Source organism: Bacillus sp. V3B, from assembly GCF_024494465.1.
GTDB lineage: Bacteria > Bacillota > Bacilli > Bacillales > Cytobacillaceae > Bacillus_BD.
This window is the reverse complement of the sequence record NZ_JAETXM010000026.1, coordinates 1-50,663: the sequence shown is the minus strand read 5'-3', so window position 1 is coordinate 50,663 and position 50,663 is coordinate 1. Positions and strand designations below refer to the sequence as shown.

Here is a 50,663-nt window from a genome sequence, read left to right as displayed (position 1 = left end):
GTTTCGTTATACCCAAAAATACTTGAAACTTCTTTTGCTACGGCTAGTAACTGTTGACTCGCCTTATGATCTGTATCTTGAGGAAAGAACTGTAAAAATCCGACAAGGATTATAGTACCAAGTAAATCCTGCTTGTAGTTAAATAAGGGAACGGCAGCTGATGTTACATTCTGAACAAGGGCATCCGCTGAAAATGCAATCCCATTTTTTACTACGACTTCCTCCTCTTTTGCAAGCTGTTCTTTTTCTTCCTCGGTCAACTTCTCTAATTCTCTTTCCTTCCAGTCCTTTGTTAAGATCGATGTAGGAAAGGCCGAAAATACTTTTCCTGTCGCTGACAAAATCGGTAATTGTGTCCCTATTTGAGCACCAACATTAAATAAATGGTTTGTATTCCATATGTTAGCTACTACTGGACCACTAGGAGTTCCTACTGCTAACAAAGCTGTTAGTGATGTTTGCTGACTAAGCTCTTGAAGATAAGGAGTGACAGTAGAAATGATATCCTGATGACCAATGGCACTTCTTCCATACTCAATAATTTTACTGCCAAGCATATATGCACCACTCTGTTTATTTCGATGTAGGAGTTGAAGATGTGTTAAAGTGTTTAAGTACTTGTATAGATTGCTCTTTGTAATTTGTGTGAGTTCTTGAATCTCTGAAAACTTCAAAGGTTGCTCTTTAGAAGCCATTAAATCAATAATACTCATTCCTACTTGAAGCGACTGAATCATAGAATTACTTTTATCATTACCCATTTGTTAGATCCTCTCTATTAACGGTTCATCGTCTGATCATATAAGTTTTAATATTGTCATCATGATATAGCTCAAGAAAACAAAAGATATTTTCATTCATGTTAGTAACTCTTCTTCAATTAACAAATCATACCATAGTTAATTTTTTGCCTTTACCTCTCTTACAGTCTCTTTTATCGTTTTAATTTTATTCATGAAATAATAATATTTATAGGCTACAACTAGAATTAATAGGATTTTAACGAGGACACTATCAATAAGAAAAAAAGGAATGGCAATCATGGCATCAGCAGTTAGTAGGATCGTCCATTTTTGTTTTAATGGCATCGCTCTTTCCCTAACAAAATCCTCTAAATACTTTTTATATAGTTTCGTTCCTCTAAACCAACGATCAAATTTATCCGACCCTTTCACAAAGAAAAAGGCTGCTAATAGGAATAACGGTGTTGTCGGTAATATCGGTAAGATAATCCCAATAATTCCCAATCCAATAAATAAAAACCCAAGAAGTATATAGACCCATTTGACAATCGTTTTCATCATTGATATCTCCTTTCTGTGAGAATGAGAAATATCATTACTTCTATCCATGGCGGCACTTCCTCTTGTCAAAGCCATTAATAAAAGCACAAGCTATCCTTATATAGAAGAGTATAGCTTATTGAAAAAAAAAATGAAATGATGCACAAACATTTATAACCCTCCATTTCATACATGCTTTACGAACCTATATCAAATTCGGCGGGGCGAATTTGCGCCCGGATTTTTATCACGCTTCAGAAAGCCACATCCTGTGGCTTTCGCCTGACTAGGACGTCCTGTCCGTCGTCGAGCTCGCTCGATAAATGACCTTTAAAAAATCCGAGGTATCCGCCGGAGGCTTAACTTCATTCAGCCGGGGTTTAAACCCCCACTGAATCAGAGAGCTTTTTGCATTCATCCCCCACTTACAGAAGTGGAGGACTTCTGCTGAATGAAGTTAAACAGAAAAACAAGTAGACCTGTCTACTGAATTAGACAGGTCTACTTGTTAGAACTTACTATCCGAACATTTAATTAGTTGAAAAGCACTATATAAAATCGCCTAAAAACCCCTTGTTTATACAGGTGTAACAATAGAAATGAGGACCCCATTCCTCACTTCCATTGTTACTCATTGCGAAAAATACTCTCTACCTATGTTCGTATTTAATAGTGTAAACGAACCAATATTAATCTATTAGACTTTTACTAGTTTATTTTGAAGCAACTGCATTCTTTTCTTTAGCAATTTGTGATGCTACATCAATGATCATATCTTCTTGACCGCCGACTACTTTACGATTTCCTAATTCGATTAGGATATCACGAGAGTCAACACCAAATCTTGCTGCTGCACGTTTTGCGTGAAGCGCGAAGCTTGAGTAAACTCCAGCATAACCTAGTGTTAAGCTGTCTTTAGTGATTTCTTGTGCTACTGGTAAAAGCGGTGCCACAATATCTTCAGCTAGATCCATCATTTTATATAAATCTACGCCTGTTTTGATTCCTAAACGTTCACATGCAGCTACAAGTACTTCTGTTTGTGTGTTACCAGCACCAGCACCTAGGCAACGGATACTTCCGTCAATACGTGTTGCACCTTCTTCGATAGCAGCAAGCGTATTAGCCATAGCAAGTGATAAGTTATTATGACCGTGGAAACCTACTGGTACTGTAAGGCTTTGTTTAAGAGCACTAATTCTTTCGCGTACCATATTAGGCATTAAATAACCAGCTGAATCTACTACGTATACACTGTCTGCTCCGTAGCTTTCCATTAACTTAGCTTGTTCAACTAATTTTTCAACAGGTGCCATATGTGACATCATTAGGAATCCAACTGTTTCCATTCCTAATTCTTTCGCATAAGCGATATGTTGTGGCGCTACGTCAGCTTCTGTTACGTGAGTAGCAATACGAGCCATTTTCGCTCCTAAATTAGCTGCTTCTTTTAACTCAGTTAAAGTACCGATACCTGGTAATAATAGAACAGCAATTTTTGAATCACCAGCAACAGAAACTGCTGCTTCGATTAATTCCATTTCATTCGTTCCTGATAGACCATATTGTAAAGATGATCCAGCTAAACCATCACCATGTGATACTTCGATATATGGTACCTTTGCTTCACTTAATGCTTTTGTAATATTAACTACTTGTTCTACAGTATATTGGTGAGCAACCGCATGGCTACCATCACGTAATGCTACCTCTGTAAGTAAGATATCGCGTTCAATTGTCATTATTTTATATTCCCCTTTCTACAGCTCAAACTGTTTCTTTCTTTGTATTTTTTGCAAACTCTTCTGCAACACGAACAGCAGCAGATGTCATGATATCAAGGTTACCAGAATATTTAGGTAGGTAGTCACCAGCACCTTCAATTTCAATGAAAACAGTAACTTTATTGCCGTCAAAAATTGGTTCTGTACGTAAGTGATATCCTGGTACATATGATTGAACCACTTTTTCCATTTCTGCAATAGATTCGCGAATAGCTGCTTCGTCCATTTTCCCTTCTTCAACAAGAGCATAAACAGTATCACGCATCATGATTGGAGGTTCAGCAGGATTTAAGACGATAATCGCTTTACCTTTATCAGCGCCACCAACTACTTCAATTGCTTTAGAAGTTGTTTCAGTAAATTCGTCGATATTAGCACGAGTTCCAGGACCAGCACTTTTACTTGAGATAGTAGCAACGATTTCACCATATACTACATTAGCTACACGGTTGATAGCGTGAACCATAGGGATAGTCGCTTGTCCACCACATGTAATCATATTAATGTTGTTTTTATCAAGGTGTTCTGCACTATTAACTGCTGGAGATACGTATGGTCCTACAGCTGCTGGTGTTAAGTCGATCATTTTGATTCCGCGTTCTTGACATACATTGTTGTTATAAATGTGAGCCTTAGCTGAAGTAGCATCAAAAATGATATCTGCTTCTAAATTAGGGTCTGCAAGGAAACCATCAATTCCAGTGTCAACACCTGCATAACCTGCTTCTCTTGCACGGCGTAAACCGTCTGATTGAGGGTCAATTCCAATAACCGCTGTTAATTCTAAATGTTCTGATCTTCCTAATTTGATCATAAGGTCTGTACCAATGTTACCTGAGCCAATAATAGCTGCTTTCAATTTTGCCAAGATAATTCTCCTCCTAAATATGAAAATGTTTTTATATTTAATCTGTTCTCATTTATAAAAATGAGAAACATCCTTGTAACCTAAGTTTTTTGAAATTTCAAATGCAGCTTCTTTTATTCCTTGTATTACCACCGGAAGACGATCCTCTGTTAGCCTCATTTTTGGTGAAGCACAACTAATTGAAGCGATTGCATTTCCTTTGTGATCAAATATCGGGGCAGCAACACATTTGAGTCCTAACTCAATCTCTTCATCATCAATTGAAAAGCCAGTTTCTTTAATCAATTGTAATTGATTCTTAATTTCCTCACTATCTGTCACTGTATACTCTGTAAACGATTCCAAATCAGCACATGATAGTATTCTATCAATCTCAACTTCATCTTGGTAAGCGAGGATGGCTTTTCCTACACCTGTACAATGAATAGGAGCCCTTTTTCCCACATTAGAGTAAATTCTTAATGTATGCGGCCCTTCTTCTTTTGCTACATAAATCAATTCATCCTGCTGTCGGACAACAAGATGTACAGTTTCTTTTAACTGCTCAACAAGATCTTTAATAATCGGATACGAAATTTTTGCAACGTCAAGTTGACTTCCGATAAGGTGGCCAAGTTCAAAAAGTCTTAGTCCTAATTTATATTTTAAGTCATATGGATTTTGTTGAAGATACCCTCTATGTTCTAAGGTCTTAATCAATCCATGTGTAGTGCTTTTGGATAAGTCTAGTTTTTGACTAATTTCTTTTACACTTAATTCTGGTTCAGAAGTCAAAAATAATTCAAGGATATCAGCAGCTCTTTCAACTGATTGGATTAAACGTTCTGACACGACCGCCCTCCTTCGTTCGACATTAACGAATGCCATTCGTATTTTTTTCTATACTTATATAATACCACCATTTTCTATTTCGTCAATATTTTTTTACTAATCTAATGTTTTTTATTTTCAGTAAACATTAAGCGCTTACATGAAATTCCGTCAGGTAATAGATTCACAACTTTTAAATAACCACTCGCCCATCCTCCTCAAAAAACAGGATGATGTCCTATCCTGTTTTCATTAGAGAAATGAAACTATTTTTCTCGCCACTCTCTCCCCATTTTCAATACAGTCAGGGATACCCACTCCATAATAAGAACAACCTGCAAGCAAAATTCCTGGATACAGTTCATCCATTTTACTTTCGAGAGCTTCTACGGTTTGAGGATGGGTGATTAAATAATTCGGCATGCAATCTGACCAATCCGTCACAACACTTGCCACTGGTTTAGCATTAATCCCAAGACTTTTATTCAAATCAGCAAGCGCCACTTGAAGCAGTTCTTCCTCTGACATTTCTTTTAAGGTAGAAAAAGCCTGATGGCTGCTTTTATAAAATAGCCTTACAAGTAAGTTTCCAGTATGTGATGTATGCTTCCACTTTCGGCTTGTCCATGTACAAGCATTACAGGTTATTTCATCACTATCCGCTTTGATAAAACCTGTACCATCTAATGGAAGTACATGATCAGGTACATTAAATCCAACATATACACTAATCATGCTACTGTTCTTTAAACGATCAAACTCTTTTCTTATCTCTTGATTATGGAGTAGTTTAATTGCCGCTGTATCCGGAATACTAAGTACCACATGATCTACTTCAATCACTTCATGATTCTTGAAAGACACATGATAGCTACTATTTACTTTTTCAATTTTGGTTACTACAGCATTCTTGACTATTTCCACATCTTCAAGTTCCTGTTCAAACCTATCAATGAGTGTTCCTAAACCATTTTTGAAAGCAAGAAACTTCTTTTCTCCACCAATTTGGAATTTTTCCTTATTGACAGAAAAGCCTTTTATAATGCTTCCGTACTCCTCTTTATAATCCAATAGATAAGGGAGTGTAGATGCAATAGTTAAGTTGCTAAGTTCCCCAGAATAAACACCGGAAAGTACAGGAGCGATTTGTTTTTCAACCAATTCTTTTCCGAAAAAAGATTCAAGAAAGGTACCAATTGAATCATTTTTTGTGAAGGATTCATTTTTTGTATAGAAATCCTGTAAGGCCTCTACTTTTCCTTTCGCAGAGACTAAGGTGCTTTTTGCTAATGATTCAATACTTGTTGGAATCCCAAATACTGAATCTGCAGGAATCGGCTTTAATTCTCCTTCTGTGAAAAGAAAAGATCGACCTGTAGCGTTGTATACGACTTCCTGTTCCAAACCAAGTTCTCGAATAAAGGACATGTGATTCGCTTTACGAGCAACAATGGAATCAGCTCCCGCTTCCATAATAAAACCGGCATCTTTTACAGTACAAATTTTCCCTCCAAGCTCAGAGGATGCCTCAGTAAGAATAAGCCTTACATCTGATTGATTTTCTTTTTTCCACTTTTGCAATTCACACATGGCAGATAGTCCAGTAACTCCACCACCAATAACTAGAACCGTTTTCACTCCGTTACACCTCAATTTCGTTCCAATAACTATCATTTAAAGTGTACCACTTTTCTGCCAATTTTAAAAAAGATATCAAGTACCACAAAAAGATATGTATCCATTTGTAGTGCCTGACGCCATGTGGTAAATTATAGAGGAACAAAAAGTGGAAGGAAGTTTGATTATATGACAAATCATGAAGAAACTAATGCATTACCACCAAAAACGTGTACGATTGAACGCCTCGTAACGGTGGAAGAAGATATTCAAAAAGTCCTTGAAGGCAAAAAAACGGCAACAAGACGGAATGGCCGATATGCTGATGTAGGTGAAATAATGGAGTTAAAAGGTCATAAGTTTATCGTAGATAAGGTTTATTCTCAGTCACTTGGTGAATTAACAGATGAACATGCTCGCCAAGAGGGTTATGCTTCCGTTGAAGAATACAAACAATCTATTCTGTCCTTTCATCCAGGCATGCCATGGCTTCCGCAAATGAGAGTATGGGTACACGAATTCAGTCCAGTAAATGAGTAATTCTTAAGAGTAGTGGATTTACTTTATCGCTTTCTTATCTATCTTCATGTTCTTAGCGCAATCGTATCGATTGGTCCATTCTTTATCCTTTTACCCATTGTAAATAAACTTCACCTAACAAAAGGGAAAGAAATGGATATTCATCTAGGTACCTTCTGGTTTGTTGTCAGGATGGCAAAGCATGCAGGACATGTACTAGTAATATCAGGAATACTCCTTATCTTATTAGGTCCTTGGACTTGGAGAACCTCGTGGATCGTTATGACGTTCATGATTATGTTTGGTTCAGTGTTCTTTCTTGCGCGTGCATTTTCACCAAGGCTGCGTAAGTTTCCAGAAACAAACGCTAATAAAGAAGAGCTGGCCGCTGGATTAAAGCGCTCCCTTTGGATGTATATCGTTCTCTTATTAGCGATGCTTTGGTTCATGGTCGTTAAACCGAATTTTTGGTAAATGAATTTAAAAGCGAGGCGGTCCCATAAGGTGTCAAATACCTTATGAGATCGCCTCGCTTTTTTCTTACTTCCAGTCCTGGATATCTAATTGCTGATTTTTGTTGAATAGGCTTGGATAAACGAGAAACCCTAGGATAATGGCCGTTAGGGAAGCCGCAGACATAATAAGAAAAACAATTAATAGTTGCAAACGAACGGCTTGGATCGGATCTGCCCCCGCTATAATTTGACCAGTCATCATACCTGGGAGTTGAACAAGTCCAATTGTTTTCTGCCCTTCAATGGTTGGAATTAAGCTTGACCGAATCGATTGTTTGAGAATTGGATAGATCGACTGCTTTATACTTCCACCGAGTGACAATACAAGCTGAATCTCCTCTTTTCTCATCTCGACTTCACCTTTTAAACGATTTAATAACAAGTTCGCGATAATCATTGAGTTCCCGATAATCATTCCACTAATCGAAATAATATACTGTGGTGTTGCTGGTACGATATGTAATCCTAGTAAAAACCCTTGTGTAATGATCTCAACGATAGAAATAGTTAAGAAGATTTTCCAAAAAACATGGGGGAGACCCCTTCCCCGCTTCGCTGCATTCTTCGCTGCTACTATAATCATAAGAAGAAGCATCAGAATGACTACAAAGGGATGACCAAATCCAAAAACCATTTTTAAAATATAACCAACAATGAATAATTGAATTGTGGCACGAATACTTGTAATAATCAGGTCACGACCAAGCCCTAATTTAAATGCTCTTGAAATAAAAAGAGCGATAATAACAAAGCCAAAACTAAGAATAATCGCTAACAAACTCATAGGGAAACCCTCTTCTGGTCTAAAAATTCCTTCGTACGAACTTCTTTCGGTTCGGAGAAAAATTGTTTAGTAGGTGCCGCCTCAATTAAGTTCCCATCCATCACAAGCCAGGTTTCATCTCCAACACGTTCTGCTTGGGAAAAGTCATGTGTAACCCAAAGAATAGTCGTATGCCGTTCACGGTTAATCCGTACAATCAATTCCTCCACCTCACGTGCCGATATGGAATCAAGTGCGGAAGTTACTTCATCAAGTAATAAAATAGAAGGTTCATTCACAAGCGTTCGGGCAAAGGATAACCTTTGTCTTTGGCCCCCTGAAAGCTCTTTTGCCTCTCGCGATAAAAGACCCTCTGATAATCCCACATATTTCATATATTTCTCGGGATTATCCAATATCTTTCCTTGCAAGCGTGCAGGTAGAGACAAATTTTCTAATGCCGTCCCTTGCATCATAGGAGCAGCTTGAAAAGCAATCCCAACCTTGCGTCTAAGTTCCTGTATATCCCACTCTCGAACTTCCTTTCCATGAATCCGGACTTCTCCTTCATCAGGAGTTTGAAGTAAATTACACAGGGATAGAATCGTACTTTTTCCAGATCCTGATGGTCCGATAATGGTTACAATCTTTCCTTTTGTGATGTTTCCACTTATCCCTTTTAATACATGCACAGCTTCTTTTTGATTTTTAAATAATTTACCAACATTTACTAATTGAATTTCAATTTTATCATGACTCGCTTCGTTTTCCTTTTTTAATAATTCCATGATCTGCTCACTTCTTTGCTATTTTTAAAACAATTTTCCCTCAGGTGATTGGCTATTTATATTTTAACATTGTACCCTTCCCTGAATGAATAGCAAAACGATTTCTTTCCATTACAGTGGAATAAATTGATTAAAGCTCTTATAGGGAGAATAGGAACTCATCAAGAATCCCTTTAGTGGTTAGACATAGCCTGCATGAATACTCCCACCACTTAATTTTCTAACGAAATTTTGAAGTCGGGGTTTCTAGCGTATCGAACATTTCCGAACGCTTAACGCTAGTGGAGTTGACACAGTGGTGTGCTACAAACACCCAACCCCTCTATCCCATTGGTCTTGCCTTTGGGACTTCTTTTATATGATTTTAGATTGTGGATTCCATACATTTACGGTTTCTTTTGTTACACATGCCACAGCTTTTTTTAAAATAGTCGCAGCACCATTTACATCAGCGTTTATGATCCACCCTTGACCCGAACGATACAAACCTCGTTTTATTCTTATTCCTGAAAACTGTTTTTTACCTTCATATTCTCCATAAGTAGGAATCTCATCACCATCAAGGAAACTTGCTTTGGATGTATAGGACTCTTCAGCTACGACTACTTTAATCCCGTGTTCTGCAGCTTTATATTCCACCATAGTCATGAACAAACTATGCGGAATACTGACAAAAGATTGATTGTTTCGTTTTCCCATACTCATTTCTTGTTTCCAATCTTTATTTTTTCCAATAATAATGGTGTTTGTCTGTTCTGCTAAAGCCATTTTCAGCATTTCAGAACTGGCTTTATGAAAAAGATCCTTTATTTTAAGATGCCTTTTTTGATGTAAATGCTCTAACTTTTTTGATGTAAAAGAGCCTTCATTTGTTTGTTTTCCTTGTCTTAAAACACTGAGGAAATGCGCTTTCCTTTTATTGTAATACTGATTAACGGATTTGATATTTTTGCCCTTTACCAATAAAGGTTGACTACCTGTATTCGTAACAATGGCTGCAAGGTTATCGACTCCTAAATCAATACTCATATATCGTCCATTATCTACATATTCTTTATGTTCAGTAGGAACATCCATAACTAACTCCACTACATACTCATTGTATTGGGGGATCACGCGAACTTGTTTTAATTTCCCTTCACAATAGCCTAGTTTCCCTATGTTTAATTGTTCTTTTGTTTTAGGAAACTTTAAAAATTTATCATTTTTAATGACGCAATCTTGATTCGTGAAAACGACTTCCTTCTCCATTGAACGAATATATTTTGGTATTCTTGGTTTTCCTTTATATTTTAATGGATTCTGCTTATAGTCTTTTAAACTAGCATAAAAAGACTTCCAATTTTGAAAGACCATTTTCATTACCCCTTGGCTTGATTGTGTTGGAAGGGAACGATAATCCTTTTGTCCCATTATTTTAAATAAACTATCCAAAAGATGGTAATCCACATATGGGTTTTCTCTTGAAGGTTTTTCAAACAAGTTGCATTTAACTTCTTTTCTCTTTTCTTTTGGTTTAGCTTGTTGTTTTTCCGTACTTTTTTGATGAGCAATCAATTGAACCTCATTCATTTTACCTAGTTTATTATGAATGATATCCAACACTTCTTTTTGAAGCGGTTGAAGTTGTTTTTCTACAGTTAAACCTGTATACACCTGACGTATGTAAAAGTTAGTTGTATTGTACATTTTTTTTGCATGTTGAGTCATCGTTTGAAAATACCCATACATGCGATGACCTTTTTTAATCCAAATCTGATGTGTTTTATACTTGTTTTTTGTTTCATTTTCCTTTGGCATTTTATTCACCCCCTTAAAAACATTATACCGAATATACGTTCCTAAAGGCAAATGATATCATTCTCTATAATAAAAAACCGCCAATTCACCCCCTCCTTAATTTTCCAAAGAAAATTTGAAGAAGGGGTACTCTTGGCAATATTGATAGAATTTTTCACAACCGGATGGCTTTATCTATTCTTTTTCCATGACTTTATCAATTTTATCAATAAACATTTGAAATACTCTTTTCCTTTCTTCCAAGTCCTTAATACTCACCTTTAGTTCATTATACTTATGTTCAAAAGGCTTATTATACAGTTCACGAATATTTCGAATAATATCTTCATTAACCGTTGATTGAACTACCTGCTTGGTGATGCTGAATTTGTAAGAATATACTTGAAGTTCACGTCTAACTTCTTCATATTCTTTATCTATCCCATTTAATAAATCACAAATTTCCTTTTTCCATTCTTCTAATGCGCTTTTCACATGTGATTCCATCAAAATCTCCTCTATCTTACTTATTATTATATAATTGAATAAACTAAAAAGAGCTTTTCTATCCATTTTATCAATTAACCTTTTCAGTTTCTTTTCTATTCGATTACATAACTTCGTTTTTTTATTAAATAGAGGTAACATGCTCAAGGATAAAATAAAAAGCTACCAATTTTGAAGTTAAGTAGTTCCGATAACGTGGAGAACAAGCAAAATAACAGTAGATTTAGTACACAAAACGCTTGATCTTTAATCAAACGTCAATTTGCAGGCAAAAAAGGGTAACAACCATCTTTATTCAGTTTCACACTGAATAAAGATGGTCATTTTTGCTATATCACTAGAGATCAGTCTAAAAGAAACTTAAAACTATTATGAAATTAATTCCATATAATAGCTAGCTTTAAGTTTTTTAATACGATTACTTTCTATTCCCATTCCAACTGTTAATTGTTAGTCGTTTTCACTGAATCTTGCAACTGATCACTACGAAGGAATTCCTCTATCCGTTCCGCTGCCTCAGCAAGTTTTTCAGGAGATTGAACGAGGGCCATTCGTACGAAACCTTCCCCTTGCTTTCCAAAAGCGCCACCAGGAACAACAGCCACTCCTGCCTTTTCAATTAATTCAAACGCAAATGAACGAGATGTCCAACCGTCAGGTATTCTTGCCCAAACAAACATCGTGGCAGGAGACATCGCTACTTCCCAACCTGCCTTTTGCAATCCTGAAATCAAGATATTTCTCCGATACTCATACTCTTTTACCTGATCCCCAAGTACAGAATAGTCCGATGTAAGAGCGGTTACTGCTGCCATTTGAATCGGATAAAACACACCATAGTCTATATGTGACTTCAGCGAAGCCAATATATGAATCGCTTCCCTATTTCCCACAACATATCCTATCCGACAGCCTGCCATATTAAATGTTTTAGATAGAGAATTAAACTCAATCCCTACCTCTTTCGCTCCTGGGACAGACATGAAACTAGTTTGAGGATGATTATCGAAGATTAGTTCAGAATAGGCAAAATCATGAACGACAAGGATATTATGTTTTCTTGCAAACGATACAACTTCTGCAAAAAAGGTTTCATCTGCTAACGCTGTTACCGGATTTCCAGGATAGCTGATAATCATCATTTTTGCCTTCTCTAAAACGTCTAGTGGAATTCTATCCAACTTTGGTAGAAATTGATTTTCTTCTACTAATGGCATCGGATAAATGGAGCCACCCGCGATTGTCACGCTTGCTTCATAAATAGGATAACCTGGATCAGGCACGAGAACATATTCACCTGGATTAACCATTGCCGTAGCCAAATGGGAAAGCCCATCTTGAGAACCCATCAACTGTAAGACTTCTTGATGTGGGTCAAGTTCTACTCCATAGCGTTTTTTGTAAAAGTAACCGACTGCTTCATTGAATTCATCAATTCCTTTTAATGTATACCCATATTTTGAGGTGTCCTTACTATACTCCACAAGAGCATCCACCACGAACGATGGAGGCGACATATCAGGGCTTCCAACACTCAAATCAATAACATCAATTCCTTTTTTAATCGCTTCCTGTTTTTTGTTGGCCAACTCTGTAAAAATACCAGTAGTTAATTTTTTCATTTTCTCAGATGCTACAAGATTCATGGTCTTGTCCTCCTCTTAACCTCTACATTTTGTTTATTCGCCATTAATTTTGCTAGCCATTTTATGTTTAAATGTTACCATATTTTTAATAAGGGGTTATCTGATCATTATTTTATTTTGTTGACATTAGGATAAAATATCCTATATAATTTATCTTCAATTAAGATATTTTTATTTCTAATTAACTATCCAAAACAAGCATAACAAACTCATAAATTTATGTTCTGATTATGTGAATAATAGAATTGAGATGCAACTAACAAAATCATAACAATGAAGAAGGAGCGATTGATCATGCTAAGAAAATTAGATCACAACAAAATGGGACGTAGTAACCTCGGATGGCTAAATAGTATCTTTCACTTCTCATTTGCAGACTACTATAATCCAAAAAATATGAATTTTGGCGTTTTAAGAGTCATCAATGATGATTTGATTGCACCTAAAACCGGATTTGATACACATCCACATCGAGATATGGAGATCATCTCATATGTAGTTGATGGTGAACTTACACATGGAGATAGTATGGGAAATCAAAAAACGGTCACTCGTGGACATGTTCAATATATGAGTGCCGGAACAGGTGTACTTCACAGTGAGTACAACCATGGTGACAACGTTTTAAGATTGTTGCAAATTTGGGTATTGCCTGACCAACGGGGATATACTCCTAATTATGGGGATTATCGATTTGATTGGGACGACAGACTTAACAACTGGCTTCATATGGTGTCAAGTAAAGCAGGTGATGCACCTATTAAGGTGAATCAAGATGTAAACTTCTACTCATTAGAACTTGAAAAAGAACAAGTCATCCATTTTCCTGTTAAAGAAGGAAGACAAGCATACTTAGTTCAAATTGAAGGTACTTCTGACATCAATCAAATTCCTTTAGTTGGTAGAGATGCACTAGAAATTGTTGAAGAAGACATTCAAATCAAAGCAACTGAAACCTCTCACTTTTTATTGATTGAGATGAAACATGGTGCCTGACACCTTAAAAGGACACTCCCACCGAGAGTGTCCTTTTAAGGTGGACAAATAAATAAGAGAGAACAATGAACCAGTCTCTCTAAATGTTGAAACTCCTTTACATAGAATGTGCTTGGCTTATATTAAGCGAATCGCATCTTCAATGAATTTTTTTGATACGACCGATTGTGTTCTATTAATATTATAAACAAGGTAAAAATATCTTTCATGATCGAAATCCTCGATATCGTACATATGAATCAAATTTCTCGCATCATATTCTTTTGAAGCAATTTCTGAAATAATTGAAATACCGATCCCTTCCTTCACAAACTGCATTAAACTCTGACCGCTATCTGTATAAGCGATAATATTCATTTGATCTTTCGTAACCTTATTCTCTTTCAAGAACTTTTCAAGAATAGAGTTCGTTCCTGAATTAGCATTTCTCATTACAAAAGGGTAGTTCAGAATCTCTTGGATATGAACCGGGTTTTTGAACTCAATATCCTTTGGTGAAATGAGCACTAATTTTTCTTTTAACAAGGGTATATAGTGAAGTTTTTCACTATCGTATTTTTCACCTAAAATCCCAAGGTCTACAGATCCATTTAATACTTTCTCCGCTACAATTTTTGAAGAGGATTGATTAATATGAAACGTGACGAGAGGGTACTCATCTCTATATTGCTTTACCATTTTTGGGATCATATATTGCCCTGGTACAGAACTAGCCGCAATTCGAATATCTCCCCTTAATTCTGTCATCTCGTGACTTAAATCAAGTAAGGCTTGATCTTTTAATTGTAATAGTTTTAATGCCCATTCATACAAACGTTCTCCATAAGGTGTAAGGATGCTTTCTCTTCCTACACGATCGAAAAGTCTAACATTCAGCATTTTTTCTAGCGAATGAATATGTGTGCTCACGGTTGATTGACTTAAATAAACATCATCCGCAGCCTTAGAAAAGCTTTTATGTTCAACCACTTTCGTAAAAATATACAGTTGATGTAAATCCATCCACACTACACCTCAATTTATTAAAACGATTAATTAGTATCTAAATAGTAGATAATTCTAATACTATAATAACACTAATAGCTAACAGACATAACGAATCGTATGAATAATTATTGACATTTTGAAAATCCGACTTTTTTTTCCATCGTATTAAACATTCTATCCCAGTAACGTCCCCTTCCCCCTTTACATATCCTAAAGTGACATAAATATCGAGGTGATGCTATGCGTTACAACCAAGGATACAATTACTACTCACATACTCAGCAATTTTCTCCCGTCTTAACGGGCAGTATAACCCCTACCTCAAGACTTCGAGAAAATCGAGAAAGGATCGGTAGGAGATCAACTGCCCGTAAAGATCCGATAAGTACAGTTAACCATCAGTGGAGAATAAAGAACCCTCCCACTAATGGAAGTTTTCTTTATAGAAATAACCCTACTTTTACCATGGCAGTAGAAGGGCAAGGTCAAATAACCGTAAAACCTGATCAGGCCAAACTAACTTTAGGTGTCGTAACAGAAAATCTTAATGTACAGCTAGCCCAACAAGAAAATGCAAACATTTCAAATCAGGTAATTGATGCGTTAAAACAAATGGGCATTGAAGAAACTTCGATAAGAACAACCATTTACTCAGTTTATCCTCGATATGATTATATTGAAGGAAAATCAATCTTAAGAGGCTATGAAGTAGAGCATCTATTAGAAGTGATTGTCAAAGACCTTTCAAACGTTGGGGTCGTGTATGATGTCGCTATTAAAAATGGAGCAAATCGCAGCGGCGGAATCCAGTTTCTAGTAGCAAATCCAGATGTTCATTATCGAGAAGCACTAAAAAGGGCTATTCATAATGCAAGAGAAAAGGCTGAAGACATCGCCCAAACCATCGGGACAACGCTAACAAAAGTCCCTATTAAAATAATCGAGCAGGGTGAGCAACAGGAAAGAGTCTATCCTGCATTTTCTACTCAAGTTGCCGCTGCTACAACAACTGAAACACCACCAATCCAAACAGGAGATTTTACGATCGATGCACGTGTGAAAGTCGTTTATGCTTATAGTGGATAACTAAAAAGGAATACGTTATTGCCTGATAGAACTCTTCATCCTATTTAAACAAACGTTTGTTTAATAGGGCAAAATAGCCGTTACCAAGCCCTTTTTGATAACTTAATCAAACGTTTGTTTAACAGATAACCCTGTTCAATAGTTGGAGCACAGCAACCCTATTAACCCTTTAATATTCTCTTCGCTTCTAACAGTCTTTTCGTACCTGTTATTAATTCAACAACGATATAAACAATCGTCCAAAACACTAAAATAGAAACGAATAATGGTTTTAAATTCATTTAATCTATTATAAGGATTTGTATTTATTGATTTTTCCGATAGTAATTTGTCAAATAGATTCTTATCCCATATGATCAATACTTCACAAACTTTTACACTTCATTTTTTTCAATAATATACCATTCCTATCACTCTTCATGAAACTTTTCCACTTTGTTATCCGTAAATAAATAGTGAAACTACTTTGAAAGGAGACACTATGGGAAACATATTTTTATTTTCACTCATTATAGGTTTAGCATCTGCACTCGTACTCATCCCCTTCTCTAAATCAAAAAAAGAGGATAAACAACCAAAACTAGGAATTATTTTAACAACAATCATTCTTTTAGTCATAATTATTTTTGCCTTCTATTACATTAGTAATCTTGACCGAAATTTGTCTTCCCTATGGTTCTTTGCTGTTATCATAACAGCGGTAGGAGCTGCACTATCATCTGGAAAAGAACGATTCATTAAAGCGTTTCTTTGTTTAGGGAGTCTTGTCTTGAGCATTTATTTTCTAACTGCATTTATTTTTAACGCGGATGAAAAATATGAAGTTGCTAACATGACGGAAAAAACAGAAATAGAAACGTTTGACGAAAAAGAAACACCTGCAAGCGTTCCACCAAAGTTTGCCCGCAACAAAATGAAGAAGGCGTTCGGACAAGTTCCGAATACAAGCTATTATGAACTTGGAAACCTCCAAATTCAAAAGGTAAACGGTGAATACGTTTATATTGCACCTGTTGAATTTTCTGGTTTCTTTAAATGGTGGAACGGTGATGTAACCCCTGGTTACTTTACCATCAGTGCCACTGACTCTTCTGCTAATCCTAAATTTATGAAAGCAGAAATGGCTTATACTCCATCATCCTTCTTCCATAAAAATCTTAAACGTCATATTCGTATGCAGTATCCAGAGCTTATTTTTCATGGTGATGTTCAACTAGAGATTGATGATAAGGGAAAACCTCATTATATCCGTTCATATGGTGAATTTATTTCTGCCCGAAATGGATTTGATGTAAAAGGAATCGTGATGGTAGAACCAATGACAGGTGATACGAAAATGTATCCTTTAGCCGAGATTCCAGCGTTTATAGACGGTGCGGTTGCGCCTGAAGTGGTTAGTTTACAAAATAGTTATTTTGGAAAGTATATTCATGGCTTTTGGAATAGCCTATTTGGTAAATCTGACGTAAAGCTTCCTTCAGATGAAGGTACCGAAACGAATGTCAGCCCTATTTTTGATGAAAACGGAGACATGTATTATTTCACTGATTTTACTAGTCCAAAAGAAGGCGTTGACTCGATGCTTGGGTATTCACTAACCAACTCAAGAACGGGTGAAGCAATATACTATACCGGTAATTTAGAAAATTCCTATATGGATTCACAAGGAGCCTTGCAAATTATTGAAAAGAAATTCATTGAAAAGAAATGGAATGGAGAAATGCCCGTGCTCTATAACTTTTATGGGGAAGCTAGTTGGTTAACACCCGTATTAGATGCAAATGGCTTTCTGCAAAATTACTTTATCGTTTCGGCATCTAACCCGGAAATTTCTGTTTATGCCGCTACCCCAAATGAAGCTTTAAAACAATATAAAACAGCCTTACAACGCGGTGGTAGCTCTGTTGATGGCAGTTCAAAAGCAGAGGAAAAACAAACAAGTGGAACAGTTGTGAGAGTGTATAAAGAAAAATCAAGTGATTTCACACTTGTTTCCTTCTTATTAGATAACCGTCAAAGCTATAGCATTTCTTCTGAAAATACACCAATGGCCATTTACCTACAAGAAGGTGACCAAGTAAATATTACCTACATGGACACAGGAGAAGAATTCTTACCTGTAAAAGAGATCGTAATTGAAGATTTAGAATAAGGTTTCCTAAAAAAGGATGAAGCTCATTTACTGAAGCTTCATCCTTTTTTTACTATAAAGCTATGTTCATGATGATTTTTGTAGAATTGCCCGCGTACACCAAAGACATTTAAGCAGAAGCACTATGGTTTAACAAATCCTATTATCATAAAATTACTTTTCAATGAATCGGTTGATCAACAAATTTCCCATAGTCAGGAATAGCAATCTGATCAAATTCTTTCACAAGCTTTTGTAAACTATCTGTCAATAATTCACCTGACATAGGTAAGCCATGTCCTGTCACTGCTACAGATGGTTTTAGGGCTTCTAATTTTTTTACAGACTCCTTAGACGTCTCCCAATCTGGAGTTAAATATCGTGGTGGACCACTGATTTCTTGTTCCTGTGTTAATACTTTATAAAGATACTCCTGCTTCACCGTAACAAATGCATCCCCTACAATTAAAGCTCTATCTTCCGCTCTAAAAAGAGAGATATGCCCTGGTGTATGTCCTGGCGTGTGGATCCAGCGGAATTCAGGCATATGTGGAACACTTCCGTTAGAAGGAAGGATTTCGACTTGATTTCCTAAATTAATCGGTTCATTCGGGAACATGGGTGACATTTTTGAAACCATTCCACCCTCAACCGTCGAATCGGGTTCTGGATAACTCATTCTTCCTGTAAGGAAAGGTATTTCCAATTCATGAGCATATACAGGAATTTGCCAATGCTTCACTAATTCAATGATAGCCCCAACATGATCAAAATGACCATGTGTCAAAATAATGGCTTTCGGTCGACTATTTACGCCAAAACGATCCTCTGTCACTGAGATGATTTTGTCAGCAGATTCCGGCATACCCGCATCGACCAATACAAAATCTTTTGTATTAGGATCACCCACTAAGCAAATATTAACGATTTGAACGGTATGGCAGAACAAATCTGGCAATACATCTATCTCAACACCACTTGAGACCGATGTGGCGGGAATATATTTATAATCACTCCCGTACGAAACCTGTTTATCCATTGAAAGCCCTCCTTGTCCAAATAACGATGAACCCTGATTAGTTTTCTCTCCATGTTTTTATTTATGTAACAAAAAAGATGGGTTATTTTTTAAGTATAAAAAATCATGACAGTTTTAAACTAGAATGGGAGGTGAAATTCATATGACTAACGAATGTTTTTATTGCACCCATGATGCAGGAGAAAATGAAAGTCATCTAGTCACGTTTCATGTTACCAACAGTGAGAGAGAAGAAATATTATGCGAGGAATGCTATCAAGAGTGGTTACATGGAATTAAAGAGTAACCACATATCCAATAGTCACTATACATAAAAAGGATGGGACTGTCGATGTCAGACCACCACAATACACTATCTAGGAACATGATGCTAGATCAATGCAATTTTGTGGATGTCAGACACCTTATGGGACAGTCCCATTCTTTTTGCATTCCATTAGAAAGGTTTTTATTCTCATTACTTTCACCCTGGAGCGATTTAATAAATACTCTCTATCTTTCAATAGATAGATTCTTTATCTTTTTGAAAAAAAAGTTGCTTTCAGCTTGGATAACGGTCAAACTTAAGTAGATAGATAATCCATTGAAAGAATTGTAGGTGACTAACATGATTGAGATCAAAACTTCAACGATCAGTGATGGGGAATTCAATAGAGGAGTGTTCGCAAAACAGGATATAGCAAAAGGCACACTGTTTCATGAAGCACCCGTTATTTCCTATCCAAATGCAGAGCATGTTCACATCGAGAAAACATTACTAGCTGATTATGCATTTGAATATGGTATAAACCACACAGCCATCCTTTTAGGGTATGGGATGCTATTTAACCATTCATATACACCTAATGCGATATACGATATTAACTTCGAAAACCACACATTTGACTTTTTTGCCTTTAAAGATATAAAAGCAGGTGAAGAGATCTTCATTAATTACAATGGAGAGGTAGACGATAACGAACCGCTTTGGTTTAATAAAGAGGAAGATGAGCAAAGTAAGGAATAGACCATTGGGTTATCTTTTTCTTAAGAATACGGTTAAAAGAATCGCCTCCCAACAAAAGGGGCGGCGATTCTTTTATAAATTCATAAATTTTGTCCCCTATAGTATAGCCTTTGCATTGAAAAATTGCTTCACCTTTTGACGAAAAAGGCACCAAAAAAAGGAACTCTTGAGAAGTTACTTAACAAATGATCGTTTGAACGCCCCATTCCTCTATCATCCATTTGATACCTTTTGTCTATGTGTCACTTTTTCTTGCCATATATGCTTCACAACAGTTACCGGATGATACAAGAGCATCCATGGACCAGAAAAGATCATAACCTCTTTTATTTTTTGACGGTAGTCTGGTTTATAACAATGGACAGGACAGTATGAACAAAAGCTTTTCTCTTCACCAAATTGACAAAATGATAGTCTTTGCATCGCATAGTTATCTAGATCCTGACATTCTTCACACAGTTCATGGCGATGATGATGCTTCTTCCGACAATAAACTTCAATCATTTTCGTGACCGTCTCTTTTTCTTTTTGAATTCTCGGCCCATTATTGAGTTCTCTTGTTTGTCTAGTTGTCACCGTTCATAAACCTCTTTTCTTCATAGATTTAAGGCATCTTATATAAACCATATCATAGAATTCTTTTACGTTATTTGATTTATATCACATAATCAGAAAAAAGAGTGGAAGCTAGATACAGCAAACGAAATTACAAAACCACACACAACTTAATCATAGATACTGCACCTCTACCCCAATGGAATGATAAGGTGATATTCATTTTTCCAAAATAGTATATCGAAGTTTTATATACCTTCCACTACTTTGATAATATTCATATAAAACCATTTTTTACTTTTTAAATATAATAAGTATTCATATAAACACCAAAAAAACTCCTGTTGTAAACGACATGTTTTTTATCCTACACAATCAAGTCTTCTACAAAGAAGTTTTTCTTTAAGTAAGGGCTATCGGTTATTTAATTCCCGCCAGCTTTGTTACCGTTGTTTTTGTACTAGCCGTTTTTTCCTGTATTGGATCTGCTGCTTGTTTTGCTCGCTTAATAAAGAAAGCAAGTATAAAGGCAATAGCGATAATAAAAGTAGAAATAAAGAAAGTAAAATTAATTCCTTCTAACATAGCTTCCACTGCAATTTGCTGTTGCATTTCAGTTGTTGGTTGCCCTACAACATCTGTCAACAAGTTAGCGGTATAGGTTTCCGCACGTTTGGACATGACGGTGACCAATAACCCTGTACCTATTGCTCCTGATACTTGATTTAATGTGTTATTCATCGCCGTACCATGTGGATAAAATCGTGTTGGCAACTGATTTAAGCCATTAGTAGAAATCGGCATCAGTACGAGAGACATACCAAACATACGTATGGCGTGCAAAATCACTAAGTGGTTATAAGATGTTTCAAATGTTAATTGACTAAAAGAATAAGTCGCTACCGTTGCAATCCCTAAACCGATGATAGCTAATATACGTCCTCCAAACTTATCAAATAACCGCCCTGTAATGGGTGACATGATAGACATCACAAGTGCTCCTGGGAGTAGCATTAGCCCCGCATCCATTGGCGATATTCCACGGACCGTTTGGACATAGATAGGCAAGAGTAAAAAACCAGAAAACATAGCCATATTCATAATCATCGTAATCGATGATGACAGTGCAAACATGGGAAATTTAAACACGCCAAAGTTAAGCATAGGCCGTTCTAGTTTTGATTGGCGTAAAATAAACGAAATTAAAGAAACAACCCCAATAATGATCGTCAAATAGACAACAGGACTATCCCATCCTTTATTACCAGCAGAACTAAATCCATATAATAAACCGCCAAAACCAACACTAGATAATAAAAGCGAGAACAAGTCAAGCTGAATATTCACTTTCTCCTTTTTATCTTTAAGCAAGAAAAAGCCGAGCAATAGGATCACAACGGCGATTGGTGTAACAAAGTGGAATAGCATTCTCCAGTTATAATGTTCAACAATCCATCCCGATAGAGTTGGGCCAATTGCTGGTGCAGACATTAGAATTAATCCAAAGACACCCATCGCTGCTCCCCGCTTTTCAATTGGGAAACTTACCAACATCACATTCATTAATACGGGCATCATGATTGCTGATCCAGAAGCTTGAACCATACGTGCTATTAATAAAATAGGGAAAGCATGGGCAACACCCGCAATCAATGTCCCGATTGTAAACAAACCCATGGCAGTTAAAAATAAACGCCGAACGGAATATTTTTGAATTAAAAATGCCGTAGCTGGAATCAAAATCCCGTTAACTAGCATAAAACCTGTTGTCAGCCACTGCACAGTTGTTGCCTCAATATCCAAATCTATCATGATCGATGGGAGAGCAATATTTAATAATGTATTATTTAAAAATGTAATAAAAGCACCAACCATTAGGACAGCAAGTATCCCATATGGTGGACGATCTGCCTTTTTTATGGATTGATTCATTATGGTCCCTCCCTATATACATTGAGTTCATTAAATTGAACTATAGTTTCATATAAGCTATATCATAAACCAGGAAATCAAATATTGCAATTTAAAAATATCGGTACTCATTCAGGTGTTTTCTATATATATTCAACTAAATTCTCTTCTTTATGAATCCGTCATTACTTAATAATATTCCAGAAATATTAGGAGAGTTAGGGGGTAAAGAGGAGATATATTGAAGGAACACGTCTTAGGGATATTCCAAAACAATATAGACATTAACTATTTAAACATAAAAAAAGCGAACAATCTCCTGTTCGCTCTTTGATTCTTTATAATTGAATCAACGGATAAAGCCATGGAAGGATGATTGAAGTGAGTATGGCTGCAAGTCCCATGGCCATACTTGACACAGCCCCTTGAATAGGTCCTTCCTTTACTGCCTGGCTCGTACCAATTACATGTGAGACTGTTCCAATACCAAGACCTCGTGAAAATGGATCCGTAATCTTCATCCAATTTAAAAAAGTTGAAGCAAATACTGCACCGAAAATACCTGCGATAATCACAAATGCGGCAGCCAATGCCGGATCTCCACCAATAAGAACAACCGCTTCAATTGCCACAGGCGTTGTAACCGCTTTGACAGCAGCTGTGGCTTGAATTGTTTCAGTTAGTCCAAAAGCTTTAGATAACCAAACCGCAGAAATAATTGTTGATAAAGTTCCGATAAATAGTCCAAGAAGAGCAGGAATTAATTTTTCCATAATAACGGCCCGGTTGTGGTACAAAGGTACAGCAAGTGCCACAGTAGCAGGTCCTAACAGATAAGTCATCCATTCTTTCGCTGTTGTATATTGTTCATAGGTTATATCCATTGAATAAAAAATAATGATGATGACAATTGTTGCCGTCAGTACGGGTGTTGTGACGGGCGATGATACACGTATCGAAAGCCATTTTGCTCCGATGTACACGACAATAGTTAGCACAATGCTAATGAGAGTTAGACCGTTCACGCTTTGTCTCCTCCCTTCTGGACAGATACTGTGTCAATCCCGATGTTATCAGTAAACCGACAATAGAACTTCCTCCAATCATAATCAGCAATTGTAACCCACTAGATTGAATTAACCCACCATAATTCATTAATCCCACTGCAAATGGAATAAAAAAAAAGGCAAGGTGTTTATTTAAAAAAGCTGCCGCCCTCTCGATATACCGTACTTGAAGAATTCCGCTTACTAACAATAAATATAATAAGACCATACCAAACACGCTTGCTGGTACGGGTAAATGGAGAAAGCTAACAATAAAATCAGATAGCGTATAGATCGCCCAAATCACAAATAATTGAGCGAAAAAAAGTAAAGCCTTTTTCACAACCTAACATTCCTTTCACTAAGCAAAGCGCTAACGCTAGAACTTTTCAATTTTCAAATTTTAAAATTCCCTTCAAGAAAGATCATCCGTCTTCCTTTTTAGAGTTACTCTTCCCGTCCCTCCACTCCTTTTATACTGCACGGGTGATTCACCCATTGTTTTTGTAAAAGTCCTTGTGAAATAGTTTGGATTTTCATATCCAACTAATTAGGCAATTTCTCGAACTTTCATTTCCGTATTAATTAATAACCTTTTCGCTTCCCCCATTCTACGATAAATCATATAGTTGATAGAAGATTCTTCAAACATCATAGAAAAAAGAGTTTCAATTTGATCAGAATACTCATTTCTCCTGATAAAAGGTTTTACACCCTTTGAAATAATATCATATTTTGGAAAACCTTCTATTATTAAATTAGCAATCCCATAATAATAAGTGGCTAAAGGATTACTAAATGAAGACTTTTCTTCGTGAATAACCCCGTCATCCTAAATCAATAAATCCCCTGTTTGTGCAAAATAAGATTGGTCATCTATTAAGAAGTTTCCCTCTCCATTAGATATATAAACAATTTCACTCAAATCATCATGTTTATGGGAAGGATATCCTCATTTGGTACATCGTTTATGAATTGAATCATATATTGAACTTAGGATTATTCATTTTTTATCTTTATTACGATCGTAAGTTTAAATTTATGAGAGGAATTTATAATCATGAGCCAACCGTTTTCTAGTTTAAAACGAGACGAAGTTTTAAAGAAAATGCAAAATGAGGAATTTGATTTACTAATCATTGGAGGAGGTATTACTGGAGCAGGAATTGCTTTAGACGCGGCAAGTCGTGGAATGAAAGTTGCTCTTGTTGAAATGCAGGATTTTGCTGCAGGAACGTCCAGTCGCTCATCCAAAATGATTCATGGGGGCCTCCGCTATTTAAAGAAACTTGAAGTGAAAATCGTTTCAGAAGTAGGGAAAGAAAGAGCCATTGTCTATGAAAATGGTCCACATGTGACAACACCTGAATGGATGATCATGCCAATCTATAAAGGCGCTAAATTTGGAAGATTCCTCACCTCTATTGGACTACGACTTTATGATTTTTTAGCAGGAGTGAAAAAATCAGAACGAAAGAATATGCTAACGAAAGAGCAAGTACTACAAATGGAACCTAAGTTTAAACAAGATGGGTTAGTCGGCGGCGGTCGTTTTGTTGAATATCGATCAGATGATGTTAGATTAACAATTGAAGTAATGAAAGAAGCGGCAAGCCTTGGTGCAACCGTTATTAATTATACAAAGGTCACTGATTTTATTTATCAAGAGGGGAAATTGGTCGGAGTTTCAACAATCGATCAGTTAAATGATCAGGTTAGTGAAATACGCGCAAAGAAAACCGTCAATGCTGCTGGTCCGTGGGTCGACAATTTGAGAGAGAAAGATCGTTCTTTGAAACATAAGAAATTACATTTAACAAAAGGAATTCATCTCGTTTTTGATCAAAGGGTATTTCCATTAAAACAAGCCGTTTATTTTGATACTCCAGATAAGCGGATGATCTTAATTATTCCAAGAGATGGAAAAACGTATGTCGGCACGACCGATACTGCTTTCAAAGGTGATTTAGTACACCCTCGGATGACCGCTAATGACCGAGATTACATTATAAATGCCATTCATTTTATCTTTCCTGACTTAGAACTTAAAGCAAGTGATATCGAATCTAGTTGGGCAGGCGTAAGACCGTTGATACATGAAGCGGGAAAAGGGCACTCTGAAATTTCAAGAAAAGATGAAATTTGGGAATCCGAATCCGGATTAGTAACCATTGCTGGTGGTAAGCTAACAGGCTATCGAAAAATGGCAGAAAAGATTGTTGATTTACTATCTTCTCAGTTCAAGCAAGAGGATGGAACATTATTTTCTTCATGCAAAACGAAAAAGATGTCTATCTCAGGTGGTCATGTTGGCGGATCACAAAATTTTCTGACCTTCGCAAAAGATAAAATGGAGCAAGGAATAGCAATCGGTTTAAACAAAGAAACCTCATCTAGACTTGTTAATATGTACGGATCAAACATTGAAAAAATTTTTGAACTGATCCAGCAAAATGAAAAAGAAGCGGAAACATTCGGACTACCGGTCGACCTTTATGCCCAAGTTCTCTATAGCCTTACAGAGGAATTTGCTTATACACCCGTTGATTTCTTTCTACGACGAACAGGGGCCCTCCTTTTTGATCTTGATTGGGTTAAAAAATGGCAGACACCCGTGATAGAAATGATGAGCAAAAAACTCGGCTGGAGTTCCAAGCAGAAAGAAAGCTTTCAAGCAGAATTAGAAAAACAATGGCATGATCTTACCGTTCCGATTGATGAAGAATAAAAAACAAGGGAGTCATACTTTAATGAAGCACTGATTCCCTTGTCTTTTTTTCGTGTTTATCTCCTGTGCATTTTGACTTTATAAACTGTCCTCCTATCCAAGTTGAATTGTCTGGTTATTACGCTGCTTCTATAGCTGCCTTTACCTCGCCAACAATGCCATTGCTTGTCCTCGTTGACCCTGAAATAGCATCAACTTGAACACTGTTTTCTTCTACGATCCATAACAAAGACAACGGATATGATATGATAAAATTGGCATCCCAGTATAAAGAAGGATGGACAAACTCTCGCTTCTATAGCAAGGTCTAATATCATTCGATCAAACCATTGTATACAAATAAGGAGGGCTGATTTTATGACGAAATTAACAACCCCGTTTTCACTAAAGGGCTTAACGTTAAAAAACAGAATTGTCATGGCACCTATGTGTCAATATTCAGTAGAAGCAAAGGATGGGATTCCAAACGATTGGCACTTTGTTCATTATGTTTCAAGAGCTGTTGGAGGAACCGGACTCATCATCATCGAGATGACAGACGTGGATCCAGATGGACGCATTTCGGATTATGATTTAGGTTTATGGTCCGATGAGCAGATTCTTCCCTATCAAAGAATCGTAAACGAAGTTCACAAATACGGAGCCAAAATTGGGATACAAATTGGTCATGCTGGCCGTAAAGCACAAGATGCGGTCCAGCCAGTTGGTCCGTCTGACGTTCCTGTCAATCGTTTAGCTGACGAAAGCAGACAAGGAGAAGTGAAACAACCAAGAGCACTGATAACGGAAGAAGTAAAGGTTATTATCACTCAGTTCAAAGATGCGGTTAGACGTGCTGTTGCAGCGGGGTTCGATACGATAGAACTCCATGGGGCGCATGGCTATTTGATTCACCAGTTTCACTCACCAGGGATTAATACTCGAAAGGATCAGTACGGACAAGACTACTCTAGGTTTGGGGTAGAGGTTATCGAAGCAGTTCGCAGTGTGATTCCTGAAGAAATGCCTCTTATCATGAGAATGTCGGCTATTGAATATATGGACGGTGGTTATAATTTAGAGCATTCTATTGCGATAGCAAAACGCTACAAAGAAGCTGGTGTAGATATGTTCCATGTATCCAGTGGTGGGGAAGCACCTCCAGGAAAGTTAAAGCCAGCAAACCATCCTGGATATCAAATTCCTTTTGCTCGTGCATTCAAGGAGGCATTAAATACACCTGTTATTGCGGTAGGACTTCTTGAAGACCCCCATCTTGCAGAAGCAACCGTAGCAAATGAAGATGCCGAACTTATCGCCGTTGGCCGTGGGCTTTTACGTGATCCATACTGGGCTCTACATGCCATTGAGACTGTATCCAAACAGATCGTACCGCCTGTTCAGTATAAAAGGGCATTTAGGTCAGAACAGTAAATCAAGAGATTATCGACCTTTCATTTTAATCAGTAATCAGAATGTCAATACATTGGCAGCCTGATTACTGATTAACTAGATGATAAAATGAAAATATAAAATGGCTTATAACCCTATTTTTGACCAATTGAATAATGATCCTGGATCCGTTTTTCTTCCTGGTGCATATTCATCATGCCCAACTATGTAAGTTCAAGCTTTTTTAATAGAAGGGTTTCGTACCAATATATCCTCAAGTAATCTGTTAAGTGCTTGCTACTGGGCGTCCGTGTATCCTAAATGATCAGGGCTAATAGAACGATAGACAGAATCAGAAATCATGGAACGCATTTCATCATTCGTACCAATTGCCCTCAGTTCAATCCCTATTGAATAGTGATTCAATTGATCTTTATATTGTGGGAAGTTGGGTAAAACCCCTTTGCCCGCATGGTACGCTACCCTATTTTCAGGTACTAGATCATAAGTTTCTCCCTTTCTACCAACCATATAGTGTGCTGATACCCCATAATCAACAAAAATCTTACTTATATCTTGAACACGATAAGGATCTTGAGAAGAATATTATATTAATCAAATTCGCCCCGCCGAATTTGCGCCCGGATTTTTATCGAGCTCGCTCGATAAATGACCTTTAAAAAATCCGAGGCATCCGCCGGAGGCTTAACTTCATTCAGCCGGGGTTTGAACCCCCACTGAATCAGAGAGCTTTTTGCATTCATCCCCCACTTACAGAAGTGGAGGACTTCTGCTAAATGAAGTTAAAATTTTTGATAAAATTCAAGCATAAGAAAATAAGCAAAAAAATAGCCCTTATTTAGGGCTTAACCTAACAACGGTCTACTCTTATAAGGGAGCTCTCCAACTATCCTCTATAATTCTATCCCCATTAGGAACAATTCATTTAATCTATCCCAAGAACTATTTTTATCATTCTCTTGTAAATCAATCATACCCTTTAGTTCTGCTAGGCTCGATTCAATATATGTGTTAATCGCACCAATTCTTTTTCCTTCTCCAACTTCAGGGGCTTCCATTTTTACCTTCAAAAGATCCCCAATAATGGGTTTCATTGATGCTTCTAGTTCAGCCTCCATTAATTCTGAAAATAACACAGGTGGCGAAACCTTTTTATCTAAAATCCATTTACATGCAAGGATCGGTCTGACTACATAGAAGTAATTCTTAAGTCGTACATAGTCCCCTTTTAAATATTTTCGGTAATTACTATGAGCAGTGCTCAAATAATGATATAAGCTTGCTTTACAAGAAAAGAAGGAGTCAATTTCTTTCTTCAATTCCTGATAATATGATGTAGTCTTATAAATAATTGGTGAATAACTCCACTCAAATAGCGTTGGATTTGACTTATACAAAAGCCTAAGTGCCTTTTGCAAATCCCAACCATTAATATCTAGCGTATCATCTAATTGCCACTCAATAACATCTCTTGCTTTATCTAATTTCAAATAATACTCCTTTGGTCTAACATAAATAAATCTTACGTCATAATCGCTATCCGGAGAAGCAAACCCCCATGCTCTACTTCCCGATTCGATTGCATGGACAATCTTAACATTTTCTTTTTCTTCTATCTCAGACAGTTTTACTTTAATTACCCTTTCCATATTATTCCTCACACCGCCCCATTTTTTCTCAATAGCATTAGTATCTCCAACCTTTATTTATAAAGTTATTCATAAGTCAAACTTTTTTCTCCACCAGCCCTACTTATAATATTGTCTAAGCTACTTTTTAAAAACACAATTAAAACACGAATACTAAGGAGAAAATTTAATGATGAAAGTTGAATTTAAGGATGATCAAGAAGAAATATACGAAACCTGAGGATATTTTTTTGTTTGACATTGGATCGAAAAAGTTAAACAATTTACCTCTGAAATGAAAACAAATGCTTGTACATGGTAATAAAGAATTAGTAAGTATGGTAGACAGTCTCGTTAATTATCTATGTGACTTATCTCTATTTCGATTTATGCACTGTTTAACTTAGACAAATCTAAGCTAGCTTCTAAGCTTTAAGTTTTTCCGAATAACCTTTCCCCCTCTGTGAAAACTAAAGGAAGACTAGGACAACTGATTTTAATCACAACAAGGAGGGGTATCAAATGGTTTCTTTTAATGATATTGTAAAGGCTCATGAAAAGATGATGGACATCGTACATAAAACTCCTTTAGATTACTCACATACATTTAGTCAATATTCAGATAACAAGGTTTATTTGAAGCTTGAGAATTTACAAAAGACGGGATCCTTTAAAGTACGCGGATCCTATAATAAAATGATTTCGTTGAGAAAAGAAGAATTACAGCAAGGGGTCGTTGCTGCTTCTGCAGGAAATCATGCACAGGGTGTTGCCTATGCCAGTACGATGCTCGGCATTCCTTGTACAATTGTCATGCCAACAGGGGCTCCCTTAAGCAAAGTGCAAGCAACGAAAACATACGGTGCAAATGTCGAATTACAAGGAGCCGTATTCGATGAAGCTCTTGCCTATGCTTTAGAGCTAAAAGATCAAACAGGTGCTGCTTTTGTTCATGCTTTTGATGATGAGGCCATCATCGCTGGGCAAGGAACCGTTGGACTGGAAATTATGGAACAGCTTCCTGAAGTCGATGCCATTATCTGTCCGGTAGGTGGAGGTGGATTAATTGCTGGGCTGGCAGCAGCAGTAAAAGAGAAAAATCCATCCATCCAAGTATACGGAGTGGAAGCAATGGCCTGTCCAAGTATGGCGCAGTCACTGAAGGCAAAGAAACCACTTACAGTCGATGCGAGCCCAACAATGGCAGATGGCATTGCCGTTAAAAGACCAGGAGAACATACCTTTCGGTTAGTTCAACAATACGTGGATGAGATGCTCTCAGTTAATGAAATGGAAATTGCGCAAACGATGCTCATGCTGCTTGAGAGAAACAAATTACTAGTGGAAGGATCTGGAGCCGTTTCACTTGCTGCCATGTTATATGAAAAACTTCCTATTAAAAATAAGAAGGTTGTAACAGTTATAAGCGGAGGAAACGTAGATGTAAGTTTTATTTCGAGAATCATTGAAAGAGGAATGGTAGAAGCCGGACGTTTTATGCATTTCACGACTCTTCTTAAAGATAAGCCAGGGAACCTTGAGAAAATCCTACAGGTTGTAACGGAACGACAAGGAAATATATTGGACATTTCCTTAAGTCATATGGGAGATAAAATTTATCCGAGCTATGCACAATTATCCATGTCTGTTGAAACAAAAGACCGACAACACATTGAAGAAATCTTTAAGGCATTGAAGAAAAAAGGATACATAACGGAAATGAGCTAAATGAAAATAGTTATTTTCCTTTTTACGTTCCTTTTACACAATGAAAGCGAATAAAGAAGGTACAACTACTCCATTTTGTTAATTCTACCTTCTAAGCTTTTTTATTTGTTTACATAAATAAATACATACTACTATAATTAGATTATACATATTAACTATTTCCTATGATAGAAAGGAGCCCACCTTTGACCAAGTTTCTCACAAAAAGAAATATATCCACCTTTATTGTCATTCTCCTTATAGCATTATTGTTTTATTTTATCCTTCCTGTTTCCGTTCCTTTAATTGGAGCACTGATTACAGCATTGTTCCTTGAGCCTTTGGTCCGCTTTATTCAGAAACGCACCAATTTAGGGCGGAAGATTACAGTTAGTATCACCTTTATTGCATTTGTGATCTTAATTGGATTCTCTGGTTATGTTATTACTACAAAGGTTATCACTGAGGCAATAAACATTGTAGAAAATGCCCCAAGGTATGTAAATGATATCACGAATGTCTGGTTTGATGTCCAAGAACGTTTTGTAGAAGCGGCTGAAGACCTACCTACTGAACTTGTACATGAAATCAACGATCGTGGTGAAGAATTTCTAATAAACGCAAGAGATGATTTATTGGCGTTTATCAACATCAATAACTTGAAAGCTCTACTAACGAATATACCCAATTTTCTTGTTAGTTTTCTCGTTTATTTAATTGCCTTGTTCCTTTTCCTACTTGATCTGCCACGACTTCGTCAAGGGTTTTATAGTTTTCTATCAGAGAAAACAGCAGAGAAGGTTCGCTTCATGACTTCGCGACTATCGAGTGTGATTATTGGATTCTTTAAAGCACAATTTCTTGTAAGCATCATTATCTTTGCCGTATCACTGATTGGACTATTACTTATTGTGCCTGAAGTCGCCTTATTCATGTCCCTCGTCATTTGGTTGATTGATTTTATTCCGATTATCGGCTCCATAGCCATTCTCGGCCCGTGGGCAATCTTTCAACTATTAGCTGGTGATATCGTCATAGGGATGAAGCTTGCTATTTTAGCAGCTGCACTATTAATTATTAGAAGGACTGTGGAACCTAAAGTGATGGGAACGCATATCGGCCTATCACCACTCGCAACGTTAATTGCCATGTATCTTGGTTTAAAATTAATTGGCATGGCTGGATTTATCATTGGACCACTAGTGATTATTGCCTTTAATACTGCTCGAGAAGCAGGAATTATTAAACTGAATTTCAAGATTTAAAACGGACATTTACGTCCGTTTTTTTGATTTAATGAACCCTCTGTACAAGCCACAAATGATATCATCCTAGTTGCAAAAAATGAAAAAAGAAACAGAACCCCCCCCCCCCAATATTTACTGCTTCCTTTTTTAAAACGATTTATAGGAGCTGTTCCAAAAGCAAAGGTGTCAGACACCTTATGGGACAGCCCCTACAAATCGCCTAAATAAATTAGATGTAACATTTTGCTGAAAATATGTTTTCAGCAAAATATCACTATTTAAGTATAAAGAAGACTTCCATCAGTGGGACAAAACTTAAGTACATATTTTATTTCTAATTTCATATATTTTTCTAAGGTAAATTGGTTTTACCCATTAAATATCTATCACATTCTCTTGCTGCTTCTCTACCTTCATTAATGGCCCAGACAATCAGACTTTGGCCTCGACGCATATCACCGGCAGCAAATACCCCTTCAATGTTTGTTTTATATTTTCCATACTCAGCCTTTACATTTGAACGTTCATCTGTTTCAACATTTATTTTTTGAAGGAAGTTTTGCTCTGGACCACTAAACCCAATTGCAAGTAATACTAACTGTGCAGGCCAGATTTTTTCTGTACCTGGAATTTCTTTTCGAATTCGTCCACCATTTTCATCAATGGTCGTTTCAACATTAATAGTATGAATCTCTTTGACATGACCGCTTTCATCTCCAACAAACTTTTTCGTCATCACGGCATAGGCTCGAGGATCTTCTCCGAAAACAGCTGCTGCTTCTTTTTGACCATATTCAACGCGATGAATGACCGGCCATTGTGGCCATGGATTATCATCAGTCCGGACATCACCCTTTTTCTCATAAATATCAAACTGTGTTAAGCTTTTGCATTTATGTCTGACAGAAGTGGCCAAACAATCTACACCTGTATCTCCACCACCAATGACGACCACATCTTTATCTTTTGCTGATATATACTGACCATTCTCAAGGTTAGAATCTAATAGACTTTTTGTATTCGCATGAAGAAAGTCCATCGCGTAATGAACTCCCTTTAACTCTCTCCCTTCTACATTTAAATCACGATGCTTTGTTGCACCCCCACATAGAACGACCGCATCAAATTCTGATTGTAACGTAGAAATTGGATAATCCTTGCCCACTTCTGTATTTGTCATAAACGTAATCCCCTCTGCTTTAAGAAGATTTACTCTTCTCTCAACAACAGAATAAGGAATTTTCATTTCAGGTATCCCATATGTTAAAAGACCCCCAACACGATCATGGCGTTCAAAAACAGTCACATGGTGTCCTGCTTTATTAAGTTGGGCAGCGCAAGCCAATCCTGCTGGACCGGAGCCAACAACCGCTACCTTTTTATCCGTTCGGATTTCTGGAATCTCGGGCTTCACCCACCCTTCCTTAAAACCTTTACGAATAATTTCTAACTCTATTGACCTGATGGCAACCGGTGGCTCATTAATTCCAAGTACGCAAGCTCCCTCACATGGTGCTGGACAAGCCAACCCTGTAAATTCAGGAAAGTTATTCATTTTATGTTCCCGCTTCAAAGCTTCTTCCCATTGCCCTTGAAAAACTAAATCGTTCCACTCCGGTATTAAGTGATGAACAGGACAACCAGAAGTCATCCTGTTTATGATCGTACCTGTATGGCAGGTTGGAATTCCACAATCCATGCAACGAGCACCTTGTTGTTTTAATTCATTTTCATCCAGAGGTAACGTATAAATATCCCAATCATCCGTTCGTGTTACAGGTTCACGTTCGGGCCTTGGTTGACGTCCATAATCCATAAAACCAGTTGGTTTTCCCATCGTTCACCCTCCATCTTTTATCGAATTCACTTCTTCTTTACTTTCTTCAAATGCTCGGAGCGCTGCTTTATGTTCACTTAATCCACTTTCTTTTAAGAACTTTATTCTCTCTTGCATTTCTAAATAGTCTTTTGGAATAATCCGTATAAATTCTCCACTCATCTCTTTCCAGTTATTCAGCACTCTCTTCCCATATCCACTGTTTGTGTAATGAACATGTTTTTCAATCAATTGATAGACCGCTCGGAGTTCTACCTCATCTTGAATTGAATCGAGATACACTTGCTCTTGATTACATTTCTCTCGAAAATCCTTAGACACATCCAATACATATGCAACTCCACCTGACATACCAGCGGCGAAGTTTTTCCCCGTTGCTCCTAACACAACGACTTTCCCACCTGTCATGTATTCACAACCATGGTCTCCAACACCTTCTACGACAACATTGGCTCCACTATTTCTTACACAAAAACGTTCTCCTGCCATTCCATTAATATATGCTTCTCCTGCAGTTGCCCCGTAAAATGAAACATTTCCGATAATGATATTTTCTTCTGGGATAAATGTACTCTTCCGGGAAGGGTGAACGATAATTTTCCCACCCGATAATCCCTTTCCGATAAAATCATTTGCATCCCCAACAAGTGTCATTGTTAAACCAGGTGGAATAAATGCACCAAAGCTTTGCCCAGCAGATCCTTTAAAAGTTAGACGAATGGTATCCTCAGGTAACCCCTTTGCACCGTATCGTTTTGTAATTTCACTACCTAGCATTGTCCCTGCCACTCGGTTAATATTTCGAATCGATAAAGTCGCCTCTATTGATTCTTGGTTTTCAATCGCTTCTTTACATAACGGAATTAACTCTTGTTTATCTAATGTTTTATCAAGTCCGTGAACCTGTTCAACGGTTGCATAACGACTAACATTTTCAGGTACTTTCGGCTGATAGAGAAGGGATGATAAGTCAATCCCCTTTGTTTTCCAATGGGTAATGGCTTTATTCGCCTCTAAAACATCGGTCCTTCCTATCATTTCATTTATTGTCCGGAACCCGAGTTCTGCCATGAGTTCTCTCACTTCCATTGCAATGAATCTCATAAAGTTAGCAACATGCTCAGACTCACCAGTAAACTTTTTCCGTAAATCTGGGTTTTGTGTTGCAACCCCTACCGGACACGTATCAAGGTGGCAGACACGCATTAATATACATCCTAAGACGACTAACGGTGCGGTTGCAAATCCATATTCCTCTGCCCCAAGTAAGGCAGCAACCACAACATCCCGACCTGTCATCAATTTCCCATCAGTTTCCACAACGATTCGATCACGCAAACGATTTAAGAGCAATGTTTGATGTGTTTCTGCTAACCCTATTTCCCATGGTAACCCAGTATGTTTCAAGCTTGTCCTAGGTGCTGCCCCAGTTCCTCCATCATATCCACTGATAAGAACAAGGTCCGCTCTCCCTTTAGCCACACCCGCTGCAATAGTTCCAACACCAACTTCTGATACAAGCTTGACACTAACTCGAGCAGAAGGATTTGCATTTTTTAAGTTATGAATTAATTCAGCTAAATCTTCGATTGAATAAATATCATGGTGTGGCGGCGGTGAAATCAAGCCTACACCTGGTGTTGATCCTCTTACCTCTGCAATCCATGGATACACTTTTTTTCCAGGAAGTTGTCCACCTTCCCCTGGTTTAGCGCCTTGAGCCACTTTAATTTGAATTTCATCGGCGTTAACCAGATAATAACTATTTACTCCAAATCGACCTGAAGCTACTTGTTTAATGGCACTACGTCTTAAATCACCATTTGGATCAGGTTTAAACCTATTAGGGTCTTCTCCCCCTTCTCCCGAATTACTTTTTGCACCAATTTTATTCATTGCAATGGCAAGTGCTTCATGCGCTTCACTACTTATGGATCCGTAAGACATCGCACCCGTTTTAAATCTTTTATAAATTTCTTCAATGGACTCTACTTCATCTATCGGTATCGCTTCCCGTTCTTTAAAAGATAGCATGCCACGAATTGATTGGAGATTATGATCGGTATCTGTAAGTAATCTTGAATACTCTTTAAAAAGCTTATAGTTATTTGTTCGGCAAGCTTGTTGTAACAGATGAATCGTCCCAGGGTTGTATTGATGATCTTCCCCATCATGACGCCACTGAAAATCATCACCTGATTCTAATGTTTTCTCTACACCTCTTTCCTCATTAAATGCCCTTCTGTGCCTCATCATAACTTCCTTGGCAATAATATCTAATCCTATTCCGTCTATCCGTGATGCTGTTTGAGTAAAGTATTGATCGATCACATTCTTATCAATCCCAATAGCCTCAAATATTTGTGCACCACGATAGCTTTGAATCGTCGAAATCCCCATTTTCGATAATACTTTAACGATTCCATCTGTTGTTGCCTGCCTATATACTTCAATAGCATCCTCGACCTGGGTTTCGCGTATATCATTCACTTCAATCAAACCTCGTAGTGACTCAAATGCTAAATAAGGATTAATTGCTTCTGCCCCAAAGCCAAGTAATGTTGCGAAATGATGGACTTCTCTCGGTTCTGCAGATTCAATTATGATGCTTACCTTCGATCGTGTTCCATTTCGAATAAGGTGATGATGCAAACCTGAGAGAGCTAGGAGAGCCGGTAACGCTGCATATTCGGCATTTACTCCTCGATCAGATAAAATCAGTAACGAAGCTCCATTTTCAATAGCCGTGTCAGCCTTCAAAAATAACTTTTCCAAAATTTGATCAAATTTTGGAATTTGTGTTTCAACAGAAAATAGTATAGATAGCGTTTCGCTCTTAAAGCTAGAATGACGAATTTTTTCTAACTGACTATTCGTCAAAATCGGAGTCTGAAGTTGAATTTGTTTACAGCTCTCAGGCTCAGGTTTAACAAGATTTCTTTCTGGTCCGATTGTTGTTACAACTGAAGTAATGATTTTCTCTCGAATCGCATCAATTGGTGGATTCGTGACTTGAGCAAAAAGCTGTTTAAAATAGTTATACAGTAACTGTGGCTTTTTAGATAAAATAGCTAAGGGAGAATCATACCCCATAGAGCCAATGGGGTCTTTCCCATCCGTTACCATCGGTTTCAATACTTTATTGAGTTCTTCGTTTGTATACCCAAATGCGAGTTGTTGTTTCCTTCGTTCATCTGCGTTAAAAATTTGGTTAGGATTACCCTTTTCTAATAGATCATCTATATTCACCAAATACTTAGCTAACCAATCTTTATATCGTTGTTCAGACAAAATTCCCCTTTTAATTTCTTCATCTGGAATAATTTTTCCTTTTTCTAAATCAACAAGAAGCATCTTTCCAGGGTGAAGCCTGCCTTTATAGTCAATGTCTTCAGCAAAAATATCTAAAGCACCTACTTCAGATCCCAAAACGATCATGCCGTCTTTTGTTACGTAATATCGAGCAGGTCGTAGCCCATTTCGGTCCAGGCAGGCTCCTATTTGTTTTCCATCAGTAAATACAACCGCTGCAGGTCCATCCCAAGGTTCCATTAAACAGCTATGAAATTCATAGAAAGCTTTCTTTTCTTCATCCATTGTTACATCATTAGCCCACGGCTCGGGAATCATCATCATGGCAGTATGAGCCAGTGAACGTCCTGAAAGATGCAGAAATTCAAAACAATTATCAAACATCGAAGAATCACTGCCCTCCGTATCAATTACCGGAAACAGTTTTTGATAATCCTCACCATGAAATAATTCAGATTTACATTGAGCCTCTCTTGCTTGCATCCATTTAACATTTCCTTTAATTGTATTAAACTCTCCATTATGTATCGTAAATCGATTTGGATGTGATCTTTCCCAACTTGGAAATGTATTCGTACTAAAGCGCGAGTGAACAAGAGCTACCGCTGACTTAAAGTCGCGATGATTCAAGTCAATATAAAAGGAATCAAGTTGTTCTGGAATTAACATACCTTTATACACGATTGTTCTCGTCGATAAACTACATATATAAATACCTTCTTGTTGTTCATTGTCAGAAGGAAACAAATCATTTTCTAACCGTTTTCTAATCACAAATAATTTTCTTTCAAAATCGTTCTGGTCATTGAGCTCAGCAGAAGGTGCAATAAACATTTGGCGAATAAACGGTTTGGATTTTTTTGCCGTATCACCAACAAAAGAATCATTAACCGGAACGGTCCGCCAGCCCAGAAAGGTCTGCCCTTCCTCTTCAATGATCTTTTTAACTAATTTTTGAGTCTTTTTCCTAATCTCAGGATCCTGTGACAAAAAGACCATTCCAACCCCGTAGCCCCCTGCTTCAGGAATTTCAATATTTTCTTTTTCACATTGTTTCTCAAAAAAGGAATGTGGGATTTGAGTTAGAATACCTGCACCATCACCACTACTCGTATCTGCTGATTGTCCACCCCTGTGTTCTAAATTACATAAAATTGTTATTGCATGTTCAACTATGTCATGTGACCTTTTACCATCAATATTAGCGACCATTCCAATCCCACAGGCTTCATGTTCATACTCTGGAACATATAAACCTTGAGCAATCGGATACCCTTTCTTTTTCATGACAACATCCCCTCTTAAATTAAGCTTTTATCATGGATGAAGTTAGCCTAGTTATACACATCTACTCCAATACTGATAAAATAATTTATTTACTCGCTGATCTTGAATTTTAGAACACACCTATTACATAAAAATAGTTTATACATCCCTATTACATTTAATGCAAATTCATATTAAATAATAAGTAGGATAAATTATTATTTCTGGACAAAATATGATCAAAAACATAAAAACATTAAAAGCGGAGATGATTATTTTGATACAGCAATATAAGTTAGCTTTTATTGGTGCAGGCTCGATGGCTGAAGCCATTTTATCAGGATTACTACAACAAGAAAAACTACCTTCCCAAAATATTTATGTAACAAATCGGCAAAACGAAGATCGACTTTTCGAATTGAAAGAAAAATATGGTGTACAAATAAGTTCAAGTAATGAACAAGTCTTAGCAGAAGCTGATATTGTAATACTTGCTATGAAACCGGCAGGAATTAAAAGTGCCATTGATTCAATCCGACCATTCACAACAGAAAGACAACTAATGATTTCGGTACTTGCTGGGATCACAACGGATTATATTTCATACTTATTAGGTGATAAAACCCCTGTTATTCGAGTTATGCCAAACACATCCGCGGCTGTCGGATCATCTGCGACCATTATTTCACCAGGAAAGTATGTAAACGATGAACAGCTTACAGTGACAGAGTCTTTGTTTCAAGCTGTAGGTTTGGTTAGACAAGTAAAGGAAGAGGATGTTGACAGTGTTACAGCAATTGCAGGTAGTGGTCCAGCTTATATCTATTACTTAATTGAAGCTATGTTCCATTCTTTAAAAGAACTTCATTTGGAGAGCCAATTAGGAGAAGAGTTGATATTACAAACGATCCAAGGAACAATAGATGTATTAAAGTCCACGGATCAAACTCCTGCTGAATTATACCAAAATGTAAAAAGTCCTGGCGGAACAACCGAAGCAGGATTGAATGTATTAGAAAACAATCATTTTCAAGAAATCATGATAAATTGCATAAAACAGGCCGCTAATCGCTCAAAAGAAATAACTAAGGAATTGTCTACTATTCCGGAAAACATATTAACTTAATTTCGCTTGACTATATTTAATACGTTAGAGGTGACAAGATGGAAAAAGGTAATGAAAAAAAACGCATTGTGGTCAAAATTGGAAGTAGTTCATTAACCAGTAGAAACGGTGAAATTAGCTATCGGAAATTAATACGTTTAGTTGACGAGATTGTACATTTAAAAGAGGACGATCATGAGGTTGTCCTCGTATCTTCAGGAGCTGTAGCAGCGGGGTATCGAAAATTAGGTTTTATAGAACGCCCTGAAAATTTAGCTGAAAAGCAAGCAGCAGCTTCAATTGGCCAATGCCTTTTAATGGAATCTTATTCAGAGCGTTTTTTATCTCATGGATACGTAGCTTCCCAAATATTAATTACTCGAGGTGACTTTTCAGACCAAACAAGATATATGAACGCTCGAAATACAATACAGGTGCTACTTGAACGAGGAGTAGTACCGATTGTTAATGAAAACGATACAATTACCATTAAACAATTAAAATTTGGAGATAATGATACATTATCAGCTAAAGTAGCTGGCTTGGTAGAAGCAGATCAATTGATTATTTTATCTGATATTGATGGTCTTTATGATGATAATCCTCGAACGAACCCAAATGCGAAGCTTTTAGAGGTTGTTCATGACATTACTCCAGAGATAGAAGCAGCAGCAGGTGATTCAGATAGTGCTGTTGGAACAGGAGGAATGAAGTCTAAAATTGAAGCAGTTAAAATGGCTTTAGCTGCAGGAATTCATACGTTTTTAGGAGATGCAAATAAACCTAATATATTAATTAATGCGGTTAATAGTGAAGCAAAAGGGACCTATTTTAAACCTAACGAGGAACAGGATGACTTAAGTGTACAAGAGCATTGGATTGCCTTTAGTTCAGGACCAAAAGGTGAAGTCATTATTGATGAAGGAGCCCGAGAAGCTATTACAGAAGAACAAAATCACTTACTTCCCCAAGGTGTTCGAGAAGTTAAGGGAACATTTGATTGTGGCGATGTTGTGATTATACGACATCTGAATGGAGATGAAATTGGGCGTGGGGTTATTAATTACTCTGCAGACCAGCTCCGTGAAATTAAAAGACTTAAGCTAAAGGATATTCCCGATCATATAAAAGTGATAAAAAGTGAAGCCATCAGTCAAAAGAACTTTGTATGCCATACGAACATAACGACAAGCCATTAACGAAGGAGCGAATATTGTTGAATACAAATAACATTACTGAAGTAAACGTTGAAGAACAGGCTAGAAAGGCACAAAAAGCTGGGAAGCCGTTAAGTATGCTATCAACTAATGATAAAAATCAAGCACTACTAACCATTGCAGATGAATTAGAAAAGGAATATGCTTTTATTTTGGAGGAGAACCAAAAAGACTTAACAATAGGCAAAGAGAAAAACTTTGAGAGTGCGTTTATGGATCGCCTTTTATTAACCCAAGAGCGTGTTAAAGACTTTGCAAACGGTCTACGTGAGGTTGCTCGCTTAGATGATCCTGTAGGTGACATCCTATCTGAATGGACATTAGACAATGGGTTGAATGTAAAGAAAATACGCGTTCCCCTTGGTGTAATCGGTATGATTTATGAAGCTAGACCGAATGTAACGGTTGATGCAACAGGACTTGCATTAAAATCTGGCAACTCGATAATCTTAAAAGGAGGATCTTCTGCACTGTTCTCAAACAAAGCGATTGTCTCTGTTATTCATAGAGCACTTGAGAAAACCAAAATCCCAGTAGATGCCGTACAATTTATTGCGAGTACTGACAGAAGTGCTACTGAGCAACTGTTTACATTAAAGCAATATATCGATGTACTCATCCCTAGAGGCGGCGGTTCCTTAATTGAAACAGTTGTCAATAAAGCAACCATTCCTGTACTAGAAACCGGCGTTGGAAATGTACATGTGTATGTAGATAGTGAAGCCGATGAAGAGAAAGCACTAAATATTATTATAAATGCTAAGACTAACCGTCCTGCCGTTTGTAACGCTTTAGAAACCATACTCGTTCATAAAGATTGGTTTTCAAATCATAAAGATTCACTGATCTCAAAGCTAAATGAATATCATATTATGGTTCATGGTGATACCGAAGTGGTAAAAGCTATACCTGGTTCTATACAGGCAGAAGAGAAGGACTGGGCAGAAGAATATTTAAGTTTAGATCTTGCTGTAAAAATTGTAAACGATATTCAAGAAGCAATTGATCATATAGAAAAGTATGGGACTAAGCACTCAGAAGCTATCATTACCGAAAATCAGAAAGCAGCAACTCAATTTATACAAGAAGTTGACGCTGCTGCTGTTTATCATAATGCCTCAACACGCTTTACTGATGGAAGTGCATTAGGTTTTGGAGCTGAAATAGGGATTTCAACCCAAAAACTACATGCCCGTGGACCAATGGGTCTCCCGGCTTTAACAACAACAAAATTCTGCATTTTAGGAAACGGACAAATTAGAGAATAAAATCCCTGTGACATCCCGAAAAATCTTATTTCACAGAAATATTTCACGAGGGATTTATATAAAATAAAAGAACCTAATCTAAGCGATTAGGTTCTTTTATTTTATACAAACTTTGCTATATGCCTAAAACGATCTGCAACACACACAAAGCTTGTATTATCGTTCATTCATTTCCATATAATTTTTTTCTGTCGCAATACTTTTATATGCAGGTCTTATTATTTTATCTCCATTGATAAGTTCTTCCATACGATGTGCACTCCATCCTACAATTCTCGCTATAGCAAAAATAGGGGTATATAGTTCTACTGGGATATCTAGCATGCTGTATACAAAACCACTATAAAAATCAACATTTGCGCTGACTCCTTTATAGATACGCCGTTCTTTTGCTATGACTTCCGGAGCCATTCGCTCAATCATCGAATATAATTCAAAATCAGCATTTCTACCTTTTTCATCAGCTAGCTTTTCTACAAACCCCTTAAAGGCTCTTTCCCTTGGATCAGAAATGGAGTATACAGCATGTCCCATTCCATAGATCAAACCGCTTTTGTCAAAGGCTTCCTTGTTCACAATTTTAGATAAATAGCTTCTTACTTCTTCTTCATCCTTTAAATCTGCCACATGGGATTTGATATCTTGTACCATCTCGACTACTTTAATATTCGCCCCTCCATGTTTCGGTCCTTTTAAAGAGGATAAAGCTGCCGCAATAACTGAGTAAGTATCAGAACCTGAAGAGGAAACGACTCTTGTTGTAAACGTTGAATTATTTCCACCACCATGCTCCATATGTAATACTAAAGCAATATCTAGTACATTTGCTTCAAGTTCTGTATATTGTTTATCTGGTCTTAACATTCTTAGTATATTTTCCGCCATAGAAAGACTGTCATCCGGTCTGTGAATATAGAGACTTTCATCACATTCATAATGCTTATAGGCATGATAACCATAAACAGATAGCATTGGAAAAACACTGATAAGCGTAAGACATTGTCTTAGTACGTTATCCAATGATAAATCCGATATGTTCTCATCATAGGAAGCCAGTGTAAGAATACTTTTTGTTAAAGAATTCATAATGTCTTTACTTGGTGCTTTCATAATGACATCTCTCACAAAATTTCTTGGTAGATTTCTGCTATCATTTAGAATTTCTCTAAATTCTGTCAGTTGTTCTTTATTTGGGAGAGAAGAAAATAAAAGCAAATAGGTTATTTCTTCGAATCCATAAAGTTTATTATTGAACCCCTTTACTAAATCAGTAATATTATAGCCCCGGTAAAAAAGTCTTCCATCACAAGGCACATTCTTTCCATCAACCTCTTCACTAGCTTGGATTAATGAAACTTGAGTAAGTCCGGCCAGAACACCCTTTCCACTCTTATCTCTAAGACCACGCTTTACTCCATACTTTTCATCTAAACTGCTGTCAATCAAACTATTCTCTTTAAAAATTCTGCTGTACTTATTTGTGAAATTTTCGATCATTTCTTTTTTATTATCCTGCATACTCTTCCTCCAATTTAGGATTTTTCATCCTATTTCTTTATTTTCTAGTTATGCCCATTACCCTTTCTTTTCTTGCTCTAATTTCAACATCTTGTTATATCATTTATTTTTGAACGATATGAAGTTTAAAAAGGAACAAAGAATGATGCTAACTTATCGTTCTTTTCTGGTCTTTATGTGGTTTAGGTTTGGGATTAGAATATAAACCCAGTTCTTTTTTTTCTTTTGTTAAAGAACGGTAAAGAGAAACCATCATCAGAACAATTATAAAGGAAAATGGGAATGCTGCCGCAATTAACGCATTTTGAAGTGCTTGTAACCCACCACTATATAAAAGAATCAAGGCTACAGAAGACTGCGCTATACCCCAAGTTAATTTTACCCGATTTGGTGGTGTTAATGATCCGTATGTTGTTTGCATTCCGAGTACGAATGTTGCTGAGTCAGCAGAAGTGATAAAAAATGTTCCAACCAGTGTTAATGCCACAACCGATAAGATGGTTGACCATGGGAATTCGTTAAAGACAACAAATAATACTTGCTCTGTAGCAAATTGAGTTAAATCAATATTTCCTGCATTCTGAACTTCAATTGCTGAAGTACCAAATACGGCAAACCAAAAAAAGCTGACGAGGGAAGGAAGTAGTAAAACTCCGATTAGAAATTCACGAATGGTTCTCCCCTTTGATACACGTGCTATGAAAATACCAACGAATGGTGACCATGAAATCCACCATGCCCAATAAAAGATGGTCCAACCATTAATCCATGAACGATGTTCTTCATTAAGAGGTGCAATTCGGAAGCTCATTTGAATGATATTTTGAATGTATCCACCAAGTGAATCAGTAAACATATTCAATATTAGGATCGTTGGTCCTGTGAAGAACATTAATAACAACAATGCTATAGCTAAAAACATGTTTGAGTTACTTAAATATTTAATCCCTTTTCCTAATCCAGACATTGCGGAAATCATAAATAGGACTGTAACCACCGCAATAATGATAAATTGAATGAAAAAGTTATTTGGGATCCCCAATAAATAGGATAAACCACCATTAATTTGCGCTGCTCCAAATCCTAGAGTCGTAGCAACCCCAATTACTGTAGCAAAAACCGCTAACACATCTACCACTGTTCCAAGTGGACCTACCATGCTTCTACCTAATACTGGCTTTAATGTTGCTGAAATTAAACCTGGTTCACCTTTATGAAATTTATAATAAGCTAACGATAAGGCAACAAGAGCATATATCGCCCAGGCATGAATTCCCCAGTGAAAAAAGGTGTATCTCATTGCCTCTTTATTTGCAGCAACTGTCCCACTCTCTGCCAACGGTGGCTCAATAAAGTGAGATAGAGGTTCTGCAGCACCCCAAAATACGAGACCAATCCCCATACCTGCACTAAATAACATGGCAAACCAAGAAGCTCTAGAGAACTCAGGCTTTTCATCTGGCTTCCCTAATTTAATTGCTCCAACAGGACTAAAAATAAGATAAATACAAAAAACAACAATAAGTGTAACTAAAATTAAATAATACCAGCCAAAAGAGGTTGTAAGAAATACCTGTAGATTGCCTGTTGCTTCTTCAAACATGTTCGGTGCGAAAACACCAAAAGCTACAGCTGCGAATACAATCGCAACCGAAATCCCAAAAACGTTTGATATTTTTTTCATTTATTGTTCCTTTCTTCTTGAATTACGTGCCCATAAATATGAAAATACACCAAGAACCTTCCTAGTTTTCTATTGATATGAGCTTAAGTTTGTTATTTACTCTCTTTAAATTTTCAATCCAATTACAATAAGTTAATTATGTATGATTTTTTCAAAAAAGCGGTATGAAAATGAGGTGTAACTCAATTAGTGGGAAAGTTCTTATACTTCTTTATATACGATTATCGAGCTATTCCAGCATTTTTCGACAAGAACATCCCAACTATTCCAGTTTACCATAAAAATGATAATTCTATCTGCTTTAATTTGGTTTTTTTACCGATATAGGGCATTTTAGTGACGCTCAGAACTTTAGCACTTGAACTACCCACCACTTAATTTTCTAACGAAAATTTGAAGTGGGGGATTCCTAAGAACACCGATCTATCGATCAGTTATGGATTAGGCGAGCCCCGTCATTCCAACGGTTAGAAGTCTTACGGCTTCATTTTTAAGATTTAAACTTGCGTTAATATCTCGGTCATGATGGGTATGACATTCTGGACAATCCCACTCACGTAATCCGAGATTCTTAACGTCTTTATTTTTGTAACCACAACAAGAACAAAGCTGACTGGAAGGAAAGTTTTTGGCAACCGTCACCACTTGTTTACCGTACCACTTCGCTTTGTATTCAATCATGGTTTTGAATTGTGACCATGATACTTCACTAATGGCTTTAGCAAAATGGTGATTTTTAAGCATATTCGATACCGACAAATCTTCCATTCCGATGATGTCGTGGTTTTTGACCATTTCGGTGGAGATTTTGTCCAAGTAATCTTTACGTGTATTGGCAATCTTTTCATGAATACGAGCCACTTTACGTTTGGCTTTGTACCAGTTCGCACCGCCTATGGTTCGTCTACTCATGATTCGCCCGGCTTTGGCTAACTTTTCTTCTAAGGTGCGAAAAAATTTTGGATTTGTATAAGGGGGTGTTCCATCTGAAAGAATCGCAAAGTCTTTGACACCCACATCAATGCCGACAGCCGAATTGGTTTTAGGTAATTCTGCGACTTCTGTTTCCGTTCCTAAAGAAACAAAGTATTTTCCAGAAGGATTGCGTCTGATGGTAGCGCTCAAAATTCGTCCTTCTACTTCACGACTTTTGGCAAAACGAACAAGTCCTAATTTTGGTAGTTTGATATAATGATCGACTACTGCAATATTTCCGTTCGTATGCTTGGTTGTGTAAGACTGAACCGGATTCTTTTTAGACTTAAAACGGGGTTGTTTGTTCTGTTTTTTGTAATATCGCTCATAGGAGTCACTTAGGTTTTCAACAGACTTTTGCAAAGCAATACTATCTACTTCTTTTAAAAAGGGATAATGCTGCTTTAGTTCAGGAATGGATTTAACGGTTTCATATTTATTTAAGCCTTTGCCTTTCCAATGATTCATGGGAAGCTGACCATTCTGTTTCATTTCTTCTACGATCGACCAATAAGCATCTTTTTCTTTTTGTTTGCCAAGAAAGAAGTTAAAGACGAAACGAGAACAACCAATGGTCTTATTCATAAGCTCTGCTTGTTTTTGGTTAGGATAGATACGAAACTGATAGGATTTGTTCACCAACATACGTTGACACCTCCTTTTCCTCCTTCTATTTTACCATTTTTATGAATATAACACAAACATTTGTTCTTTTTGAATTGAATTAAAAAAAGGGCTATGTGGAACTCGTATGATGTTTTTTATGTGAAGCAATAGATAGGCTCTCGAACAGTCGGACAATCGAGATGGCAAGAAAGCTATCCCTTGTCCGAAGGCGATTCATCCCCTCCCTACTCATTGGGCTAACTCCCTTCACATTCCTTGAGGAAGGGGTATTCTCGCCTATTTTAGATAAAAAAATCTTAGCTTGGTTGGTAAATAAGCTAAGATTTTTACTATTTTAAATACAACTTTACAAAGCACAGTACTCCACATATATTTTAATAAAAAGATTTTAGTAAGCATGCTTTGATGGTCCCTTATCCCCTATATTGTATAGCTAATCCTTTTAAGAAATTCCTAGCGTATCTATCACCACACACTTTGTAATTCCTATGTCCTTCTTTTCTTAATACAGCGCTTAATTCTCCTTTTGTTATCATGACTCCGGCTTCCTCTAATATACCAAGCATATCCTCACTCGTTAAGGCTAGTGCTATTTTCAATTTCTTTAGAAGGATATTATTAACACTTTCATTATTCTTTATAGACAGTTCTGGTCTTTTAGGTTGTCCTGGTTTTGGATCTTGTTTTCCTCTTTTAAAAATAATTAAGCCATTTAAAAATGACTCTAACATAATATTATCGCATTTTATATTCTCTTCATTGTCAGCTAAATCACTATCGTTATCGTAACTGTCCGTTGATCTTGTGAGCATTTTGAGCACTTCTTCTTTTGTTACTTCAATGCCACCAAGTTTAAATACCTCTACCATATCTGTATCTTTTATATCTAGAGCATATCTTAATCTAATTAATATATCATTATTATTCATCTATAAACCCCCTATAACATTGCCTATTTGCCCAGCAACTTCATCATTTTTATTATCCTTTTTTAGAGTAATAGTATCAGTATGTCCAAGATTTAGAGGTTAATTGCAATTGTGTTGAAGTTTTTGCATCAGAACCCTATTTACCGTTTTAGTTTTCGATAATATAGAAACAAGGAACAAAAAATATAGGAAAAAGCGACTAATCATTTAGAAAGCCTTTATTTTCATTTTAACTTACTAAGGAATACATCTTATAATTGTTTCGCCCGTCTTCTTTCGCTTTATATAAAGCTATATCTGCATTTTTCATTAGTTCATGGCTTGTCGTTCCATTCGCAGGGTAAACAGCAACACCGATACTGGAAGTTGTCTTGAAGACATGCTCTCTAATCTTCCAAGGTTCTTGTAAGGATGCAAGAATTCGATTTACGATTTGTAAAACATCTTGTTCTCCTTGAATTTCAGGAAGAAGAATAGTGAATTCATCTCCTCCTTGTCTTGCAAGGGTATCATTAACTCGAAGACATCCTTTTACTCTTTGTGCAAAATGTTTAAGCAGTTCATCCCCTACATCATGTCCCAAGTTATCATTAATATGTTTGAATTTATCCATATCCATATAAATAACTGCCATATTACGATTGTATCTTACCGCTTCTTTTAAGGATTGTTCTAACCGTTCATTAAACAGCCTTCTGTTTGGAAGTCCTGTCAATGTATCATGATATGCCATATGGATTAATTTTTCTCTATACATTTTCCTCTCCATAATGTCTCTGGCTACAATCAGAAAATGAAGTAGATTCCCATCTCCATCAAGAATAGGCTTCCCTTTTGCTTCTACCCATACCCAATTGTCTTTTACATGTTTGAAGCGAAATTCTATCACCTTTTCTCCTTTGGATAGAAGCATCTCTATAAACTGACTTTGTACATTTGGAAGGTCATCAGGATGAATTAAATCAAAGCCATGATTTCCTTCATAAACTTCAGGGGCGTATCCTAATACAAATTCATGGGATGGCGAGGCGTAATTAACCATTCCATTAATATCCATTATCGCTACCAGGTCAGTCATATTTTCTGCAATCAAGCGATACTTTTCTTCATTCTGACGAAGAGCTTCTTCTGCTCTTTTTCGTGCAGTGATATCACGTAATATCAGTTGAGCAGATGGTTTTCCCTTATAAATAACTCCAACCCCTGTAACCTCAACATCAATAATACTTCCATCAAATCGTATAATTTTTTCTTCCATAAGGTCAATAATATTTCCTTCTGTTTTTAAATTCTTCATCCGTTCGACAACCTTTTCCCGATAATCTGGATGTACAAAATTTAAAACAGGTTTGCCAATTAATTCTTTAGGACTTTTAATCCCAAACACTTTAACCCCTGCTTTGTTTACATATCTCATAATACCTTCAGTATGCACAACAATAGGTTCTGGGGACATTTCAACTAATTTCCGATAACGTCCTTTACTTTCTTTTAGAGATGCCTCCAAATGTTTTTGTTTTGTAATATCTCGCGCTATACTTGAAGTACCCACTATATTTCCATTTTCATCTCGAATAACTGATAAAGTTACACTAACTTCAATTGTATTTCTGTCTTTCTTGATTCGAGTAGTTTCAATACCGTTAATTTTTTCTCCTTTTTTTACCCTGACTATCATATCTTTGTATTGAGGTACTAAATCATGTGGTACAGTACATAAAGGTTTTCCGATAACTTCGTCTCTCTTCCAACCGTAGAGTTCTTCAAATGCAGGGTTTAGTTCTATAACATTCCCATCTAAATCTAAAAGGTCTATAGCATCAGTAGTTGAATCAAAAACTGCTTTAAATCTTTCTTCCATCTTAATTAAAGATGCTTTTGTTTTATATAACTCGGTCTTGTCTATCGCTACACCGAAAATACCGACAATTTCACCACTGACCATCAAGGGCATGTTCTTTACCAATAAATAAACAATCTCTCCACTTTTATGAAAAGCCTGTGTTTCATACTCACAAGGAGTTCCTTGTAATGCTTGTGCAAAATACTGATTCGTTGATTCCAAATGGTCAGGAACGATGGTATCTTGATAATATTTTCCTTGCATTTCTTCCTTGGAATATCCATATAGTTTTGTTATCGCCTGATTCACTTCCATTACTTCCCCATCTACAGAGAGAATAAATATCGCATCAGAACTATATTCCATAATGGATTTATATATTTCAATTGATGTATCATTCAATAGTAAGTTCATTCTTACTGCTCCTTTTTTGGTAGCCCAACCATCATAGCAATGATGCCTTAGACTTGTGGCTTTGAGTCCCTGACTTTCATACAGGTTTTCCTTTTTCAAATAGGTTATTGACAAGGGATATTTCTCTTAAATGGCTAAATTTCTTTATATCTACACCATGAATAAATATTATTTGATTATCAATTTTAACATAAAAAAATAATAAAAAACGACATTTTTCAACAATATTTTCAGGTGGGATTTCTGCGCTGTTTTCCCTTTATTTATTCATGCCTTTTCCTTGTTTTCTCCTGCTTTTAGGAAACAAACACAATTAAAAACGCCCAGTCC

The 50,663-nt window shown here is 36.8% G+C and carries 41 protein-coding genes, 3 pseudogenes and 1 riboswitch; of the genes and pseudogenes, 14 read left to right on the top strand and 30 right to left on the bottom strand.

All coding sequences use genetic code 11. The features are described 5' to 3' along the window. The 6 genes from JMM81_RS19320 to hemG form a co-directional block, all read right to left on the bottom strand. A partial coding sequence (locus JMM81_RS19320; protein ID WP_256243169.1) for an IclR family transcriptional regulator occupies window positions 1-761 on the bottom strand: 761 nt, incomplete at its 3' end. A gap of 138 nt (window positions 762-899) precedes the next feature. After that, window positions 900-1,304, bottom strand: a complete 405-nt coding sequence (locus JMM81_RS19315; protein ID WP_256243168.1) for a YbaN family protein — start codon at window positions 1,302-1,304, stop codon at window positions 900-902. A gap of 692 nt (window positions 1,305-1,996) precedes the next feature. Next, entirely contained in the window at window positions 1,997-3,025 is a 1,029-nt protein-coding gene (gene dmpG, locus JMM81_RS19310) for a 4-hydroxy-2-oxovalerate aldolase (RefSeq protein WP_256243167.1), read from the bottom strand. Between the two features lie 25 nt (window positions 3,026-3,050). Next, on the bottom strand, window positions 3,051-3,935 hold the full coding sequence (locus JMM81_RS19305; protein WP_256243166.1) for an acetaldehyde dehydrogenase (acetylating): 885 nt from the start codon (window positions 3,933-3,935) through the stop codon (window positions 3,051-3,053). Window positions 3,936-3,983: 48 nt separating this feature from the next. Further along, window positions 3,984-4,766, bottom strand: a complete 783-nt coding sequence (locus JMM81_RS19300) for an IclR family transcriptional regulator (RefSeq protein ID WP_256243165.1) — start codon at window positions 4,764-4,766, stop codon at window positions 3,984-3,986. Between the two features lie 231 nt (window positions 4,767-4,997). After that, complete coding sequence (hemG, locus tag JMM81_RS19295) at window positions 4,998-6,383, bottom strand: protoporphyrinogen oxidase (protein WP_256243164.1); 1,386 nt, start codon at window positions 6,381-6,383, stop codon at window positions 4,998-5,000. A gap of 168 nt (window positions 6,384-6,551) precedes the next feature. On the opposite strand from hemG, the gene JMM81_RS19290 reads away from it, so the two are divergent. Both JMM81_RS19290 and JMM81_RS19285 read left to right on the top strand, forming a co-directional pair. Next, window positions 6,552-6,902 carry an ASCH domain-containing protein gene (locus tag JMM81_RS19290; protein ID WP_256243163.1) on the top strand — a complete coding sequence of 117 codons (351 nt, stop codon included), beginning with the start codon at window positions 6,552-6,554 and terminating at the stop codon, window positions 6,900-6,902. 12 nt (window positions 6,903-6,914) lie between these two features. Beyond that, window positions 6,915-7,355, top strand: a complete 441-nt coding sequence (locus JMM81_RS19285; RefSeq protein ID WP_256243162.1) for a hypothetical protein — start codon at window positions 6,915-6,917, stop codon at window positions 7,353-7,355. A gap of 66 nt (window positions 7,356-7,421) precedes the next feature. Here the strand turns inward: JMM81_RS19285 and JMM81_RS19280 are convergent, their stop codons facing one another. The 5 genes from JMM81_RS19280 to JMM81_RS19260 all read right to left on the bottom strand — a co-directional run bounded on the left by JMM81_RS19280 (window position 7,422) and on the right by JMM81_RS19260 (window position 12,879). Then, window positions 7,422-8,180, bottom strand: coding sequence for an ABC transporter permease (locus JMM81_RS19280; RefSeq protein WP_256243161.1), 759 nt, complete (start codon window positions 8,178-8,180; stop codon window positions 7,422-7,424). Then, window positions 8,177-8,947 (bottom strand): ABC transporter ATP-binding protein, encoded by a 771-nt coding sequence (locus JMM81_RS19275; protein ID WP_256243160.1) that lies wholly within the window; start codon window positions 8,945-8,947, stop codon window positions 8,177-8,179. Before JMM81_RS19275 ends, JMM81_RS19280 begins: the two co-directional genes overlap by 4 nt. Before the next feature lie 354 nt (window positions 8,948-9,301). Further along, the gene (locus JMM81_RS19270; protein ID WP_256243159.1) at window positions 9,302-10,747 is read right to left on the bottom strand and encodes an RNA-guided endonuclease InsQ/TnpB family protein; all 1,446 of its coding nucleotides are present in this window, start codon (window positions 10,745-10,747) and stop codon (window positions 9,302-9,304) included. 174 nt (window positions 10,748-10,921) lie between these two features. After that, entirely contained in the window at window positions 10,922-11,233 is a 312-nt protein-coding gene (locus JMM81_RS19265) for a hypothetical protein (RefSeq protein ID WP_256243158.1), read from the bottom strand. A 443-nt stretch (window positions 11,234-11,676) separates the two neighbouring features. After that, window positions 11,677-12,879, bottom strand: coding sequence for an LL-diaminopimelate aminotransferase (locus tag JMM81_RS19260; protein ID WP_256243157.1), 1,203 nt, complete (start codon window positions 12,877-12,879; stop codon window positions 11,677-11,679). A 294-nt stretch (window positions 12,880-13,173) separates the two neighbouring features. On the opposite strand from JMM81_RS19260, the gene JMM81_RS19255 reads away from it, so the two are divergent. Next, on the top strand, window positions 13,174-13,875 hold the full coding sequence (locus JMM81_RS19255; RefSeq protein ID WP_256243156.1) for a pirin family protein: 702 nt from the start codon (window positions 13,174-13,176) through the stop codon (window positions 13,873-13,875). 117 nt (window positions 13,876-13,992) lie between these two features. On the opposite strand, the gene JMM81_RS19250 is transcribed toward JMM81_RS19255, so the two are convergent. Continuing rightward, entirely contained in the window at window positions 13,993-14,877 is an 885-nt protein-coding gene (locus JMM81_RS19250) for a selenium metabolism-associated LysR family transcriptional regulator (protein WP_256243155.1), read from the bottom strand. A 225-nt stretch (window positions 14,878-15,102) separates the two neighbouring features. Between JMM81_RS19250 and JMM81_RS19245 the strand changes: the two genes are divergently transcribed. Together JMM81_RS19245 and JMM81_RS19240 are read left to right on the top strand one after the other, a co-directional pair. Then, window positions 15,103-15,948, top strand: coding sequence for an SIMPL domain-containing protein (locus JMM81_RS19245; protein WP_256243154.1), 846 nt, complete (start codon window positions 15,103-15,105; stop codon window positions 15,946-15,948). 481 nt (window positions 15,949-16,429) lie between these two features. Then, complete coding sequence (locus JMM81_RS19240) at window positions 16,430-18,100, top strand: hypothetical protein (RefSeq protein WP_256243153.1); 1,671 nt, start codon at window positions 16,430-16,432, stop codon at window positions 18,098-18,100. A 160-nt stretch (window positions 18,101-18,260) separates the two neighbouring features. Here JMM81_RS19240 and JMM81_RS19235 read toward each other — a convergent pair whose 3' ends face one another. Then, a complete protein-coding gene (locus JMM81_RS19235; RefSeq protein ID WP_256243152.1) occupies window positions 18,261-19,118 on the bottom strand; it encodes an MBL fold metallo-hydrolase in 858 nt (285 codons plus the stop codon). Window positions 19,119-19,260: 142 nt separating this feature from the next. Between JMM81_RS19235 and JMM81_RS19230 the strand changes: the two genes are divergently transcribed. After that, window positions 19,261-19,404 carry a hypothetical protein gene (locus JMM81_RS19230; RefSeq protein ID WP_256243151.1) on the top strand — a complete coding sequence of 48 codons (144 nt, stop codon included), beginning with the start codon at window positions 19,261-19,263 and terminating at the stop codon, window positions 19,402-19,404. 321 nt (window positions 19,405-19,725) lie between these two features. Then, window positions 19,726-20,124 carry an SET domain-containing protein gene (locus tag JMM81_RS19225; protein WP_256243150.1) on the top strand — a complete coding sequence of 133 codons (399 nt, stop codon included), beginning with the start codon at window positions 19,726-19,728 and terminating at the stop codon, window positions 20,122-20,124. Window positions 20,125-20,337: 213 nt separating this feature from the next. On the opposite strand, the gene JMM81_RS19220 is transcribed toward JMM81_RS19225, so the two are convergent. The 6 genes and pseudogenes from JMM81_RS19220 to JMM81_RS23165 form a co-directional block, all read right to left on the bottom strand. Then, complete coding sequence (locus JMM81_RS19220; RefSeq protein ID WP_256243149.1) at window positions 20,338-20,700, bottom strand: nitrous oxide-stimulated promoter family protein; 363 nt, start codon at window positions 20,698-20,700, stop codon at window positions 20,338-20,340. Window positions 20,701-21,099: 399 nt separating this feature from the next. After that, complete coding sequence (locus JMM81_RS19215; RefSeq protein WP_256243148.1) at window positions 21,100-22,611, bottom strand: MDR family MFS transporter; 1,512 nt, start codon at window positions 22,609-22,611, stop codon at window positions 21,100-21,102. A 317-nt stretch (window positions 22,612-22,928) separates the two neighbouring features. Then, entirely contained in the window at window positions 22,929-23,615 is a 687-nt protein-coding gene (locus tag JMM81_RS19210) for an LrgB family protein (RefSeq protein WP_256243147.1), read from the bottom strand. Continuing rightward, on the bottom strand, window positions 23,593-23,979 hold the full coding sequence (locus JMM81_RS19205) for a CidA/LrgA family protein (protein ID WP_256243146.1): 387 nt from the start codon (window positions 23,977-23,979) through the stop codon (window positions 23,593-23,595). Before JMM81_RS19205 ends, JMM81_RS19210 begins: the two co-directional genes overlap by 23 nt. A gap of 72 nt (window positions 23,980-24,051) precedes the next feature. Next, a pseudogene (locus tag JMM81_RS23170) lies at window positions 24,052-24,177 on the bottom strand (hypothetical protein); the annotation flags it as partial. A 291-nt stretch (window positions 24,178-24,468) separates the two neighbouring features. Next, a pseudogene (locus JMM81_RS23165) lies at window positions 24,469-24,573 on the bottom strand (hypothetical protein); the annotation flags it as partial. Between the two features lie 123 nt (window positions 24,574-24,696). Here JMM81_RS23165 and JMM81_RS19200 point away from each other — a divergent pair. Then, window positions 24,697-26,364, top strand: coding sequence for a glycerol-3-phosphate dehydrogenase/oxidase (locus JMM81_RS19200; RefSeq protein ID WP_305367853.1), 1,668 nt, complete (start codon window positions 24,697-24,699; stop codon window positions 26,362-26,364). A 118-nt stretch (window positions 26,365-26,482) separates the two neighbouring features. On the opposite strand, the gene JMM81_RS23160 is transcribed toward JMM81_RS19200, so the two are convergent. Next, complete coding sequence (locus JMM81_RS23160; protein WP_375162418.1) at window positions 26,483-26,593, bottom strand: FMN-binding protein; 111 nt, start codon at window positions 26,591-26,593, stop codon at window positions 26,483-26,485. Between the two features lie 128 nt (window positions 26,594-26,721). Here JMM81_RS23160 and JMM81_RS19195 point away from each other — a divergent pair, with 128 nt between their 5' ends. Further along, window positions 26,722-27,777, top strand: a complete 1,056-nt coding sequence (locus JMM81_RS19195) for an NADH:flavin oxidoreductase/NADH oxidase (RefSeq protein ID WP_256243145.1) — start codon at window positions 26,722-26,724, stop codon at window positions 27,775-27,777. 255 nt (window positions 27,778-28,032) lie between these two features. Here the strand turns inward: JMM81_RS19195 and JMM81_RS19190 are convergent. Then, window positions 28,033-28,317: pseudogene (locus tag JMM81_RS19190) on the bottom strand (N-acetylmuramoyl-L-alanine amidase); the annotation flags it as partial. A 332-nt stretch (window positions 28,318-28,649) separates the two neighbouring features. Beyond that, window positions 28,650-29,405, bottom strand: coding sequence for a nucleotidyltransferase domain-containing protein (locus JMM81_RS19185; protein ID WP_256243144.1), 756 nt, complete (start codon window positions 29,403-29,405; stop codon window positions 28,650-28,652). Window positions 29,406-29,906: 501 nt separating this feature from the next. Here JMM81_RS19185 and ilvA point away from each other — a divergent pair. Both ilvA and ytvI read left to right on the top strand, forming a co-directional pair. After that, window positions 29,907-31,112: a threonine ammonia-lyase gene (ilvA, locus tag JMM81_RS19180; RefSeq protein ID WP_256243143.1), complete on the top strand. Its 1,206-nt coding sequence runs from the start codon at window positions 29,907-29,909 to the stop codon at window positions 31,110-31,112. A 185-nt stretch (window positions 31,113-31,297) separates the two neighbouring features. After that, window positions 31,298-32,356 carry a sporulation integral membrane protein YtvI gene (ytvI, locus tag JMM81_RS19175; RefSeq protein WP_256243142.1) on the top strand — a complete coding sequence of 353 codons (1,059 nt, stop codon included), beginning with the start codon at window positions 31,298-31,300 and terminating at the stop codon, window positions 32,354-32,356. 334 nt (window positions 32,357-32,690) lie between these two features. Here ytvI and JMM81_RS19170 read toward each other — a convergent pair whose 3' ends face one another. Continuing rightward, window positions 32,691-34,175: a glutamate synthase subunit beta gene (locus JMM81_RS19170; protein ID WP_256243141.1), complete on the bottom strand. Its 1,485-nt coding sequence runs from the start codon at window positions 34,173-34,175 to the stop codon at window positions 32,691-32,693. 3 nt (window positions 34,176-34,178) lie between these two features. Continuing rightward, on the bottom strand, window positions 34,179-38,774 hold the full coding sequence (gltB, locus tag JMM81_RS19165) for a glutamate synthase large subunit (RefSeq protein WP_256243140.1): 4,596 nt from the start codon (window positions 38,772-38,774) through the stop codon (window positions 34,179-34,181). 214 nt (window positions 38,775-38,988) lie between these two features. Here gltB and proC point away from each other — a divergent pair, with 214 nt between their 5' ends. The 3 genes from proC to JMM81_RS19150 are packed head-to-tail and all read left to right on the top strand — an operon-like array spanning window position 38,989 to window position 42,343. Beyond that, window positions 38,989-39,879 (top strand): pyrroline-5-carboxylate reductase, encoded by an 891-nt coding sequence (proC, locus tag JMM81_RS19160; protein ID WP_256243139.1) that lies wholly within the window; start codon window positions 38,989-38,991, stop codon window positions 39,877-39,879. Window positions 39,880-39,917: 38 nt separating this feature from the next. After that, the gene (gene proB / locus JMM81_RS19155; protein WP_256243138.1) at window positions 39,918-41,057 is read left to right on the top strand and encodes a glutamate 5-kinase; all 1,140 of its coding nucleotides are present in this window, start codon (window positions 39,918-39,920) and stop codon (window positions 41,055-41,057) included. A gap of 14 nt (window positions 41,058-41,071) precedes the next feature. Further along, a complete protein-coding gene (locus tag JMM81_RS19150) occupies window positions 41,072-42,343 on the top strand; it encodes a glutamate-5-semialdehyde dehydrogenase (protein WP_256243137.1) in 1,272 nt (423 codons plus the stop codon). Window positions 42,344-42,499: 156 nt separating this feature from the next. Here JMM81_RS19150 and JMM81_RS19145 read toward each other — a convergent pair whose 3' ends face one another. The 6 genes from JMM81_RS19145 to JMM81_RS19120 all read right to left on the bottom strand — a co-directional run bounded on the left by JMM81_RS19145 (window position 42,500) and on the right by JMM81_RS19120 (window position 50,333). Then, the gene (locus JMM81_RS19145) at window positions 42,500-43,861 is read right to left on the bottom strand and encodes a citrate/2-methylcitrate synthase (protein WP_256243136.1); all 1,362 of its coding nucleotides are present in this window, start codon (window positions 43,859-43,861) and stop codon (window positions 42,500-42,502) included. Window positions 43,862-44,009: 148 nt separating this feature from the next. Beyond that, window positions 44,010-45,545, bottom strand: coding sequence for a glycine betaine uptake BCCT transporter (locus JMM81_RS19140; RefSeq protein WP_256243135.1), 1,536 nt, complete (start codon window positions 45,543-45,545; stop codon window positions 44,010-44,012). A 441-nt stretch (window positions 45,546-45,986) separates the two neighbouring features. Beyond that, on the bottom strand, window positions 45,987-47,165 hold the full coding sequence (gene tnpB / locus JMM81_RS19135; protein WP_256243134.1) for an IS200/IS605 family element RNA-guided endonuclease TnpB: 1,179 nt from the start codon (window positions 47,163-47,165) through the stop codon (window positions 45,987-45,989). A 91-nt stretch (window positions 47,166-47,256) separates the two neighbouring features. After that, window positions 47,257-47,379, bottom strand: coding sequence for a hypothetical protein (locus JMM81_RS19130; RefSeq protein ID WP_256243132.1), 123 nt, complete (start codon window positions 47,377-47,379; stop codon window positions 47,257-47,259). A 181-nt stretch (window positions 47,380-47,560) separates the two neighbouring features. Then, a complete protein-coding gene (locus tag JMM81_RS19125; RefSeq protein ID WP_256243131.1) occupies window positions 47,561-48,076 on the bottom strand; it encodes a YehS family protein in 516 nt (171 codons plus the stop codon). A gap of 229 nt (window positions 48,077-48,305) precedes the next feature. Beyond that, complete coding sequence (locus tag JMM81_RS19120; protein ID WP_256243130.1) at window positions 48,306-50,333, bottom strand: PAS domain S-box protein; 2,028 nt, start codon at window positions 50,331-50,333, stop codon at window positions 48,306-48,308. A gap of 15 nt (window positions 50,334-50,348) precedes the next feature. Further along, window positions 50,349-50,434: riboswitch (cyclic di-GMP riboswitch) on the bottom strand. Between the last annotated feature and the right edge of the window lie 229 nt (window positions 50,435-50,663).

Coding starts and splice junctions, on each gene's coding strand:
- JMM81_RS19280 (WP_256243161.1), bottom strand. CDS start 8,180: ATGAGTTTGTTAGCGATTATTCTTAGTTTTGGCTTTGTTATTATCGCT.
- gltB (WP_256243140.1), bottom strand. CDS start 38,774: ATGAAAAAGAAAGGGTATCCGATTGCTCAAGGTTTATATGTTCCAGAG.
- JMM81_RS19245 (WP_256243154.1), top strand. CDS start 15,103: ATGCGTTACAACCAAGGATACAATTACTACTCACATACTCAGCAATTT.
- JMM81_RS19125 (WP_256243131.1), bottom strand. CDS start 48,076: ATGAATAATAATGATATATTAATTAGATTAAGATATGCTCTAGATATA.
- JMM81_RS19120 (WP_256243130.1), bottom strand. CDS start 50,333: ATGAACTTACTATTGAATGATACATCAATTGAAATATATAAATCCATT.
- JMM81_RS19140 (WP_256243135.1), bottom strand. CDS start 45,545: ATGAAAAAAATATCAAACGTTTTTGGGATTTCGGTTGCGATTGTATTC.
- JMM81_RS19195 (WP_256243145.1), top strand. CDS start 26,722: ATGACGAAATTAACAACCCCGTTTTCACTAAAGGGCTTAACGTTAAAA.
- JMM81_RS19200 (WP_305367853.1), top strand. CDS start 24,697: ATGAGCCAACCGTTTTCTAGTTTAAAACGAGACGAAGTTTTAAAGAAA.
- JMM81_RS19130 (WP_256243132.1), bottom strand. CDS start 47,379: ATGAGTAGGGAGGGGATGAATCGCCTTCGGACAAGGGATAGCTTTCTT.
- dmpG (WP_256243167.1), bottom strand. CDS start 3,025: ATGACAATTGAACGCGATATCTTACTTACAGAGGTAGCATTACGTGAT.
- JMM81_RS19225 (WP_256243150.1), top strand. CDS start 19,726: ATGATTGAGATCAAAACTTCAACGATCAGTGATGGGGAATTCAATAGA.
- JMM81_RS19255 (WP_256243156.1), top strand. CDS start 13,174: ATGCTAAGAAAATTAGATCACAACAAAATGGGACGTAGTAACCTCGGA.
- JMM81_RS19290 (WP_256243163.1), top strand. CDS start 6,552: ATGACAAATCATGAAGAAACTAATGCATTACCACCAAAAACGTGTACG.
- JMM81_RS19265 (WP_256243158.1), bottom strand. CDS start 11,233: ATGGAATCACATGTGAAAAGCGCATTAGAAGAATGGAAAAAGGAAATT.
- JMM81_RS19215 (WP_256243148.1), bottom strand. CDS start 22,611: ATGAATCAATCCATAAAAAAGGCAGATCGTCCACCATATGGGATACTT.
- JMM81_RS19240 (WP_256243153.1), top strand. CDS start 16,430: ATGGGAAACATATTTTTATTTTCACTCATTATAGGTTTAGCATCTGCA.
- tnpB (WP_256243134.1), bottom strand. CDS start 47,165: ATGTTGGTGAACAAATCCTATCAGTTTCGTATCTATCCTAACCAAAAA.
- proC (WP_256243139.1), top strand. CDS start 38,989: ATGATCAAAAACATAAAAACATTAAAAGCGGAGATGATTATTTTGATA.
- JMM81_RS19170 (WP_256243141.1), bottom strand. CDS start 34,175: ATGGGAAAACCAACTGGTTTTATGGATTATGGACGTCAACCAAGGCCC.
- JMM81_RS19145 (WP_256243136.1), bottom strand. CDS start 43,861: ATGCAGGATAATAAAAAAGAAATGATCGAAAATTTCACAAATAAGTAC.
- JMM81_RS19235 (WP_256243152.1), bottom strand. CDS start 19,118: ATGGATAAACAGGTTTCGTACGGGAGTGATTATAAATATATTCCCGCC.
- JMM81_RS19185 (WP_256243144.1), bottom strand. CDS start 29,405: ATGGAAAGGGTAATTAAAGTAAAACTGTCTGAGATAGAAGAAAAAGAA.
- JMM81_RS19315 (WP_256243168.1), bottom strand. CDS start 1,304: ATGATGAAAACGATTGTCAAATGGGTCTATATACTTCTTGGGTTTTTA.
- JMM81_RS19270 (WP_256243159.1), bottom strand. CDS start 10,747: ATGCCAAAGGAAAATGAAACAAAAAACAAGTATAAAACACATCAGATT.
- JMM81_RS19230 (WP_256243151.1), top strand. CDS start 19,261: ATGACTAACGAATGTTTTTATTGCACCCATGATGCAGGAGAAAATGAA.
- ilvA (WP_256243143.1), top strand. CDS start 29,907: ATGGTTTCTTTTAATGATATTGTAAAGGCTCATGAAAAGATGATGGAC.
- JMM81_RS19275 (WP_256243160.1), bottom strand. CDS start 8,947: ATGGAATTATTAAAAAAGGAAAACGAAGCGAGTCATGATAAAATTGAA.
- JMM81_RS19260 (WP_256243157.1), bottom strand. CDS start 12,879: ATGAATCTTGTAGCATCTGAGAAAATGAAAAAATTAACTACTGGTATT.
- proB (WP_256243138.1), top strand. CDS start 39,918: ATGGAAAAAGGTAATGAAAAAAAACGCATTGTGGTCAAAATTGGAAGT.
- JMM81_RS19250 (WP_256243155.1), bottom strand. CDS start 14,877: ATGGATTTACATCAACTGTATATTTTTACGAAAGTGGTTGAACATAAA.